Annotated in this window: 67 protein-coding genes and 1 pseudogene (2 of these 68 cut by a window edge); 49 read left to right on the top strand and 19 right to left on the bottom strand. The window is 34.1% G+C overall.

The features are described from left to right. The 12 genes from purE to purD form a co-directional block, all read left to right on the top strand. A protein-coding gene (purE, locus tag DW196_RS03100; protein ID WP_199566557.1) for a 5-(carboxyamino)imidazole ribonucleotide mutase crosses the window boundary here: on the top strand, positions 1-41 show its 3' portion. 445 nt of this gene lie to the left of the window's left edge; only the last 41 of its 486 coding nucleotides appear in the window; its start codon lies beyond the left edge, outside the window; the stop codon is at positions 39-41. Then, on the top strand, positions 34-1,155 hold the full coding sequence (gene purK / locus DW196_RS03095) for a 5-(carboxyamino)imidazole ribonucleotide synthase (RefSeq protein ID WP_187363567.1): 1,122 nt from the start codon (positions 34-36) through the stop codon (positions 1,153-1,155). The genes purE and purK overlap by 8 nt, the downstream gene beginning before the upstream one ends. Before the next feature lie 14 nt (positions 1,156-1,169). Beyond that, positions 1,170-2,468: an adenylosuccinate lyase gene (gene purB, locus DW196_RS03090; protein ID WP_071457281.1), complete on the top strand. Its 1,299-nt coding sequence runs from the start codon at positions 1,170-1,172 to the stop codon at positions 2,466-2,468. A gap of 213 nt (positions 2,469-2,681) precedes the next feature. Next, positions 2,682-3,395, top strand: a complete 714-nt coding sequence (gene purC / locus DW196_RS03085) for a phosphoribosylaminoimidazolesuccinocarboxamide synthase (RefSeq protein ID WP_118250010.1) — start codon at positions 2,682-2,684, stop codon at positions 3,393-3,395. Positions 3,396-3,397: 2 nt separating this feature from the next. Beyond that, complete coding sequence (purS, locus tag DW196_RS03080; RefSeq protein WP_071457279.1) at positions 3,398-3,649, top strand: phosphoribosylformylglycinamidine synthase subunit PurS; 252 nt, start codon at positions 3,398-3,400, stop codon at positions 3,647-3,649. Between the two features lie 2 nt (positions 3,650-3,651). Beyond that, on the top strand, positions 3,652-4,332 hold the full coding sequence (gene purQ / locus DW196_RS03075; RefSeq protein WP_118250008.1) for a phosphoribosylformylglycinamidine synthase subunit PurQ: 681 nt from the start codon (positions 3,652-3,654) through the stop codon (positions 4,330-4,332). Position 4,333: 1 nt separating this feature from the next. Next, positions 4,334-6,556 (top strand): phosphoribosylformylglycinamidine synthase subunit PurL, encoded by a 2,223-nt coding sequence (gene purL, locus DW196_RS03070; RefSeq protein WP_118250006.1) that lies wholly within the window; start codon positions 4,334-4,336, stop codon positions 6,554-6,556. Next, positions 6,541-7,959: an amidophosphoribosyltransferase gene (gene purF, locus DW196_RS03065; RefSeq protein WP_071457276.1), complete on the top strand. Its 1,419-nt coding sequence runs from the start codon at positions 6,541-6,543 to the stop codon at positions 7,957-7,959. The genes purL and purF overlap by 16 nt, the downstream gene beginning before the upstream one ends. A gap of 1 nt (position 7,960) precedes the next feature. Beyond that, positions 7,961-9,007: a phosphoribosylformylglycinamidine cyclo-ligase gene (gene purM, locus DW196_RS03060; RefSeq protein WP_118250004.1), complete on the top strand. Its 1,047-nt coding sequence runs from the start codon at positions 7,961-7,963 to the stop codon at positions 9,005-9,007. Beyond that, the gene (gene purN / locus DW196_RS03055; RefSeq protein ID WP_071457274.1) at positions 9,004-9,582 is read left to right on the top strand and encodes a phosphoribosylglycinamide formyltransferase; all 579 of its coding nucleotides are present in this window, start codon (positions 9,004-9,006) and stop codon (positions 9,580-9,582) included. The genes purM and purN overlap by 4 nt, the downstream gene beginning before the upstream one ends. Further along, positions 9,575-11,119, top strand: a complete 1,545-nt coding sequence (gene purH, locus DW196_RS03050) for a bifunctional phosphoribosylaminoimidazolecarboxamide formyltransferase/IMP cyclohydrolase (RefSeq protein ID WP_118250002.1) — start codon at positions 9,575-9,577, stop codon at positions 11,117-11,119. Before purN ends, purH begins: the two co-directional genes overlap by 8 nt. A gap of 14 nt (positions 11,120-11,133) precedes the next feature. Beyond that, positions 11,134-12,387, top strand: a complete 1,254-nt coding sequence (purD, locus tag DW196_RS03045) for a phosphoribosylamine--glycine ligase (RefSeq protein WP_118250000.1) — start codon at positions 11,134-11,136, stop codon at positions 12,385-12,387. Positions 12,388-12,430: 43 nt separating this feature from the next. Here purD and DW196_RS03040 read toward each other — a convergent pair whose 3' ends face one another. Further along, complete coding sequence (locus DW196_RS03040) at positions 12,431-12,724, bottom strand: bacteriocin immunity protein (protein ID WP_118249998.1); 294 nt, start codon at positions 12,722-12,724, stop codon at positions 12,431-12,433. Between the two features lie 68 nt (positions 12,725-12,792). Next, on the bottom strand, positions 12,793-13,611 hold the full coding sequence (locus tag DW196_RS03035; protein ID WP_118249996.1) for a MurR/RpiR family transcriptional regulator: 819 nt from the start codon (positions 13,609-13,611) through the stop codon (positions 12,793-12,795). A 146-nt stretch (positions 13,612-13,757) separates the two neighbouring features. Here DW196_RS03035 and DW196_RS03030 point away from each other — a divergent pair, with 146 nt between their 5' ends. From DW196_RS03030 to DW196_RS02975, 12 genes are all read left to right on the top strand, one after another. Then, positions 13,758-14,459, top strand: a complete 702-nt coding sequence (locus tag DW196_RS03030; RefSeq protein WP_079347626.1) for an N-acetylmannosamine-6-phosphate 2-epimerase — start codon at positions 13,758-13,760, stop codon at positions 14,457-14,459. A gap of 1 nt (position 14,460) precedes the next feature. After that, positions 14,461-15,966, top strand: a complete 1,506-nt coding sequence (locus DW196_RS03025) for a PTS transporter subunit EIIC (RefSeq protein ID WP_118249994.1) — start codon at positions 14,461-14,463, stop codon at positions 15,964-15,966. 55 nt (positions 15,967-16,021) lie between these two features. Further along, positions 16,022-16,504 (top strand): PTS glucose transporter subunit IIA, encoded by a 483-nt coding sequence (locus DW196_RS03020; RefSeq protein ID WP_071457267.1) that lies wholly within the window; start codon positions 16,022-16,024, stop codon positions 16,502-16,504. A gap of 236 nt (positions 16,505-16,740) precedes the next feature. Continuing rightward, entirely contained in the window at positions 16,741-17,271 is a 531-nt protein-coding gene (locus DW196_RS03015; RefSeq protein WP_071457266.1) for a YqeG family HAD IIIA-type phosphatase, read from the top strand. Next, on the top strand, positions 17,264-18,373 hold the full coding sequence (gene yqeH / locus DW196_RS03010) for a ribosome biogenesis GTPase YqeH (protein WP_118249992.1): 1,110 nt from the start codon (positions 17,264-17,266) through the stop codon (positions 18,371-18,373). Before DW196_RS03015 ends, yqeH begins: the two co-directional genes overlap by 8 nt. 20 nt (positions 18,374-18,393) lie before the next feature. Continuing rightward, the gene (gene yhbY / locus DW196_RS03005) at positions 18,394-18,705 is read left to right on the top strand and encodes a ribosome assembly RNA-binding protein YhbY (protein WP_071457264.1); all 312 of its coding nucleotides are present in this window, start codon (positions 18,394-18,396) and stop codon (positions 18,703-18,705) included. A 10-nt stretch (positions 18,706-18,715) separates the two neighbouring features. Beyond that, entirely contained in the window at positions 18,716-19,354 is a 639-nt protein-coding gene (locus tag DW196_RS03000; protein ID WP_118249990.1) for a nicotinate-nucleotide adenylyltransferase, read from the top strand. Then, on the top strand, positions 19,344-19,943 hold the full coding sequence (gene yqeK, locus DW196_RS02995) for a bis(5'-nucleosyl)-tetraphosphatase (symmetrical) YqeK (RefSeq protein ID WP_071457262.1): 600 nt from the start codon (positions 19,344-19,346) through the stop codon (positions 19,941-19,943). Before DW196_RS03000 ends, yqeK begins: the two co-directional genes overlap by 11 nt. 27 nt (positions 19,944-19,970) lie before the next feature. Further along, complete coding sequence (gene rsfS / locus DW196_RS02990) at positions 19,971-20,312, top strand: ribosome silencing factor (RefSeq protein WP_211267928.1); 342 nt, start codon at positions 19,971-19,973, stop codon at positions 20,310-20,312. Next, on the top strand, positions 20,312-21,052 hold the full coding sequence (locus tag DW196_RS02985; RefSeq protein WP_118249988.1) for a class I SAM-dependent methyltransferase: 741 nt from the start codon (positions 20,312-20,314) through the stop codon (positions 21,050-21,052). Before rsfS ends, DW196_RS02985 begins: the two co-directional genes overlap by 1 nt. A gap of 53 nt (positions 21,053-21,105) precedes the next feature. Next, on the top strand, positions 21,106-22,326 hold the full coding sequence (locus tag DW196_RS02980) for a nucleotidyltransferase (RefSeq protein ID WP_370447138.1): 1,221 nt from the start codon (positions 21,106-21,108) through the stop codon (positions 22,324-22,326). After that, the gene (locus DW196_RS02975) at positions 22,301-22,636 is read left to right on the top strand and encodes a DsrE family protein (protein WP_071457258.1); all 336 of its coding nucleotides are present in this window, start codon (positions 22,301-22,303) and stop codon (positions 22,634-22,636) included. Before DW196_RS02980 ends, DW196_RS02975 begins: the two co-directional genes overlap by 26 nt. 29 nt (positions 22,637-22,665) lie before the next feature. Here the strand turns inward: DW196_RS02975 and fni are convergent, their stop codons facing one another. From fni to DW196_RS02950, 5 genes are all read right to left on the bottom strand, one after another. Continuing rightward, entirely contained in the window at positions 22,666-23,706 is a 1,041-nt protein-coding gene (gene fni / locus DW196_RS02970) for a type 2 isopentenyl-diphosphate Delta-isomerase (protein ID WP_118249986.1), read from the bottom strand. A gap of 3 nt (positions 23,707-23,709) precedes the next feature. Further along, complete coding sequence (locus tag DW196_RS02965; protein WP_118249984.1) at positions 23,710-24,819, bottom strand: phosphomevalonate kinase; 1,110 nt, start codon at positions 24,817-24,819, stop codon at positions 23,710-23,712. Positions 24,820-24,832: 13 nt separating this feature from the next. Then, positions 24,833-25,831: a diphosphomevalonate decarboxylase gene (mvaD, locus tag DW196_RS02960; protein ID WP_071457255.1), complete on the bottom strand. Its 999-nt coding sequence runs from the start codon at positions 25,829-25,831 to the stop codon at positions 24,833-24,835. Next, complete coding sequence (gene mvk, locus DW196_RS02955) at positions 25,828-26,775, bottom strand: mevalonate kinase (protein ID WP_118249982.1); 948 nt, start codon at positions 26,773-26,775, stop codon at positions 25,828-25,830. Before mvk ends, mvaD begins: the two co-directional genes overlap by 4 nt. Before the next feature lie 337 nt (positions 26,776-27,112). Then, positions 27,113-27,874, bottom strand: a complete 762-nt coding sequence (locus DW196_RS02950) for a peptidylprolyl isomerase (protein WP_071457253.1) — start codon at positions 27,872-27,874, stop codon at positions 27,113-27,115. Between the two features lie 199 nt (positions 27,875-28,073). Between DW196_RS02950 and DW196_RS02945 the strand changes: the two genes are divergently transcribed. The 7 genes from DW196_RS02945 to DW196_RS02915 all read left to right on the top strand — a co-directional run bounded on the left by DW196_RS02945 (position 28,074) and on the right by DW196_RS02915 (position 33,732). Then, on the top strand, positions 28,074-28,382 hold the full coding sequence (locus DW196_RS02945) for a bifunctional 2-polyprenyl-6-hydroxyphenol methylase/3-demethylubiquinol 3-O-methyltransferase UbiG (protein WP_118249980.1): 309 nt from the start codon (positions 28,074-28,076) through the stop codon (positions 28,380-28,382). A gap of 10 nt (positions 28,383-28,392) precedes the next feature. Continuing rightward, complete coding sequence (locus DW196_RS02940) at positions 28,393-28,821, top strand: hypothetical protein (RefSeq protein WP_118249978.1); 429 nt, start codon at positions 28,393-28,395, stop codon at positions 28,819-28,821. A 103-nt stretch (positions 28,822-28,924) separates the two neighbouring features. Beyond that, positions 28,925-30,241: a GTPase ObgE gene (obgE, locus tag DW196_RS02935; protein WP_071457251.1), complete on the top strand. Its 1,317-nt coding sequence runs from the start codon at positions 28,925-28,927 to the stop codon at positions 30,239-30,241. Between the two features lie 114 nt (positions 30,242-30,355). Then, positions 30,356-31,285, top strand: a complete 930-nt coding sequence (rnz, locus tag DW196_RS02930) for a ribonuclease Z (protein ID WP_118249976.1) — start codon at positions 30,356-30,358, stop codon at positions 31,283-31,285. 11 nt (positions 31,286-31,296) lie between these two features. Then, positions 31,297-32,097 carry an SDR family oxidoreductase gene (locus DW196_RS02925; RefSeq protein WP_118249974.1) on the top strand — a complete coding sequence of 267 codons (801 nt, stop codon included), beginning with the start codon at positions 31,297-31,299 and terminating at the stop codon, positions 32,095-32,097. Between the two features lie 18 nt (positions 32,098-32,115). Beyond that, positions 32,116-32,541, top strand: coding sequence for a lipopolysaccharide assembly protein LapA domain-containing protein (locus DW196_RS02920; protein ID WP_118249972.1), 426 nt, complete (start codon positions 32,116-32,118; stop codon positions 32,539-32,541). A gap of 3 nt (positions 32,542-32,544) precedes the next feature. Next, positions 32,545-33,732: an FtsW/RodA/SpoVE family cell cycle protein gene (locus DW196_RS02915; protein WP_118249970.1), complete on the top strand. Its 1,188-nt coding sequence runs from the start codon at positions 32,545-32,547 to the stop codon at positions 33,730-33,732. 27 nt (positions 33,733-33,759) lie between these two features. Here the strand turns inward: DW196_RS02915 and DW196_RS02910 are convergent, their stop codons facing one another. Further along, on the bottom strand, positions 33,760-34,422 hold the full coding sequence (locus tag DW196_RS02910; protein WP_071457246.1) for a metal-dependent transcriptional regulator: 663 nt from the start codon (positions 34,420-34,422) through the stop codon (positions 33,760-33,762). A 160-nt stretch (positions 34,423-34,582) separates the two neighbouring features. On the opposite strand from DW196_RS02910, the gene DW196_RS02905 reads away from it, so the two are divergent. Together DW196_RS02905 and DW196_RS02900 are read left to right on the top strand one after the other, a co-directional pair. Beyond that, on the top strand, positions 34,583-34,939 hold the full coding sequence (locus tag DW196_RS02905) for an arsenate reductase family protein (RefSeq protein WP_118249968.1): 357 nt from the start codon (positions 34,583-34,585) through the stop codon (positions 34,937-34,939). A 16-nt stretch (positions 34,940-34,955) separates the two neighbouring features. Then, positions 34,956-35,237 carry a glycine cleavage system protein H gene (locus tag DW196_RS02900; protein ID WP_071457244.1) on the top strand — a complete coding sequence of 94 codons (282 nt, stop codon included), beginning with the start codon at positions 34,956-34,958 and terminating at the stop codon, positions 35,235-35,237. A gap of 28 nt (positions 35,238-35,265) precedes the next feature. Here DW196_RS02900 and DW196_RS11465 read toward each other — a convergent pair whose 3' ends face one another. The 7 genes from DW196_RS11465 to DW196_RS02870 all read right to left on the bottom strand — a co-directional run bounded on the left by DW196_RS11465 (position 35,266) and on the right by DW196_RS02870 (position 41,279). Continuing rightward, positions 35,266-35,421, bottom strand: a complete 156-nt coding sequence (locus DW196_RS11465) for an SPJ_0845 family protein (RefSeq protein ID WP_169817675.1) — start codon at positions 35,419-35,421, stop codon at positions 35,266-35,268. A 3-nt stretch (positions 35,422-35,424) separates the two neighbouring features. Further along, entirely contained in the window at positions 35,425-36,561 is a 1,137-nt protein-coding gene (locus DW196_RS02895) for an FAD-binding oxidoreductase (protein ID WP_118249966.1), read from the bottom strand. Between the two features lie 19 nt (positions 36,562-36,580). After that, a complete protein-coding gene (locus DW196_RS02890) occupies positions 36,581-37,459 on the bottom strand; it encodes a cation diffusion facilitator family transporter (protein ID WP_118249964.1) in 879 nt (292 codons plus the stop codon). 123 nt (positions 37,460-37,582) lie between these two features. After that, entirely contained in the window at positions 37,583-37,846 is a 264-nt protein-coding gene (locus DW196_RS02885; RefSeq protein ID WP_071457242.1) for a hypothetical protein, read from the bottom strand. Between the two features lie 60 nt (positions 37,847-37,906). After that, positions 37,907-39,055: a pyridoxal phosphate-dependent aminotransferase gene (locus DW196_RS02880; RefSeq protein WP_118249962.1), complete on the bottom strand. Its 1,149-nt coding sequence runs from the start codon at positions 39,053-39,055 to the stop codon at positions 37,907-37,909. A gap of 51 nt (positions 39,056-39,106) precedes the next feature. Further along, on the bottom strand, positions 39,107-39,829 hold the full coding sequence (locus DW196_RS02875; protein ID WP_071457240.1) for an amino acid ABC transporter ATP-binding protein: 723 nt from the start codon (positions 39,827-39,829) through the stop codon (positions 39,107-39,109). Next, the gene (locus DW196_RS02870) at positions 39,822-41,279 is read right to left on the bottom strand and encodes an ABC transporter substrate-binding protein/permease (RefSeq protein WP_118249960.1); all 1,458 of its coding nucleotides are present in this window, start codon (positions 41,277-41,279) and stop codon (positions 39,822-39,824) included. The genes DW196_RS02875 and DW196_RS02870 overlap by 8 nt, the downstream gene beginning before the upstream one ends. A 240-nt stretch (positions 41,280-41,519) precedes the next feature. Between DW196_RS02870 and DW196_RS02865 the strand changes: the two genes are divergently transcribed. The 8 genes from DW196_RS02865 to DW196_RS11320 all read left to right on the top strand — a co-directional run bounded on the left by DW196_RS02865 (position 41,520) and on the right by DW196_RS11320 (position 46,534). Then, positions 41,520-43,169: a peptide ABC transporter substrate-binding protein gene (locus DW196_RS02865; protein WP_118249958.1), complete on the top strand. Its 1,650-nt coding sequence runs from the start codon at positions 41,520-41,522 to the stop codon at positions 43,167-43,169. 151 nt (positions 43,170-43,320) lie between these two features. Continuing rightward, entirely contained in the window at positions 43,321-43,452 is a 132-nt protein-coding gene (locus DW196_RS02860) for an LPXTG cell wall anchor domain-containing protein (RefSeq protein WP_084657218.1), read from the top strand. A 54-nt stretch (positions 43,453-43,506) separates the two neighbouring features. Further along, positions 43,507-44,727, top strand: a complete 1,221-nt coding sequence (pepT, locus tag DW196_RS02855; RefSeq protein ID WP_118249956.1) for a peptidase T — start codon at positions 43,507-43,509, stop codon at positions 44,725-44,727. 179 nt (positions 44,728-44,906) lie between these two features. Continuing rightward, positions 44,907-45,074 carry a hypothetical protein gene (locus tag DW196_RS11690; protein WP_338115226.1) on the top strand — a complete coding sequence of 56 codons (168 nt, stop codon included), beginning with the start codon at positions 44,907-44,909 and terminating at the stop codon, positions 45,072-45,074. Between the two features lie 38 nt (positions 45,075-45,112). Then, positions 45,113-45,535 carry an NAD(P)-dependent oxidoreductase gene (locus DW196_RS02850; protein WP_118249954.1) on the top strand — a complete coding sequence of 141 codons (423 nt, stop codon included), beginning with the start codon at positions 45,113-45,115 and terminating at the stop codon, positions 45,533-45,535. A gap of 292 nt (positions 45,536-45,827) precedes the next feature. After that, entirely contained in the window at positions 45,828-46,028 is a 201-nt protein-coding gene (locus DW196_RS02845) for a helix-turn-helix transcriptional regulator (protein WP_118249952.1), read from the top strand. A gap of 4 nt (positions 46,029-46,032) precedes the next feature. After that, a complete protein-coding gene (locus DW196_RS02840) occupies positions 46,033-46,278 on the top strand; it encodes a hypothetical protein (protein WP_147408664.1) in 246 nt (81 codons plus the stop codon). A 100-nt stretch (positions 46,279-46,378) separates the two neighbouring features. Beyond that, positions 46,379-46,534: a hypothetical protein gene (locus DW196_RS11320; RefSeq protein ID WP_158563502.1), complete on the top strand. Its 156-nt coding sequence runs from the start codon at positions 46,379-46,381 to the stop codon at positions 46,532-46,534. Between the two features lie 42 nt (positions 46,535-46,576). Here the strand turns inward: DW196_RS11320 and DW196_RS02835 are convergent, their stop codons facing one another. After that, positions 46,577-47,611: a lactonase family protein gene (locus DW196_RS02835; protein WP_118250210.1), complete on the bottom strand. Its 1,035-nt coding sequence runs from the start codon at positions 47,609-47,611 to the stop codon at positions 46,577-46,579. 185 nt (positions 47,612-47,796) lie between these two features. Here DW196_RS02835 and DW196_RS02830 point away from each other — a divergent pair, with 185 nt between their 5' ends. Further along, complete coding sequence (locus DW196_RS02830; RefSeq protein ID WP_118249948.1) at positions 47,797-48,717, top strand: RluA family pseudouridine synthase; 921 nt, start codon at positions 47,797-47,799, stop codon at positions 48,715-48,717. A 149-nt stretch (positions 48,718-48,866) separates the two neighbouring features. Here DW196_RS02830 and DW196_RS02825 read toward each other — a convergent pair whose 3' ends face one another. Together DW196_RS02825 and DW196_RS02820 are read right to left on the bottom strand one after the other, a co-directional pair. Further along, a complete protein-coding gene (locus DW196_RS02825) occupies positions 48,867-49,775 on the bottom strand; it encodes an IS982 family transposase (protein WP_118249946.1) in 909 nt (302 codons plus the stop codon). A 259-nt stretch (positions 49,776-50,034) separates the two neighbouring features. Then, positions 50,035-50,466, bottom strand: coding sequence for a GNAT family N-acetyltransferase (locus DW196_RS02820; protein ID WP_118249944.1), 432 nt, complete (start codon positions 50,464-50,466; stop codon positions 50,035-50,037). 205 nt (positions 50,467-50,671) lie between these two features. Here DW196_RS02820 and DW196_RS02815 point away from each other — a divergent pair, with 205 nt between their 5' ends. Then, complete coding sequence (locus DW196_RS02815) at positions 50,672-51,169, top strand: GNAT family N-acetyltransferase (protein ID WP_118249942.1); 498 nt, start codon at positions 50,672-50,674, stop codon at positions 51,167-51,169. Between the two features lie 36 nt (positions 51,170-51,205). Here DW196_RS02815 and DW196_RS11535 read toward each other — a convergent pair. Next, a pseudogene (locus tag DW196_RS11535) lies at positions 51,206-51,887 on the bottom strand (hypothetical protein). Positions 51,888-52,101: 214 nt separating this feature from the next. Here DW196_RS11535 and DW196_RS11315 point away from each other — a divergent pair. The 6 genes from DW196_RS11315 to DW196_RS02780 all read left to right on the top strand — a co-directional run. Next, positions 52,102-52,260 (top strand): hypothetical protein, encoded by a 159-nt coding sequence (locus DW196_RS11315; RefSeq protein ID WP_157093647.1) that lies wholly within the window; start codon positions 52,102-52,104, stop codon positions 52,258-52,260. A gap of 397 nt (positions 52,261-52,657) precedes the next feature. After that, positions 52,658-53,617, top strand: a complete 960-nt coding sequence (locus tag DW196_RS02800) for an ABC transporter substrate-binding protein (RefSeq protein WP_118249940.1) — start codon at positions 52,658-52,660, stop codon at positions 53,615-53,617. Between the two features lie 26 nt (positions 53,618-53,643). Further along, positions 53,644-54,516 carry an ABC transporter permease gene (locus DW196_RS02795; protein WP_118249938.1) on the top strand — a complete coding sequence of 291 codons (873 nt, stop codon included), beginning with the start codon at positions 53,644-53,646 and terminating at the stop codon, positions 54,514-54,516. Between the two features lie 21 nt (positions 54,517-54,537). After that, entirely contained in the window at positions 54,538-55,341 is an 804-nt protein-coding gene (locus DW196_RS02790; protein ID WP_118249936.1) for an ABC transporter ATP-binding protein, read from the top strand. Positions 55,342-55,576: 235 nt separating this feature from the next. Then, positions 55,577-56,386, top strand: coding sequence for a TrmB family transcriptional regulator (locus DW196_RS02785; RefSeq protein ID WP_118249934.1), 810 nt, complete (start codon positions 55,577-55,579; stop codon positions 56,384-56,386). 3 nt (positions 56,387-56,389) lie between these two features. After that, positions 56,390-57,240: the 5' portion of a sulfite exporter TauE/SafE family protein gene (locus DW196_RS02780; protein WP_079347709.1), read on the top strand. It continues 28 nt past the right edge of the window; only the first 851 of its 879 coding nucleotides appear in the window; it begins with the start codon at positions 56,390-56,392; its stop codon lies off the right edge, out of view.

The raw sequence follows: 57,240 nt of genomic DNA, 5'->3' as shown, positions 1-57,240 counted from the left end.
TAAAGAAAACTGTACTAGAAAGTGGTGACTCTTTTGATTAATCCTATCTTGCCTTCGCAAACAGTTGGTATTATTGGTGGTGGACAACTCGGTCAAATGATGGCTCAAAGTGCAAAAGAAAAAGGATTTGTTGTCGGTATACTTGACCCTAATGACAATTGTCCAGCTGCTCAAGTGTGTGATTTCCATATTCAAGCGCCATATGATGATGTCTTAGCTATTGAGAAATTAGCTAATCAATCAGATGTTTTGACTTATGAATTTGAAAATGTCGATGCTAAAGTATTAGAACCATATGACAAAATAGGCAAACTCCCTCAAGGATTGAAACTATTAAAAATATCGCAAAATAGACAATTTGAAAAAGAATTTTTAGTTCAACATAATATCCCAGTCTCTCCATTTGAAGTCATTCATTCAGTTGATGAATTAAAAAAAGCACATAAAGTGATTGGGTTTCCAAGTGTACTAAAAACGATTGTTGGTGGGTACGATGGAAAAGGTCAAATTGTATTACGCAGTGAAGAGGATATAAAAGACTGTCAAGAATTACTAAAAAATGCGACATGTATTTTGGAAAAATGGGTGTCGTTTGAAAAAGAAATCTCTGTTATTATTTCAAACAATAAGCGTCAAGAGATTAGTGTGTTTCCTGTAGCAGAAAATAAGCATGTGAACAATATTTTGTTTACTAGTATCGCCCCAGCTAGAATCAGTGAAGCATGTGCAAAAGAGGCTGTATCACTAGCTAAACGAATTAGTAAAGAACTTGAAGCATGTGGCACAATTGCGATTGAAATGTTTGTAACTGAAACAGAAGAATTGGTAGTCAATGAAATTGCACCAAGACCACATAATTCTGGTCATTACACGATTGAATCGTGTTCAGCAAGTCAGTTCGATACACATATATTAGGAATCTGCCAATGGGCAATGCCTAATATCAAAATTTTTAGTGATGCAGTGATGGTGAACTTAATTGGAGACGAACAAAGCAAAGCGAAACAGGTTGTCTCTAAAAAAAATAATTGGAATTTTCATTTTTATGGAAAAAAAGATGAAAAACCAGGTAGAAAAATGGGTCACATTACGATATTATCAAATAGTATTTCAGAAACATTAACAGAAATTCAAAATCAAGATATTTGGCAATAAGAAAGGAAAAGACAATGATAGAACGTTATACTCGTAAAGAAATGGGAAATATCTGGTCAGATGACAATCGTTATGCTGCATGGTTAGAAGTTGAAATTTTAGCTGCGGAAGCATGGGCAAGCTTAGGAGAAATTCCTAAAGAAGATACTGTATTGATTAGAGAGAATGCGACGTTTGATATTGATCGTATTTTAGAAATCGAACAAGAAACACGTCATGATGTTGTGGCGTTTACGCGTGCAGTTTCTGAGAGTTTAGGACAAGAGAGAAAATGGGTTCACTACGGCCTAACAAGTACAGACGTTGTTGACACAGCTTATGGCTATTTAATGAAACAAGCTAATGATATTTTACGTAAAGATTTGTCTGAGTTTCTTGAAGTAATAAAAGAAAAAGCATTAGAGCATAAATACACAGTTATGATGGGTAGAACGCATGGTGTACACGCGGAACCAACGACATTTGGACTTAAATTAGCGTTATGGTATTCAGAAATGAAACGAAACATCGAGCGCTTTGAACATGCTGCTCGTGGTGTTGAAGCTGGTAAAATTAGTGGTGCTGTTGGAACATTTGCTAATACACCACCTGAAGTTGAAGCGTTTGTCTGTGATAAGTTAGGAATTCGCGCACAAGAGATTTCAACGCAAGTTTTGCCTCGTGACCTACATGCTGAATATATTGCAACAATTGCATTAATCGCCACAAGTATTGAAAAATTTGCGACAGAAATCAGAGGATTGCAAAAATCTGAAACACGTGAAGTCGAAGAATTTTTTGCAAAAGGGCAAAAAGGGTCTTCAGCTATGCCACATAAACGTAATCCAATCGGCTCTGAAAACATGACAGGGTTGGCTCGTGTGTTACGTGGACACGTGGTGACAGCTTATGAAAATGTGTCTTTATGGCATGAAAGAGATATCTCTCATTCATCTGCAGAACGTATTATTATTCCAGATTCAACGATTTTATTAGATTATATGTTACAACGATTTACTAACATTGTTAAAAACTTAACAGTATTCCCTGAGAATATGAAACGTAACATGGGTGCTACGTTTGGTTTGATTTATAGTCAACGTGTGCTATTAAAATTGATTGATAAAGGTATGTCTCGTGAGGAGGCGTATGATTTAGTACAACCAAAAACCGCTATTTCTTGGGATGAACAAACTGATTTTAGACCATTACTAGAAGCTGATGAAAAAATTATGTCTGTCTTATCTAAAGAAGAATTAGACGATGCATTTGACTATAACTATCATTTAAAACATGTTGATGATTTATTTGATAGAGTAGGATTAATAAAATAATGACTGAGGTTCGCGAAATCTATTTTCGTGGCCTTTTTATTTTGTCTAAAATCACACTAATTATATTAAAAGCGAACATTTTAGAGAATGTTTTATTTTATCGTTAATAATTAATTGACGTTCAAAAAAACTCTTGTTACTATATGTTTATTAAATGAATAATGTTAAGAAAATATATGTAAATGTTCTCTAATGATGAAAGGAAGAAAAGAAATGTCAGAAGTTTTATATTTAGGTAAGGCTAAAAGCGTACATTCGACAGAAAAAGAAAATGAATTAAGGTTGGTTTATCTAGATCAAGCAACGGCATTAAATGGTAAAAAGAAAGATGAAATTGTTGGTAAAGGTCAATTGAATAATTCAATTAGTTCTGAAGTGTTTCGATATCTATCTTCAAAAGGAGTTAAGCATCATTGGATTAAGCAACTTAGTGAGAATGAGCAGTTAGTTAAAGCTGTGACAATAATTCCGCTTGAAGTCGTCGTTCGAAACATTGCATCAGGAAGTTTTTCAAAGCGTTTTGGTATAAAAGAAGGAACGATTCTACCAAAACCAATTCTTGAGTTTTATTATAAAGACGATGACTTAGATGATCCATTTATGAATGAAGATCATATTGATTATTTAGATATTGCAACAAAAGAAGAAGTGGCTTTTATTAAAGAACAAGCTTTTACAATTAATGATTGTCTAAAAGAATTGTTTTCATCTATTGGATTGACATTAGTTGATTTTAAATTAGAGTTTGGACGAGATAGTGACGGACGCATTATTCTAGCAGATGAGGTAACACCAGATACGTGTCGTTTATGGGATGATAAGACGAACAAATCATTAGATAAAGACGTTTACCGAAAAGACATTGGAGATTTGGTGAGTGTATATAAAGAAGTTGAAAAACGATTAAACGAAAGAAAAGGAGAATAATCATGTTTAAAGTAAGAGTGTATGTAAACTACAAAGCATCCATTTTAGATCCACAAGCTGCAGTTATTGAAGGAGCTATCAAACGTTTAGGTGAAGATGGTGTATCAGATATTCGCGTGGGAAAAGTATTTGATTTTGTGATTAAAGCAGATAGCAAACAAGATGCTGAAGCAAAAGTTGATAAGATTAGTGATAATTTATTAGCTAATCCAAACATGGAGACCTATGACTTTACTGTTACGGAGGTTAACTAATCATGGCAAAATTTGGTGTAGTAGTATTCCCTGGTTCAAATGGTGATCAAGATTTATTGTTAGCTATTCAAGATGTGATTGGTGAAGAAGCCGAATATGTGTCACACAGAACAACTGACTTGTCAGAGTATGACGTTATTTTATTGCCAGGTGGTTTTTCTTATGGTGATTACTTAAGATGTGGGGCTATTGCTAAATCAAGTCCAGTGATGGGAGCAGTAAAACAGTTTGCCAGTGAAGGAAAACCAGTCTTTGGCACATGCAATGGATTCCAAATCTTAACAGAGACAGGTCTTTTACCAGGTGTTTTATTAAATAACACATCGCTGAAATTCATTTGTGGAATGCAACCATTAAAAGTGAAGAATAATCAAACAATGTTTACAAATGAATATGAACAAGATGAAATCATTACCTTACCGATTGCTCACGGTGAAGGAAATTATTACTGTGACAATGCAACTTTAAAAGAATTAAAAGAAAATAATCAAATTATTTTTACTTATGAAAAAACAAATCCAAATGGCAGTGTGGAAGACATTGCAGGTATTACAAATAAGGAAGGAAATATTATTGGTTTAATGCCCCATCCAGAACGCGCGATGGAAGATTTATTAGGTAGTTCTGATGGCAAAAAACTATTTCAATCAATCGTAAATCATTTAAGAAAGGTGACGGCATAACATGGTAAAAGCACAAACAATGACTCCAGAAGAAGTGAAAGAATCTAAGATTTATCAAGAATGGGGTTTGAAAGACTCTGAGTATGAGTACATAGCTGATTCGATTTTAGGTCGTTTACCCAACTACACAGAAACAGGTTTGTTTGCTGTCATGTGGAGTGAGCATTGTTCTTATAAAAATAGTAAACCTGTGCTAAAACATTTTCCAACATCGAACCAACATGTTTTACAAGGGCCTGGTGAAGGTGCTGGGATTGTGGATATTGGAGATGGGTTAGCTGTTGTGTTTAAAGCAGAAAGTCACAATCATCCATCAGCGGTTGAACCTTATGAAGGGGCAGCTACAGGAGTTGGTGGAATTATTCGTGATATTTTTAGTATGGGTGCTAGACCGATTGCCATGTTGAATTCTTTACGTTTTGGTGAAATTAAAACTAATCGTACTAAATATTTAATTGAAAAAGTAGTCGCGGGGATTGGTGGCTATGGTAATAGTATTGGGATACCAACTGTTGGTGGCGAGATTGCGTTTGACACGTGTTATGAAGGCAACCCACTAGTGAATGCGATGTGTGTTGGTTTAATTAGACATGAAGACATCCAAAAAGGACAAGCAAAAGGAATTGGTAATCCAATCATGTACGTTGGAGCAAAAACAGGACGAGATGGGATTCATGGTGCAACGTTTGCGTCAGTTGAGTTTGTAGAAGGTGAAGAACAACAACGTTCTGCGGTACAAGTAGGCGATCCATTCATGGAAAAAGGCTTAATGGAAGCGTGTCTTGATTTGATTTTAAATAATTCCGATTGTTTAGTCGGAATTCAAGATATGGGTGCGGCTGGTTTGGTTTCTTCAAGTTCAGAGATGGCGTCAAAAGCTGGATCAGGATTAGAACTTTACTTAGATGACGTGCCACAACGTGAAACAGACATGACACCTTATGAAATGATGTTATCTGAGTCACAAGAAAGAATGTTACTTTGTATCAAAAAAGGAAAAGAACAACAAGTCATCGAATTATTTGAATCTTACGGTTTAGATGCTGTAACAATTGGTCATGTAACAATGGACAAGCGTTATAAATTATTTTTCCAAGGAGAAAAAGTCGCGGATATTCCTGTTGACTCGTTAGCGGAAGATGCTCCGGTGTATCATAACGAACAAGAAAAACCAAAACGCATCATTGAGTTTGAAAAACAAGAAGCATATAAACCTAAAATAAAAGACTTTAAACAAACAACATTATTTCTTTTAGCTCAACCAACTATTGCGTCAAAACAATCATTATACGGAACATATGACTCACAAGTTCGTACTAATACTGTTGTAGGTCCTGGTAGTGATGCTGCTGTCCTACGTGTAAGAGGAACACAAAAAGCTCTTGCGATGACAACTGATTGTAATGCGAGATACTTGTATTTAGATCCAAAAGAAGGCGGAAAAATGGCGGTGAGTGAAGCAGCTAGAAATATTGTGGCAAGTGGTGCAAGACCATTAGCTATTACAGACTGTTTAAACTTTGGTTCACCAGAAAAACCTGAAGGATTCTATGAGTTAGATCAAGCAGCAAGAGGAATTGCTCGAGCGTGTGAAGCATTTGATACGCCCGTTATTTCAGGTAATGTTTCGTTATACAATGAAACGAATAATCAGTCTATCTACCCAACACCTATGATAGGAATGGTTGGCGTAGTTGAGGATTTATCCCATGTTACAACTCAAGATTTTAAAGAAGCATCAGATTTGATTTATGTGTTAGGTGAAACGAATGCTGATTTTTCAGGTAGCGAAATTCAAAAATTATTAACTGGTAAGATTTCAGGGACTATATCAGCTGTTGATTTAGAAGAAGAAGTGGTCATTCAAGCTAAATTATTACAAGCTATTCAATCAGGTTATGTAAAAAGTGCTCATGACTGTGCTGAAGGTGGGCTATTAATTAGTGTGATTGAATCAACATTTGGAAATGGATTAGGTGTTGATATTAAGACGAACCTAGCAACAGAATTAGTGTTTGCCGAGACATCAGGACGATTCGTTGTCAGCGTGTCACCTGAAGATAAAGATGCATTTGAATCTGTATTAAAGAAAGATGCTACTTTATTAGGAAAAGTGACAAATGATGGTGTGATAAAAGTTAGTACAGCCGACGATTCATTAGAATTACCAGTTGCAAAAGCCAAAAAAGTATGGGAGGAAGCAATACCATGTCTCATGAAATAAAAGGGATAAATGAAGAATGTGGTGTGTTTGGTGTATGGAACCATAAAGATGCCAGTCAAATGACTTATTATGGCTTACATAGTTTACAACATAGAGGACAAGAAGGTGCAGGGATTGTGTCATTAGAGAACAATCGCCTGCATGGTCATCGAGGATTAGGGTTATTGCATGAGGTATTTGCTAACCCTGATTTATTAACACAATTAAAAGGCCACTCTGCGATTGGTCATGTGCGTTATGGAACAAGTGGCGAGGGAGATATTATTAACATTCAGCCCTTTTTATTTCGCTTTTACAATGCTGAAATTGCATTAGCTCATAATGGAAATTTGATTAATGCTAAAACGTTACGTAAAGAATTAGAAGAAGATGGGGCGATTTTTCATTCTAATTCTGATACAGAAATCTTGATGCACTTAATTCGTCGTAGTAATAAAGACACATTCATCGACAAATTATCTGAAGCATTAAATATTGTCAAAGGTGGTTTTGCTTATTTACTGCTAACTGATGACGCCATGTATGCAACGCTTGATCCAAATGCTTTTCGTCCTTTATCTATTGGTCGTATGAGTAATGGTGCTTACGTCGTAACAAGTGAAACGTGTGCTTTAGATACAATTGGTGCAACGTTTGTCAGAGATGTCGAACCTGGTGAAATTATAGAGATTAGCGATAACGGATTAAAAAGCTATCGTTACACTGATGAGACGATGTATTCAATTTGTTCAATGGAGTACATTTACTTTGCACGACCTGATTCAAACATCAAAGGAATTAATGTTCACTCTGCTCGTAAACGCATGGGAAAAACATTAGCTAAAGAACATCCTGTTGAAGCAGATATGGTCATTGGTGTGCCTAATAGTTCTCTTTCAGCGGCTAGTGGGTATGCTGAAGCAAGTTCTATTCCTTATGAAATGGGATTAGTAAAAAACCAATATGTCGCTAGAACGTTTATTCAACCAACACAAGAACTGCGAGAAGAAGGTGTTCGATTAAAACTATCTGCTGTTCGTGGTGTTGTGGAAGGAAAACGCGTGATTTTAGTGGATGATTCAATCGTTCGTGGGACAACATCAAAACGTATTGTTCGTTTGTTAAAAGAGGCTGGTGCAACAGAAGTTCATGTTAGAATTTCATCACCTCCATTAGCATATCCATGTTTTTATGGGATTGATATTCAAACAAAAGAAGAATTAATTGCTGCAAATTATTCAACAGATAAAATTAGAGAAATTATTGAAGCTGATTCGTTAGAATTTTTAACAGAAGAAGGTTTGATTAACTCGATTGGATTAAAGTTAGATGCCCCTTATAACGGGTTATGTATGGCGTATTTCAATGGTGATTACCCTACACCTTTATATGATTATGAATACAGAGAAAACAAGGAGGACTAGTATGTCAACAGCATATGAAAAATCAGGAGTCAATGTTGAAGCAGGATACGAAGTCGTAGAAAGAATTAAAGCTCACACAAAAAAAACAGAGCGTTTAGGGATGATGAGTGCATTAGGTGGATTTGGTGGCTGCTTTGATTTAAGTCAGTATCATGTGAAAGAGCCTGTCCTTGTTTCTGGAACAGATGGTGTGGGAACAAAATTAATGATTGCCATTGAAGCAGACAAACATGACACAATAGGGATTGATTGTGTTGCCATGTGTGCAAACGACATTTTAGCTCAAGGAGCGGAACCTTTGTTCTTTTTAGATTATATTGCTACAGGAAAAACCTATCCTGAAAAAATCGAAAAAATTATTGAAGGTGTAGCCAATGGCTGTGTGGAATCCAAAATGGCTTTAATTGGTGGCGAAACAGCTGAGATGCCTGATATGTATGGTGAAAACGATTATGATTTAGCTGGATTTGCGGTTGGATTGGCAGAAAAATCAGAATTAATCGATTCATCAACTATTTCTGAAGGTGATGTATTAATTGGCGTTGCATCAAGTGGGATTCATTCAAATGGTTTTTCACTAGTCAGACAAATCTTATTTAAAGATCATGATTTTTCTTTAGATACAGTTTTAGATGAGTTAAATGGAAAAACTTTAGGTGATGTGTTATTAACGCCAACAAAACTTTACATAAAAAGTGTTTTACCATTAATTAAAATGCAAAAAATTAAAGGCATCGCTCATATTACTGGTGGAGGTTTCTATGAAAATATTCCTAGAATGTTACCAGAGAATATATCAGCCACTATAACAAAAGGCACGTGGCCAGTACTACCTATTTTTGATTGTTTACAAAAACTTGGAAATATCAGCGAAAAAGATATGTTTAGTACATTTAATATGGGAATTGGTATGGTACTAGCAGTTGATAAAAGAGATGCTCAGACAGTTTTAGACTATATCAATGATCATGATGAACTTGCTTATACAATTGGACAAGTTGAACTAGGTGCGACAGGATCTGTTCACATTAAAGGAGAGAGTCGATGAGATTTGCCATTTTTGCTTCAGGAAACGGATCAAATTTTGAAGCAATAGTTAAAGCGAGTCAACAAGGAAATATTGCTGGAACATTGGTCTGTTTATTTTGTGATAAAAAAGATGCCTACGTGATTGAACGAGCAAAAAAGTATGATGTGCCTTATTTTGTGATGGAAAAAAAGGTACATCAGACAAAAGAAGAGTACGAACAAAACATTTTGACGATGCTAGAAAATGAAGAAATAGATCTCATTGTGTTAGCAGGCTATATGAAAATTATCGGCCCAACACTTTTGAATCAATATAAAAAGAAAATCATTAACTTGCATCCATCCTTATTACCAAAATATCCGGGAAATAAAAGCATAAAAGAAGCCTATGAAAGCACTGATGAAAAGACTGGTGTGACGATTCATTTAGTGGATGAAGGTGTGGATACTGGCCCAATTATCTATCAAGAAAGTTTAGCAATTAACCGTGAGCTTTCTTTAGAAGAATTTGAGGAAGAGATGCATCAATTAGAGCATCATGTATTACCAATTATTTTAAATCAATTTATCTTGGAGGAATTTAAGAATGTCTAAAAAGCGTGCACTCATTAGCGTTTATGATAAAACTGGTGTAGCAGATTTTGCAAAAGAGTTAGTTAAGTTAGGGTATGACATTATTTCAACTGGCGGAACAAAACGAATACTTGAATCTGAGGGAATTAAGTGTTTGAGTGTGGAAGAAGTAACGAAGTTTCCAGAGATGCTTGATGGACGAGTAAAAACACTGCATCCATTTATTCATGGTGGATTATTAGCTAGACGAGATAATTCAGAACACATGAACACATTAAAAGAACACCATATAGAGATGATTGATTTAGTGTGTGTCAATTTGTACCCATTTAAAGAAACCATTGCTCAACCTAATGTGACACAAAATGAAGCGATTGAACAAATTGATATTGGTGGCCCGAGTATGTTACGAAGTGCCGCGAAAAACTTTGCTAGTGTGACGGTTGTTGTTGATAGTAGTGATTATGAGATTGTTTTAAATGAATTGAGTGAAGCAGGGGACACAACACTTAAAACAAGACAATCATTAGCAGCAAAAGTATTTGCAACCACATCAGACTATGATGCAAGCATCGCTAATTACTTGTCAGAAGAAAATGATGAAAAAGGGTTACCAAACCAATTGTCACTAAACTATACAAAAGTTGATACTTTAAGATATGGTGAAAACAATCATCAAAAAGCGTATTTCTATCAATCAGATGATAATCAATCAGAAATCGGAATAGGAACAGCAAAACAATTACATGGGAAAGAATTATCTTATAACAACTATAAAGATGCTAATGCAGCGATACATTTAGTCAAAGAATTTGATGAACCAACAGTGGTTGCTGTGAAACATATGAATCCATGTGGTGTTGGTTTTGGAAAAACGATACATGAAGCTTACAGCCTAGCTTATGAAAGTGATCCGATTTCGATTTTTGGTGGCGTACTAGCTTTTAATCGTGAAATTGATGCTGATTTGGCTGAAAGTTTAAATCAATTGTTTTTAGAAATTATTATTGCCCCAAGTTTTACAGCTGACGCTTTAGAGATATTAGAAAAAAAGAAAAATCGTCGTTTGCTTCAATTAGACACAACGAAACCAAACCAATCTGAGTGGGAATTAGTCAGTATCTCAGGTGGTTTACTAGTGCAAGAGTCTGATACTAAAATTGACGATGAGACAGAATGGACAGTTGTTACGGAGACATTACCAACAGCTGAAGACATTGATGCATTGAAAAAAATGTGGCTAGTGGTTAAATCTGTAAAAAGTAATGCGATTGTTGTCGGTAACGCTCGCCATACATTAGGTATTGGTGCTGGACAAATGAATCGTGTCGGGTCAGTAAAATTAGCAGTTGATCAAGCAGGTGATTTAGCCAAAGGTGCTGTATTAGCTAGTGATGCCTTTTTCCCAATGCCTGATAGTGTGGAATATGCAGCGAAACATGGGATAAAAGCAATCATACACCCAGGTGGTAGTGTGAAAGACCAAGAATCAATTGATATAGCAAATGACTATGGTATTGCAATGATTGTCACTGGAACAAGACATTTCAAACATTAAGAGGAGAAGACTTGATGAAAAGAAAACTATTGGTAATTGGTAGTGGTGGACGCGAGCATGCGATTGGTAAAAAATTATTACAAAGTCCGTTAGTTGAAGCGGTCTATTGTTTACCGGGCAACGCAGGAATGGTCATAGATGGGATTCAGTTAGTAGATGGAAACGAAAGTGATCAAGAATTTATTGCATCATTTTGTCAGGAGAAAGAGATTAGTTGGGTATTTGTCGGACCTGAAGTGCCTTTAATAGATGGATTAGTTGATTTTCTAGAGACAAAAGGGATTAAAGCGTTTGGACCTAAAAAAAAGGCGGCAATTATTGAAGGGTCAAAAGATTTTGCAAAACAACTAATGGCCAAATATGATATTCCAACGGCAAATTATGAAACATTTACTGATAGAGATGATGCAATTGCCTATTTATCAACACAGGAATTACCGATTGTCATCAAAGCAGATGGATTAGCTGCAGGTAAAGGTGTTGTGATTGCAGAAACTATGGAAAAAGCAACACAAGCTGTTGATGATAATTTATTAAATAATGTTTTTGATAGTGAAGAACCTAAAATTGTGATTGAAGAGTTTTTAGTTGGTAAGGAATATTCTTTATTGTCATTTGTGGGAGAATCTTTTGTGTATCCAATGGTTGCAGCGAAAGACCACAAAGCAATTTTTGATGGAGACAAAGGACCAAATACTGGTGGGATGGGTGTATACAGTCCAGTACCATATGTGACAGATTCAGTGTATCAAGAGTCACTATCAAAAATAGTTTACCCAACAGTAGACGCAATGAAAAAAGAAGGAAGAGCTTTCCAAGGGATTTTATATACTGGATTAATCATTACAAAAGATGGTCCGAAAGTCATTGAATATAATGCTCGATTTGGAGATCCTGAAACACAAGTATTACTTGAGAGATTAGAAACAGATTTAGTTGAAGTAATCGAATCTATTTTTGATGATAAATCAATAGAAGTTTCTTGGAAAGATACTGGATTTGACTTAGGTGTTGTTGTCTCTGCAAAAGGGTATCCAAATAGTTATGAAAAAGGAAGGCCTTTACACATTGATACAACGAATAAAGAAGTGAACCTTTTCTTTGCAGGAGTTGCAAGTAAAAATGATTCTCTTGTCTCAAATGGTGGCCGAGTATTTATGGCTGAAAGTAGTGGAGCAACACTCGAAGAAGCGAGAGGAAAAGTATATGGTTGGTTATCTGAGCAACAGTTAACTGATTTTTATTATCGAACAGATATTGGAAAATAAAACAAGCTGACTAGGACTATCTTAACCTGGTCAGCTTGTTTTATTATTTTAAATTATTGCCAAAAACACTGATTAATCCGCCACCCAAATTATTATTAGTATAGGGATAATTTGTGATAGTCAGATACAATTCACCGGTTTCTTTTGATAACTGTCCACTTATAGCTAATGGAGTAAGTGACGCTCTTAAATCAGAAACGACACGTGGTAAGTAGCTGTTATTCTCAAGAGTTGTTTTAGCTTTTGTTAGTATCGCTTTTTCATTTTTGGGAATTTCTTTAAGTATCAGCTTATCAATACAACATATAAACTCCTTGTTAGACATTTGTTTTTGCATGAAATATCCTCTTTTCGTTTTTATGATAATATTACGACATGTTTTACTCTGTGTAGTAATAAAAGTTATTATTCTAGCCGTTTGTCAATAATGGAACGTAGTACTTTTTCTCTTAATTCAAGGGAATCAACATTATACTTAATTTCATATCCTTTAATTAGTAAATCACAAATATATAATTGGGACATTTTACCGGCAATTGATCCTCCATCTAAAAATTCATCAACAGTTGTTTGAAGTACAACATCTGCTAATTGAGCGATTGGTGATAATAAATAATTTGTAATAGCAATAATTGTTGCCTGATTTTGTTTCGCGATTTTTAAAGAATCATAGGTGTCCTTAGTCTTACCAGAAAGAGATAATCCAATCACCAAATCTTCTTTGGTTAGTAATGAGGCAATTTGTGCTTGTAAATGGGGATCAATACTTGAATTAGCTTGAAGCCCGACTCTTAAAAACATAGATTCTAAATCATTGGCTGTATTCCCGCTTGATCCCATGCCAAAAATATGAATGTTTTTGGCCGAGCTTAGAAGATTAATGGCTGTATCCAAAGCATGATTATCTAATATCTTTTCTGTCATTTTTAACGTATGAGCCAAATTAGTAGCAAAATCACTGTAGAAAAAGGTCGAATTATTTTGTTTTTTTTTGTTGGTGAAGTCTTCTTTAGCAATTTCTATTTTTAAGTCAGTAAAGCCAGAAAATCCTAACTTTTGACAAAATCTAATTATTGTAGCGTCTCCAACACCTGTTTCTTGTTTGACTTCACTCATTGTAGAATGGATAATTTTTTCATTAGTGGTTGTAATATAATCAGCAATTTTTTTCTCTGATTTAGTTAATGTTTCGTAATGATCCTGCAATAGCTGTTTAAAGCTCATAATAACCCTCCGTCAATATAGTTACTGTTATAAGTATACGATAAAAAAAATAAATTGACTAATCTATTTACATTTATGAAAACGTATGCTAAATTAATTTTGGAGAATAAATCCGAAATAAATTAAAAACGGAGCGAAAGTGGAGTATGAAGAAAGAAGAATTTTTATCGCAAATTCATAAAGGCTTAATTGTTTCCTGTCAAGCATTACCGGGAGAACCCCTATATACTAAAGAAGGTGGTGTAATGCCTTTATTGGCTTTAGCAGCAAAGGAAGCTGGAGCAGTTGGAATCAGAGCAAATTCAGTTAGAGATATTCAACAGATTAAAGAAAAAGTTGATTTGCCAGTCATTGGTATTATTAAGCGAGATTACTTACCTGAGAAACCTTTTATCACAGCAACTATGAAAGAGGTAGATGAATTAGTAGAAACAGGTGTAGAGGTTATTGCTTTAGACTGTACGTTAAGACAACGTCATGATGGCTTAACGATTAATGAATTTATTAAACAAATAAAAGAAAAATATCCACAACAACTATTTATGGCAGATATCGCTACATTAGAAGAGGGGATAAATGCCCATAAAGCAGGGATTGATTTTATTGGGACAACACTTTGTGGCTATACAGAAGAAAGTAAGGATATGGTAGTACCAAATGATGATTTAATTAAATCATTGATTGAATGCGGAGCTAATGTAATAGCTGAAGGACAAATACATACACCAGAAGTAGCAAAACGTATCATGGATTTAGGCGTGAGTGGCCTAGTCGTTGGTGGTGCAATTACACGTCCAAAAGAGATAGCAACTCGTTTTATTAACGAATTAAATAAGGAGGAAAACTAATATGTTTAAAAAATTCTCTCAATTGGGTAGAGCATTTATGTTACCAATATCGATTTTACCAGTAGCAGGGTTGTTACTTGGTTTAGGTGGTGCGTTAACAAATGAAAGTGCTGTGGCTGCCTATCCATTTTTAAATCAAGGTTGGTTACAAACGATATTGACTGTGATGAGTTCAGCAGGAAATGCCGTGTTTGCTAACTTAGCATTAATTTTTGCTATTGGTATTTCTGTTGGGTTAGCTAAGGGAGACAAAGGAACAGCTGGATTAGCTGGTGGTGTAGCCTTTCTAGTTTATACAGCAACTATTAGTGGATTATTACAATTATTTTCAGCAGAAGGTGCCACGATTGATACAGGGGTTGTTGGGTCAATCGTTATAGGTGTCACTGTTGCTACGCTACATAATAAATATCGTAAAATTCAATTACCACAATTTTTAGGTTTTTTTGGTGGGTCAAGGTTTATTCCAATCGTTTCATCTTTTGCTGCAATTATTATAGGTAGTTTCTTTTATATTATTTGGCCACCAATTCAAGATGCGTTAGTTGTCGCAGGAAATCACATTGCTAATATGGGAAGTATTGGAACGTTTTTCTATGGATTCTTATTACGTTTAACTGGTGCAGTTGGACTACATCATACGATTTACCCAATGTTTTGGTATACCTCTCTTGGTGGTAGTGAAGTTGTGGCAGGTCAAACGATTTCAGGTGCACAAAATATCTTTTTCGCTCAGTTAGCTGATCCTCAACATACAGGACTATTTACTTATGGAACTAGATTCTTTGCTGGTCGTTTTATTACAATGATGTTTGGGTTACCTGCTGCCTGTTATGCTATGTATCGTGCTATTCCGAAAGCTAATAGGGAAAAAAATGGCGGATTATATTTTAGTGGAGCTTTGACATCATTCTTGACAGGTATTACAGAACCAGTTGAATACATGTTCTTATTTGTTGCACCATGGTTATACGTCATTCACGCTTTTCTGGATGGATTAGCCTTTTACTTTGCTGATATTTTAAATATTCGTATAGGTAATTCTTTTTCTGGTGGATTAATCGACTTTTTATTATTTGGTTTACTTCAAGGCGAAGATAAAACAAATTGGATAAAAGTCATTCCTTTAGGGTTGTTATGGGCAGTTATATACTACTTAGTCTTCACTGTATGTATTAAAAAATTCCATGTCGCCATTCCAGGAATGGAAGAAGCAAGTAGTACGTTAAATGAAGCTGATGTAGTGGATAAAAATAGTACATTGCATGAAGATGCTGTGAAAATTATCGAAGTGTTGGGAACAGAAGAAAATATTGAGTCTGTTACAGCATGTGCAACACGTTTAAGAGTATCAGTGAAAGATAGTCAAAAAGTTCAAGTAGATGTATTTAAAACTCTTGGTGCAACAGCAGTATTTGAAGTTCAAGGAGGAATTCAAGCTGTATATGGTGGTAAAGCCGATTTGTTAAGTCAAGAAATTAATCAAATTTTAGGGTTGGATGAGTAAATTTTTTAGTCGAATAAATGAATTAATCTAATCTTAATTATGTGAGGTGTTATAAATGTTTAAAATGTTTAAAAAGAAAGAAAAATCAATATATGCAGTAGCGACAGGACAATTGATTGAATTAGCTAATGTGTCTGATGCGATGTTCTCTCAAAAAATGATGGGAGATGGTTTTGCAGTGTTACCAACAGATGGGAATGTGTCATCACCTATAGATGGAAAAGTAATGTCTGTTTTTCCAACGAAACATGCTATCACATTGGAAACAAATGATGGCTTAGAGTGTTTAATTCATATGGGGGTTGATACGGTTGAATTAAACGGAGAACCATTTACTATCCATGTTCAGGAGGGGGATAATGTATCTTCAGAGACGATATTAGCAACTATCGATTTAGATAAACTAAAATCAGCAAGTAAACATACAGATATTATCGTTGTTTTTCCAAATTATGCCGAAAAAATTAAATTAATGACAATGAACACGTTAAAGCAAGTCGTTTCAACAGATCAAATAGGCAAGCTAATTTTAAAATAAATTTGTTTTATTCATGGCTCTATAAAAGTAATGGATCAAATAAAGAAATGGTATATCTAGCACACTAAGAGTTAAGTGAATCATTCTGACTTTTAGTGTGTTTTTTTAATTAGAGACTTCTTTTTTTCGATAGAAATTAATTAGTCGTAACGGATGAAATATCATTAAAAATAGCGTATAATAGCAATTGACGTAGAGTGCCTAGGAGCCTCTATTTTTTTTGAAAGGAAGAAACTATGTTTAATCAATATAAACCGACATGGATGGTAGATAAAATTTACAATATTACGCCTGCGCAATTGAAGTCAAAAGGAATTGATGCAGTGTTGACTGACTTAGACAACACTTTAATCGCTTGGAATAATCCTGATGGAACGCCTGAGTTATTGGAATGGATTAAAAGTATGAAAGAAGCTAATATTCCAGTGATTGTCGTGTCTAATAATAAAGCCTCAAGAATTGAACGAGCTGTTAATTCGCTAGGTCTTGATTATGTGTCACGAGCGATGAAACCTTTTAACAAAGGATTTAAGGAAGTTGAAAGACGCTATAAATTACCGAATAAACATCTAGTGATGATTGGTGACCAGTTGATGACGGATATTAAAGGAGCTAATAGTGCTGGTATTCGTACTATCTTAGTAAAACCGATTGTTGAAACTGACGCTTGGAACACCCAATTTAATCGTGCGATGGAAAAGAAAATAATGTCTTATTTAGTAAAAAAACATCCAGATATGAAATGGAGGACGTCATTGAATGACTGATGAACTAAAATGTATAGGGTGTGGCTCAACTATACAAACTGAAGATGCAAATAAAATAGGTTACACGCCTCAATCTGCTTTAGACAAAGGAATGGAATCTGGAGAGTTATATTGTCAAAGATGTTTTCGTTTAAGACACTATAATGAGATTCAAGATGTGGATTTAACGGACGCTGATTTCTTAGCCTTGTTAAATAAAATTGGTGACAAAGATGCATTAATTGTCAATGTTGTGGATATCTTTGATTTTAACGGTAGCTTAATTCCAGGCCTACACCGTTTCGCAGGAGATAATCCTGTGTTATTAGTAGGAAATAAAGCAGATATATTACCTAAGTCGTTGAAGAAACCCCGTTTAATTCAATGGATGAAAGAACGTGCTCATGAAGCTGGTTTACGTCCAATAGACGTGACGTTAACTAGTGCAAAACGCAAGCAGGATATTCAGGAGTTTTTAGAATTAATAGACAAATACCGTGAAGGACGAGATGTTTACATCGTTGGTGTGACAAATGTTGGTAAATCAACATTAATCAATGAAATTATTAGACAATCAGCAGGAGTTGATAATATCATTACAACGTCTCAATTTCCTGGAACGACACTTGACTTGATTGAGATTCCATTTGAAGATGGTAGTTGTTTAATAGATACACCTGGTATCATTCATCGTCATCAAATGGCACACTATTTAGGGAAAAAAGATTTACGTTTGGTATCACCAACTAAAGAAATCAAACCTAAAGTGTATCAGTTAAACGCAGGACAAACACTCTTTTTAGGTGGTCTTGCTCGTTTTGATGTGATTCAATCTGAAAAGATGGGCTTTATTGCTTATGTATCTAACGATTTAATGATTCACCGTACAAAACTTGAAACAGCGACAGAGTTTTACAAAAAACATGTCGGTGGATTGTTACAACCACCTAGAGAAGACGAAGTAGAAGAATTTCCAGAGCTTGTTCGGTTTGAATTCTCTATAAAAGAAAAGACAGATTTAGTATTTGCTGGACTTGGTTGGGTTACTATACCAAAACCATGTGTCATCGCAGGATGGGCACCAAAGGGCGTTGATGTTATCATCAGAAAAGCCTTGATTTAAGAAAGAGGGATAAAACATATATGGAATTACGTGGAAAACAAAAACGATTTTTAAGAAGTCAGGCACATCATTTAGATCCAATCGTACAAATTGGTAAGAATGGTTTAACTGATACAGTATATGACCAAGTCGATGATATTTTAGAAAGACGTGAATTGATTAAAATTACGTTATTACAAAATACTGATGAAGATATTCAAGACGTTGCTTGGCGCATGGAAGAGGAACTCGATTGTGCGGCTGTTCAAATAATTGGACGCATTATAGTGCTATTTAGACCTTCTTCAAAAGAAAAATACCAAAAACTATCACCTCTTGTCAGAAAAATGTAGGAGTAGAGCTATGTCAACTCATGTAGATAACCATACAATCGTACACGAAAAAACTGAAATGATTAATGAGCCAAGAAAGCGAGTTGGAATTTTAGGTGGAGGGTTTAATCCAGTTCATTTAGGGCATTTGGTGATGGCTGAACAAGTGTATGCCCAACTAGCTTTAGATGAGTTTTATCTCATGCCAACTTATCAGCCACCACATGTTGACAAAAAGACAGTGATTGATGCAAGCCACCGAGTTGCAATGTTAGAATTAGCGACAAAATCAAATTCTCATCTTAAGGTTGAATTAGAAGAAGTATATCGTGAAGGAAAAAGTTATACGTTTGATACGATGGAGTCTTTAATTGCAAAAAATCCAAATACGGATTATTATTTTGTTATAGGTGGAGATATGGTTGACTACTTACCAAAATGGTATAAAATTGATGAGTTAATGAAGATGATTCAATTTGTTGCGATTAAACGGAGTGGTTTTCCACAAACATCTGATTACCCATTAATATGGGTCGATTCTCCAAGGATGGATATCAGCTCTTCTTTGATACGACAAAATATTCAAAGAGGATACCCAATTAAGTATTTAGTACCTGATAACGTGATTGACTATATACAAAAAAAGGATTTGTATCGCCATGACAACTGAGTTAGTTTATAGCAAACAATATACTGATTTAACTCGTGAAGACTTAATGCAAAAAGTATCTGAACAAATGTCTGATAAACGATTTCAGCATGTGTTACGAGTAGAAAAAAAAGCATTGGAATTAGCGAATAACTATCAAATTGATAAAGAAAAAGCAAGTATTGCAGCATTAACTCATGATTACGCAAAGGAAAGACCTGATGAAGAGATGATTGATATCATCCAAAACGAAGGTTTTTCTAGTGAATTATTAGAGTATGGAAATGCGATATGGCACGGTATACTAGGTGCTTATCTGGTCAAAACAGAATTAGGTATTACTGACCAAGAGATTCTTGATGCGATAACGTTGCATACGACTGGGGCTAAAGAGATGAGTGATTTGGCTAAGGTGATTTATGTGGCGGATTATATTGAGGATGGTCGTGATTTTCCTGGTGTTGTCGAGGCAAGAGAAAGTGCAGAAAGAAGTTTAGATGAAGCTGTTTCATATGAGACATATCACACCTTAACTTATTTATTAAAAAGTAAAAAGAAAATATACCCAAAAACATTAGAAACATATAATTATTGGGTTGTAAGTCATTAGGAGGGATTCATTATTAATAGTGAGCAGATTTTAGAATTAGTAGTAAAGGCAGCAGATGACAAACGTGCAGAGGATATCGTTGGTTTAGATGTATCAAAGGTGTCTCTTTTAGCAGATTATTTCGTGATTTGTCATGGGAATAGTGATAAGCAAGTATTAGCAATTGCAAAAGAAATTATTGACGAAGCGTATAAACATGAGGTTGATGTGAGACGTGTTGAAGGAAAAGAGTCAGCTCGTTGGATTTTAATTGATTTAGGTGATGTTATTGCACATATTTTCTACGGAGAAGAACGTGAATTTTATAATCTAGAAAAATTATGGTCTGATGCACCACTTGTTAATATCGATCATATGGTAGTTAGCTAATGACAATTTATAAAACGTTCGCTAAGATTTATGATGAGGTCATGGACGAAACGTTATATGAAGATTGGTTAGATTTTACAACGCGTCATATTGGCGAGTCACAAAAAAATATTTTAGAACTTGCGTGTGGCACAGGCATATTATCTGTTGAATTAGCCAATATCGGTCATCAGGTAACAGGCCTTGATTTGTCTGAAGAGATGGTTGAATTAGCGAAAGAACGAACAACAGAAGCTGATGAATTGTTATCTTTTGAAGTTGGAGATATGCTAGATTTGAAGAAAACAAATCAGTATGATGTGGTGACGTGTTTTTCAGATTCGTTGTGTTACATGCCAAATGAAGAAGCAGTTCAGACTGTTTTTAATGAAGTAAATCGTGCGTTGAAATCAGGTGGGATATTTTTATTTGATGTTCATTCTATTTTTAAAATAGAACACGAATTTCCAGAATATAGTTATCATTATCAAACGGATGACTTTGCCTTTTTATGGGAAAGTTATCCAGGAGATGTACCGTATAGCATTGAACACTTTTTGACGTTTTTTGTAAAAGAAACAGAAGAAGAGGACATCTTTAAACGTTATGATGAACTGCATGAAGAACGTACTTATTCAATCGAAACATATGAAAAAATGCTTTCTAAATCAGGGTTTACTGATATTAAAGTCGTCGCTGATTTTACAGATAATGAACCAAATGACGAAAGTACACGTTGGTTTTTCATTTGTCAAAAATAATTATGTAGCTTAGAGACTCGTTCTCTGAGCTATTTTAATACGTTGGGAGTAGTTTGATGAGGTTAACAAGTTGTGGTGTTATTGTAGAGTATAATCCATTTCATAATGGACATATCTACCATTTGAAAGAAGCAAGGAAAAAGTCAGAAGCAGATGTGTTAGTTGCGGTCATGAGTGGTAATTTTTTACAACGAGGAGAACCAGCTATCATTGATAAATGGCAAAGAGCCGAAACAGCCCTACATAATGGAGCTGATTTAGTCATAGAGTTGCCTTTTGCTTATGCGGTACAGTCAGCAGATTACTTTGCAAAAGGTGGCATTAAGTTGCTTCATAGTTTAAATGTGGAGTCACTTTGCTTTGGAACAGATTTAACACAGTCAATGGATTATGAATTATTTGGTCAAACATATGTAGAAAAAGAGAAACTTATAAATCAACGATACCAAGAAATAAAAAATAATGGCGAGAGTTATCCGCAACAAATGACACAGATTTATAGGGAGTTATTGCAACAAGTTCCGCTTGATTTCTCATCGCCAAATCATATTTTAGGGATGGCTTATGCCAAAGAAAATGCAAGGTATGCTAACCCAATGTCGCTCATTCCTATTACTAGACAAGGTTCCGGTTATCATGATGAAACCATAAAATCACAAGAGTTTTCCAGTGCAACAGCTATCAGGCAACGTGTTTTAGAAAAAGATATGACAAGTATTTCTCACACAGTACCAAGTGAAACACGTGACTTTTTAGAAAATACTGACTTACATTCTTGGGGGGACTATTGGCCATTATTGAAATATCATTTGTTAAATCACTCTTTTGATGAATTATCAGATACTTATCAACTTAGTGAAGGAATAGAGTATCGATTGAAAGAATCGGTAAAAAAAGCGGCTAGTTTTTCAGGTTTTATGTCTCTTGTTAAAACGAAGCGATACACATGGACAAGATTACAGCGTTTAGCTACCTATTTGTTGTTAAATGTAAGAGAAAAAGAAATCCATGATGTTTGGCAAAATTCTTATTTAAGAGTTTTGGGGTTCACTGAAAACGGTCGTCAATTTTTAAATCAAGAAAAAAATCATGCTACTTTGCCTATTGTGACAAAAATTGATCAAAAGAATGAGAAGCAGTTATCGTTGGACATTCGAGCAGGACAAATTTATCAGTTAGCCCAACAACATCATCATATAGAGCAGGATTATTACCGCTCGCCAATTTATTTGAAAGGGGAAACGTCATATGAAAGTTGTACTTCATATCCATGATTTAATTATGTGGTCTACTTGTTTAGCAAATGTAAATAATTTGCTTGAAGCAAGTGAGGATGACGAAATCAAAAATATTGAAGTGGTAGCCAATGGACCAGCGATTAAAGGTTATCTTGATCCAGATATTGGTCAAAAAATTGACTGGTTACAAGAGAATAGAGGGATTGTATTTTCTAGTTGTGCTAAGGCAATGTCAAATCAGGATGTAGCAAAAGAGAATTTGTTAGCCAATGTTCAAGTTGTTGCATCAGGGGTTTACCGATTAGTTAAACTACAACAACAAGGATACTTATATATAAAAGTGTAGCCATGGATTTATTTCCATCGCTACACTTTTTAGTTTATTGGTAGATGTCTTTGATGACACCAGTTTAATAATTGATTGTCTAATACAATTGATTTATCTTTTAAAGATTGAATATTTTTTGCCCCAACTAAAGTCATTAAATGAGTGAGTTCCTGTTTAAATCGATTGATTTGGCTGATTGTTTCATGCGTCCCTTTAGTTAAAATCAAATGGAGGAACTCTCCAGATAATCCAACAGCAGAAGCTCCAAGACCAAAAGATTTAAGCATATCAAGGGGTGTTCTAATACCACCTGAGGCGATAAAGGTGGCTTTATCTTGATAGATTCTAGTTTCAAGTAATGACTCAGCGGTTGTTTGTCCCCAATCATAGAGGTAGGTGTATTCTTTTAAGTCACGACGTTCATTTTCAATTTCGATAAAATTAGTTCCGCCTTTTCCTGCAACATCAATGATGGTTACACCGACATCAGTTAATTGTTTGATAGTTTCTTTTGATACACCAAACCCAACCTCTTTGATAATAACAGGAACAGATAAGGAATTAACGATTGCTTCTATATTCGTTAACCAGTCAGAAAAATTACGATCTCCCTCAGGCATGACTAACTCTTGTGGCGTATTAAGATGAAGTTGTAGAGCATTTGCTTCAATCATCTCAACTGCCCGTTTAGCATTATCAATTGAATGATGTGCTCCTAGGTTAGCAAATAAAATGCCATTCGGATTCGTTTTTCTCACAATCTCAAAAGATTCTTTATACTGTGGTTCTTTTAAGGCAATACTAATTGATCCAAGAGCCATAGCTAAATTTGTATCTCGAGCAACTTCAGCTAAATTTTTATTTATAATTGTCGCTTTTTGACTGCCACCAGTCATCGCGTTGATAAAAAATGGTGTGTCTAGTTCAATATCACCTAGAGTTGTTTTTAAACTTACGTCATTTACTGACATTTCAGAAAGAGATTGATGGACAAATCTAACGCCATCAAGACCATTTGTTTTTGGTGAACTATATTGCATTTCAGCATAATGGATGTGTTGATCTTTTCGATTCCAAGATGTATTCATGCACTAAGCCTCCGCTTTAATTGATTGATGTGTGGTATTTGGCGTACGATAAACTTTTAAAGGCAAATTCGTTATACCGTGTGTTTCCCATTGTGCCAACATAGAGGATGCATCGTCTTCTTTTTTAAATAGTACGATACCACAATCACCACCACCAGCACCTGATGATTTAGCAGCACCACCGAATTCTTCTGCACTTTGACATAAGTTTAATAATGCTTCAGTCTCGATATCAACGCCACTTTTTTGAGCAAGAGATGTTAAAAGAGAACGATTTAAACGGATGCCTTCTTGAAATCGTTCGATATTGCTTTGTTTAAATGCTTCAATCAAATCAGTTACACAGTCTGCACTTTTTTTAAGAAAATCACGGTAAAAGCCATTCATTTCATGTTGTTCATCATTCATTGTATCAACAAGTAATGTGGTAGAAGCAGGTGTTCCAGTCCAACCAATATATAAATCTAAATTAGTTGGTGCTTCAAGTGGTTCAATCATTAATTTTGGCCATTTTTCTTTTAATAAATCGATTAAACTAATGGATTTATTTGCTAAACGATCAAGTACCCAATCTTTTTCAAAGCATGAGTAAGCAACCCATCCTTCAAAAGAACTAGCTGCCAAATCACCAAAAGAGCCATTGCTATGCAGTGAAAGATGAGTGATAGCTGATAATTTATAAAGTAGTTCAGCATCATAATCAATCTTATAAAATTGTAAAATAGCTTTAATTGTCGCAATCGTCACAGCACCGCTAGAGCCTAATCCGTATTTACGACCGTCTTTATTGTCTAATTCACTTTCAATGGTTAAATCAAAATATTTTAGCGGTAAGCCTAATTCTTTTAAGTACGATTCAACAATCGTGACAGAACCAGCGATATAAGAAAAAGGATTATCACGCTCATCCATATAAAATTTACCATTTTTTCGTGTCCAAGGAATTGAAATACCGTTTGAATAAGATGAACGGATACTTCCTTGTTTGTCTGCGGGCTTTAGCGTTACAGTAATGAATTGATCTAGTGCAACGATTAGCGCAGGATTTCCAGGTTCTAACACAGCATATTCTCCTGCTATATACAATTTTCCTGGTGCACTTGCTTTAATCAAAAAAATCTCCCCTTTAGTAACTCCATTCTTCGTCAGTTAATTCTCTGATGCCTTCTCCCACTTTTGAGCAAATTAACTGATCATTTGTGAAACTTTCTTCTAATTTGTTTAAGATGTCAGACATTTGTGATTGTCTACATAATACTTTAACATTCGGTCCAGCGTCCATTGTAACATAACAAGGGATGCCATTGTTACGAATTTCTTTAACTTTATTGATTGCTTTAACACTATCTGGTTCCCAATAAGAAATAGGAGGAGTTGCACCAAGCATGGTGGCATGCATTTTCATTCCATTAGATTCAGTAATTTCTCCCAATCTGATAAAATCTTTTTCGTGGATGGCTTGCTTTATGTCGATTAAATCCTTTTTAGCTTCTGTAACCCATACTGGATAGAAAGGAGATGTATCAACTGTTTGTCTCATTCCAACACGACTTGAAAGTTTTTTTTGTTGTTTGTTGATAGCGATAATAATCATACCTAAATCCCATGAAGCATCATCAACTTCAATCGCGTGGCTGGTTTCAGATAGGTTTCCTTCACCCATATTCCACTCAACTAAACCACCATAAATACTTCGTGTTGAACTTCCGCTTCCTTGACGAGCATAGGTAGAGAGTGTTTGTTTATCAAGATTTAATTTCCAAGCACTATTTGCAGCTCCAGCAAGTGCAGCAAAAGCTGATGCTGAGGAAGCTAGTCCAGCAGCTGTTGGTACATGATTATAGCTTTCTACTTTAGCAAATGTATTATCTTTTGCAGTTTCACGAAATAAATTTAAAAATCGATTTATTTTTGTTGTTTCAGTTTTATCTTGCTTTATACCATTTAAATAAAACACATCTTCGGTCAAAGTATCATCAAGTGTAACGGATGTATCGGTATAAAAAGCATCTAAAGTTAATGATAAGCTGCTATTCATAGGTAAGAATAATTCATTATTTCTTTTTCCCCAATATTTAATTAATGCAATATTCGTATGAGCACGACATCTGCCGATATTTTTCATAAATGGTCACTCATTTCATATACCCATGTTTGTTTTGCACCAAAATCTTTTAACGTTTGGGCAATTTCATGAGCTGATTTTTTATCCATTGCTAATGCTATCATACATCCACCGCGTCCGCCACCGGTTAGTTTTGCACCAAGTGCGCCGTGAGTCATGGCAGCGTCAACTAGTCTATCTAATGATGGACTGGACACACCTAATTCTTTTAAAATTTGGTGTGCTTGAGACATGTAGGAACCAAGTTCTTTAGCACGATCTGATTCTAAAGCGATTCGTCCTTTGTCTGGTAAAGATCCTAATGTATGGATTAGTGCAAGTGTATGCTCTTTAGTGTTTCCTTTTAGTTTATGGCTAATGCTTTCAACCGCTTCTTTTGTTTGTCCTGTTTCACCAGTATCTGCTACGACAAGATAAGCATTCAACATCATGTGAAGAGGAACTTCCAACTGTCCTTTTTTAAAATAGTAAGGAGTTGAAGAACTGGTCATTAGAGCATCCAGTCCACTTGGATTTCCGTGAGCAATTTTTTCAGAGGTATTCACTAAATCAAGTAGTTTTTCTTGTGTTAATGACACGTCAAAGTAATCAAAAATCCCTCTAATGGTTGCAACAGCAACCGCAGCACTTGACCCCATTCCTCTTTCAGCAGGAATTGAGCTGTTAATGGTAATGTCTAATGGGTAGGATTCTTGATTTAATGTTTTTAAACTGAGATGAATCGCTTCTTTTAAGCTATCTAATAACTCAGGCATGTCACCTAATAATCCAGTGTAAAAATCACACGAAATAGTTGGTTCTTGGATTGCTTTTTTGACAATTGTTTGAATCGATGTTTTAGGAAAAGGTATAGCAATCGATGGATAATTATAAACTACTGCATGTTCACCTAGTAGAATAATTTTACCATGAGATTGTCCAATTCCGAATTGTTTTGGTGCCATGTACAAACTCCTTTGATAACTTGTCATGTTTCATAAAATTGAATCTCTTATAGCATAATACAATAAATGGCTATATAACAACTAAAACTAGCAAATATTTTATAAATTCTTATATTATTTTTAGAACAAAACAAATAATGTACTAAAATTAGTTTTATGTAATATATCTCTGTTGATAGTTATTTAATTAAAAAGAAATACTCGCATGAATAAAAATATTGTATTAATGATTTTATGGTCTATATTAGCAAGTTTGTCTGATAGTTACTTTTTAAATAAAACATAAAAAACTTCCTACTAATCTGACTCACATCAGCTTAGTAGAAAGTTTTGTTTATTATTCAGTTGCTTCTTGTAAGATATTGATTTTTTCAATTTTGATATCTTTTTTCGGTTTATCATTTTCTCCTGTTTCGGATTTTGCAATTTTATCTACAACGTCCATACCCTCTATAACTTGGCCGAATACAGTATGCTTTCCATCTAGGTGAGGTGCGCCGCCTTTTTTATAAGCATCGATGATTTTTGCAGGCACATCTTCAGCTAACAATCCATCAGACATATCATCGCTATTTTGAACGATGAAGAATTGACTGCCATTTGTATTTGCACCAGAGTTTGCCATAGATAGAGCACCTCTTAAGTTATACAATTGATTTGAAAATTCATCTTCAAATGGTTTATCCCAAATACTTGAACCACCAGTACCATTTCCCTCAGGATCTCCACCTTGAATCATGAAATCATTTATTACACGATGAAAAATAAGTCCATTATAGTATCCATCTTTAGCGTGTGTCATAAAGTTTTCAACTGCTTTTGGTGCAATTTTAGGGAACAATTTAATTTTAATTGATCCTTCAGTTGTCACCATTTCAACTAAGTCTTCGTCTTTTGCTACTTCTGTTGATAATTGTGGTAGCTCTAAAGAATTAATATCTACGGATTCTGAAGTTGCTGTACTTGAAGCAGCTGTTGATTGTTCTGTTTTACTTGTTGCAGTGTCTTTTTTTGCTGAATCGTTATTACCACAAGCTGAAAACAAAGCCAATGATAAAAGAAGAGTTGTTGACGCTAATAACAATTGTTGTTTCTTCATTATAAAAAAGCCTCCATATAATAGTTTGATTTGTAAACTCTTTATAATAGTAACAGACTTTAAATAACTTTCCAAATAGAAAAGGTGGTTTAAATGGTAAGTTTTTAAGAATGATAATGAAAACATGATGAAAAGTCGTATCAATATACATTCAATGATATACTAATACTTGTTAACAAATATATAGGAGGCGTTAGATATGTTTAAAGAGTATGGTCCTCTTAGCACAATGATGTATCAGAAAACAAAAGCAGTAGGTCAATCCTTGGATGGTGATATTGACTATTATTACGATTTTTTACAAGATGTGAAGGGAAGTATTCTGGAAGCTGGTGTTGGAACAGGCCGGGTTCTTATCCCATTATTAGAAAAAGGACTAAATGTTGAAGGCGTTGATGTGTCGGAAGACATGTTATTACAATGCAAAAAAAATATGGAGGCATATTCTGTGTCAACATTTGTTTATCAACAAGATTTGTTTGACTTAATCATTAAATCAAGAATATGAAGCGATTATTATGCCGACTGGAAGTTTTTGCTTATTAGAAAAAGATAGAATAGAAAAAGTTTTAAAGGGATTTTATCACTGCTTAAGTTGTAAGGGGAAAGTGATTTTAGATTTAATTGTCCCGAATGATTTTAAAAAAGGAAAAATCACACAATCTAAAATTGATATATCTAATACTGAGACTATTATATATACTCATTACGATGAATCCATCGACTGGATTAGTCAACAAACAACCTCTATTGACAAGTATGAATTAATAAATGAAGGTAAAGTAGTTGAAACAGAGTATCCCCATTTTACTTTATATTGGTATGGTTTAAAAGAATTTGAGTGGTTGATACAGTCATTAGGATTTAAATTAATTAAATATGATGACGGATACAATCGAGGCGTTCCGGGTATTGTGACTGCGATATTGGAAAAACAAGAAGAATGATTTTTAACATGTTTTATTATGAAAGTATGAAACGTGGTAGACAAATAAAAAACGAACAGATACAATAGAAAAGAGATTTTTTAAAGAAAAGAGGTGGACTAAGATGTCCATGTTTTTAGATCAAGTAACGATTGACGTAAAAGCCGGTAATGGTGGAGACGGTATGGTGGCATTTAGACGAGAAAAATATGTTCCAGATGGTGGACCAGCTGGTGGAGATGGTGGTCGTGGTGGAAGTATTATATTTCAAGTAGATGAAGGTCTACGTACGTTAATGGATTTTAGATACAATCGACATTTTAAGGCAACTCCTGGTGAGCATGGTATGAGTAAAGGCATGCATGGTAGAGGGGCTGAAGATACATATGTCAGCGTTCCCCCAGGTACAGTCGTAAGAGATGTTGAAACAGGTCAAGTTTTAGGTGATTTGTTAGTTAAAGGGCAAACACTTTTAGTGGCTAAAGGTGGACGTGGTGGACGTGGAAACATTCGTTTTGCAACACCAAGAAATCCAGCACCTGAAATATCTGAAAATGGTGAACCAGGTCAAGAAAGAAAACTAGAGTTAGAATTAAAAGTTTTAGCAGATGTAGGGTTAGTAGGATTTCCTTCAGTTGGAAAATCAACGCTATTATCTATCGTATCAAAAGCTAGACCAAAAATCGGTGCATATCATTTTACAACGATTGTCCCAAACTTAGGGATGGTCACAACAAGTGATGGGCGTAGTTTTGTTATGGCAGATTTACCAGGACTAATCGAAGGGGCTTCAGAGGGTGTTGGTTTAGGAACGCAATTTTTACGTCATATCGAACGAACTCGCGTAATTTTACATGTGGTAGATATGAGTGGAATGGAAGGGCGAGATCCATTTGAAGACTATTTATTGATTAATAAAGAGTTGGAATCTTATGATTTACGTTTAATGGAAAGACCGCAACTTATTGTTGCTAATAAAATGGATATGCCAGAAGCAGAAGAAAATTTGGTTGAATTTAAGAAAAAATTAGCTGAGTTAAAAACAGATGAATGGGAAGATGATATTAAAATATTCCCAATATCAGGTGTGACGCAACAAGGTGTGGCACCGTTACTAAATGCTACAGCAGATTTATTAGAAGTAACGCCAGAATTTCCTCTTTACTTTGAAGATGAAGAAGAGGAAGATGTGGTTAACTATACATTCAAAGAAGATGAACCAGAGTTTACTGTTTCTCGTGAAGATGACGCAACTTGGGTCTTATCAGGTGACAAATTAGAAAAACTATTTGTTATGACAAACTTTGATAGAGAAGAAAGTACCATGAAGTTTGCTCGTCAGCTACGTGGCATGGGTGTTGATGAAACACTTCGAACTATGGGAGCAAAAGATGGCGATTTAGTTCGCATCAAAGACTTTGTATTTGAATTTGTTGACTAAAAGAAGTGAGAAAGAGATATTCTTTCTCATTTTTTTGTTTTAAAGGTGCGATACTCTTTAAAAATTGATACAATAGTTGGTAGTAAAAAAGAATGAAAGAAAAGCAGGGGAAAAATGGAACTACAATTTTTAGGAACAGGTGCAGGTGTACCTGCCAAACAACGTAATGTGACAAGCATTGCTTTAAAGTTATTAGATGAAAGAAACGAAGTATGGTTATTTGATTGTGGAGAAGGCACACAGCAACAGATTTTAAATACAACCATTCGACCTCGAAAAATTGCTAAAATATTTGTAACACATTTACATGGTGATCATATATTGGGATTACCTGGTTTAATCAGCAGTCGGTCATTTCAAGGTGGAACAGATAAACTTGAAATATATGGTCCTAAAGGAATCAAAGACTATATTGAGTTGAGTCTGAAGATATCTGACACACATTTAAAATACCCGATTAAATTTATCGAAATTGAAAAAGAAGGACTTATTTTTGATGACAGGACATTTAGTGTGTATTGTGATTATTTGGACCATCGAATTGAGTGCTTTGGGTATCGTGTTGTTGAAAAAGATTATCCAGGGGAATTAAACGTTCAGAAATTACGTGACGAAAACGTCATGCCAGGTCCAATTTATAAAAAAATTAAAGATGGTGAAATCGTTACTTTAGAAGATGGTCGTACTATTGATGGAAAAGACTACTTAGGACCAGATATTAAGGGCCGAGTTGTGACGATTCTTGGTGATACAAGAACGCATCCGAATTGTTATACATTAGCTGAAGGAGCAGATGTTTTGGTGCATGAAAGCACATTTAGTGCATCAGAAGGTAAACTTGCCCGTAATTATTATCATTCAACGAGTTTACAGGCAGCAACTGTAGCGAAAGAAGCAAATGCTAAACAGTTATTTTTAACTCATATCAGTGCCCGGTATTTAGGAAGACAAGCTTTAGAATTACAAACTGAAGCACAAACTGTTTTTAAAAATTCAACCATAGTTAAAGATTTTGATGTATTTGATATTCCTTTGGTAAAATAAAAGGAGGAGATATTTTGTCAGTAAAAACTTTAAAAAATAAACTGGTTTTAATTACTGGTGCTTCTAGTGGATTGGGTGAAGCAATCGCTTATGAAGCAGCTAAAAAAAATGCGTCACTAATACTTTGTGCTAGAAATGTAGACAAGTTGCAAAAAGTCGCAAGGACTGCGCAATCTATGACTCGTGGAACTGTTATGATAAAACAGCTTGATATTAGTGATTATACAAGTGTTGAAAACTTAGTGAGCTATCTTGATAAAGAAGAGATAGTTATTGATGTCCTTGTTAATAATGCTGGAGTTGGAATCTTTAAGCCGTTTATTGATACAACACAAGAAGACATTGAGTTAATGTTTTCAGTTAATGTGTTAGGACTTATGACTCTAACACAAAAAATTGCTTTAAGAATGATTGAAAACAAAAAAGGGCATGTGATCAATATTGCGTCTCAAGCTGGAAAAATAGCGACACCAAAATCGAGTGTCTATGCTGCTACGAAGTTTGCCGTGCTTGGCTTTTCAAATGCATTACGTTTAGAATTAAAACCATTTGGGATTCATGTTTTAACAGTCAATCCAGGACCAATGAGAACAGCCTTTTTCGATACAGCAGATCCAACAGGTGAGTATTTGAAACAAGTATCAGGCTTTGTCACAGAACCAGAAAAACTTGCGAAAAAAGTAGTTGATAACTTTGGAAAATCCAAAAGAGAAATCAACACACCTTGGATTATGGAAGTAGGTAGCATTGGTTATACACTATTTCCAAGGTTAGGAGATTTTTTAGCAGGTGGATTGTTTAATAAAAAGTAAGGGGTTGAAGAAAATAAAATGAAAAACACAACGAAGACGATTGTTATTTTGTTATTACTATTTGTAGTCGTGTTATTTGCTGTAATAAATGCTCAACCAATAACGATTAATTTTATATTTACCAAGCAACGTGTACCACTTGTTTTAATTATTATATCATCTGTTATCATTGGTGCGATTATTACATTAATTGGGACAATGGGGACTATTTGGAAGAAAAATAGAACGGTTAAAGAGCTAAATAAAAAACTTGAAGATTTAAAAGCGAGTCCACTTGATGACACCAGTTCAGAATATGTATCAACGTTAGAGGAAAAATATAAAGAAAGCCAGTTAGAATTATCAGATTTACGTCACAGACTAGTTAATCAAATGATGAGTACCCCAGCTGATCCCAACTCAAGTACACAAACAAATGAGTTAACAGAAACGATGAAGGATTAGTTTATGTTACGAACGGAAAAAAGGGAGTTTCATCAGATTAATTATCGGATCTTATTACCAGTTTTCTTTCTAAGTATTATCGGATTGATGTCAATGTATGTGGCAATCAGTGGTGAGTACTCTTCAACAGATGTTTTAAAAAAAATGTTACAGCAAGTACTCTGGTATGCCATTGGAGGAGCTTCATTGTATGTAACAATGATCATTAAACCAGAAATTATATGGAAACTAACGCCATATGCTTATATCTTAGGTTTGATTTTAATGATGTTATTATTATTTTTTTATGATGTCCCACTTGCATTAGAAACTGGATCTAAAAATTGGTTTCGTTTTGGGTCGGTAACATTTCAACCAGCTGAGTTGGTTAAGATTTTATATATTTTGATGTTATCCTATATTGTGACAGGTCATAATCAAATGTATCAAGTACGAGATATAAAAACAGATGGATTACTAGTAGGAAAAATGCTTTTAGTAACGGTACCTATTGCTATTTTGTTAAATCTACAAAATGATTTTGGTACGATGCTGGTCTTTTTAGCGATACTAGGCGGTGTGTTTTTAGTATCTGGTATTTCGTGGAAAATAATTGTAGCTGTGGTAACACTTGCGCTATTTTTAGGGTTGGCATTGATATATTTGGTCACAACAGATAGTGGTAGAGAATTTTTATATAAATTAGGATTCAAAGCTTACCAATTTGCTAGGATAGATGCCTGGATTGATCCTTTCTTTGATCCGAATAACCAATCTTATCAGCAAGTACAGGCCTTATTAGCCATTGCAACAGGTGGTTTTTTTGGTAAAGGATTTAATGTGACAGATATCTATGTTCCAGTGAGATCATCAGACATGATTTTTTCAGTAGTTGCAGAAAATTTTGGATTTATTGGAAGTATATTTGTTATCTTGATGTACTTATTGTTAGTATATCGTATGATTAAAACTTGTTTTGAAACAAAAAATGTTTTTTTCTCATATATTACAGCAGGTGTTGTGATGATGATTGTATTCCATGTTTTTGAAAATATTGGGGCAAATATCGGTTTATTACCACTTACGGGAATTCCGCTTCCATTTATTAGTCAAGGTGGATCAGCTTTGTTAAGTAGTATGATAGCTGTTGGCTTGGTGATGAATATGACATATCATTATTCATCGATAAAAATTAAAAGGCAGCGATTATAGTTATATTCTATAGTCGCTGCTTATGTTTTAAGATGTTTCGTTTGTTGAAAAAATAATACTAGCCTGTTTATGGCTAATATGGTGTTGAGAATTATCCTTATTAATCTTAAATATAATTAGTTCATTAAATTCATCAATATCTATTATAGTGATAGTGTCACCAATTGATAGATTAATGCTGTCAAGATAAGTTAAGACTGACACATCGTCCATAACTCGGCCAATAATAGGAGTGTCGCCAATACTAAATTGGGTCAAGGGAATAATTGCTTGTTCTCTGTAGTTGTCTTGTGTTGGTATGATACCACCATGGGGACAGTTGGTTGGATTTCCTAAATAATCATATAATCTATTAAAGAATACGGAGTCTTTAACATGTTCTAGTTCTTCAGATAGGTGATGCAAATCGTATAAAGAATATCCTAATTTATCGTATAAAAAGGTTTCGATAATTCGATGGTTTCTAATGATAATAATCGTTTGATTTAATCCTTCAAGAGTCAATTTTGCTCCAGTATACGGTTTATACTCAATCAATCCATCTTTTTGTAGCTTTTCAACCATTTCGCTAACAGACGCAGGGGATACATGAAGATGTTGGGAGAGTGTTTTATTTGAAACAAATTCGTCAATGCCATTGTTCTCATAAATCGCTTTTAAATAGTCTTCTTTATTGGAAGATCTTGACATAATTGTCCCTCCTACAAATTAATTGCTAAAATATATTAACTCATTTATTTTATCATAAAAACTGAAAATATATCAGTAAAAAGGAAATTTGTCCCCTTTTTTTTAATAATTGATATGCTATACTAGATACGTACAAAATAAGGGAAGTGAAGGTGAGAAAATGACTACATTTTATTGGTACCCAAAATGTTCTACATGTAAAAAAGCCATTGCTTGGTTAGACGAGCACCAGATTGATTATAAATTAATCGACATGATTGAAACACCACCTACAAAAGAACAGCTTGTTTCTTGGATGGAAACAAATGATTACCCAATTCGCCGTTTTTTTAATACGAGTGGAGTAAGATATAGAGAACAACACTTAAAAGATATGGTAAATGATTTTTCTAAAGAAGAGGCTGCAACACGTTTAACTGCTGATGGCATGTTGATTAAGCGTCCTATTTTAGAATTAGGCGATAAAGTGTTATTAGGATTTAAAGAATCAGAATATGAAGAGTTATTGTTAAAATAATAAAGGATGTGTTGGTATGTCAGAAGAAACATTATGGGTGAAAGAAGTATCAGAAGGTAAAAAAGTTGGCTTAACATCGACTGCCCAAGATGATTTAGGAAGTATCACATTTGCGATGTTACCAAAAGTTGGAAAAGAAGTAATAGCAGGTGAACCAGTTGTGGAACTTGAAGCTGAAAAAGCAGTTGTTGAGTATGACTCTCCTGTTTCTGGAGTGGTTGTGTCCATCAATGAAGCAGCAGAAAAAAATCCCAAGCTATTAGATGAAAAAGATGCTTGGTTATATATTGTAAAATAAAAAATCCGCAACGAGTGTTGTGGATTTTTTATTTTTTATCTTCTGTTTTTTGATTAACTGAAAAATTGACAGTTGTTGTTTCTTTCTTTACTTCAGGTGTATTTTTTTTATCTTCTTTTGGTTCAATGGCAAATTCTTCAAACATTTTTTCTAAAGAATCTTTTTTCTTAAATGTTAATCCCATCTGTTATTCTCCCTTCATCTTTGGTTGAATGTAATGATTAGGTTGATGTTTGTAAGACTCAAATAACGTCTTTTTATTGTATAACCAATCTACCATTGTTTTACCAATAATTGGCCCAGTTGTCAACCCAGATGAACCAAGCCCACTTGCTACTAGTAAATTACTTAGGTTTTCAACTTCACCAAAAAATGGTAGGAAATCAGAAGTATAAGCACGTGTTCCTACACGGTAACTATCAATGCCATAATCAGCTAGTTGACCAACTGTTTGAGTCGCTATTTCTTTTAATTGGTTGAGTAACTTATTTTCTGGTGTTAAGTCAAAGCCTTCATCATTTTCATGTGTGGCACCGACTAATATTTTTCCATCATAAAAAGGAATGATATCTGATTCCCCAACAGGCATGATAACTGGTAAATCAGTTGTTTCTATATCTGTTTGGATTTCGATTAATTGTCCTTTTTGAGGTCTAATATCAACTGATAGGTTTAATGATTCGAGTAAACGAGGTAACCATGCCCCAGCGGCAATAATCACATCATCCACCACAACAGAGTCTTCATCTGTTGTGATAACCCATTTATCATCAGAAATAGATAGATTAGTAACACGTGTTCGTTTTAACTGATTCTTTTCCTTTAATAAATGATGTATGTTTTTAACTAAATTTTCTCCGTCAATTTTTGCACCACCTGTAATAAAGAGAGCATCCTCATCAGATGTGACAAAAGGGAATTGCTCTTGAATATCTTTACCAGATAATCTTTCAATCTCGCCAATTTCAGGGGCTTCTTTGCGTCTATCATAAGCAATTTTTTCCAATTTATCCAATAATTTTGGTGTCTTTTTATAAAGTAAAGTACCTGTTTTTTTGTAGATTTTTTTTGTATCTAGATATTTAGCTAAATCACTCATATAGTCAGAGTAAAATTTAGCCCCTTCTCGAGCTAAAAAATACCATTCTTTGTTTCTTCTTTGAGATAGCCAAGGGGAAATAATACCTGCAGCCGCACTACTTGCTTGTCCTTTGCCATCATCAAACAATAGCAACTCAACTTCTGGATCGTTAGAAAGATAAAAGGCAGCAGTCGACCCAACGATTCCGCCACCTATAATTCCGATTTTGCGTTTTATTGACATAGTATCAAATCCTTATCACTTATTTACTTGGATAGAATGGTTCGACATGGACATCAATATCAAAAATCTCATATTTTTCTTTTAAGTCACTCTCTAGATTATCCACTAGATGGTGACTTTTTTCTACCGTTAAGTTTGGGTTCATTGATACAACAACATCTAAAAAGACATTAGCCCCTAAACTTCTTGCACGGATACTCACGACATCCATGATTCCATCCATTTTAAGGATATCATCTTTATATAAAGCTAACAAATCTTTATCAAAGCCATCAGATAAATAAAATGTACTTTCTTTAAAAATTTCAAAAGCTGTTTTCAAAATAATGCAACCAATAATAATTGCTGTTAGTGTATCAAGCCATCCTAGTTTAAATGATGCGGCAAAGACAGCAACAGATGTACCAATACTTGTAAGCATGTCACTCAAATTATCTTTGGCAACCGCATGAAGTGCTTGGCTATTATTTTTTTGAGCAATTTTTTTATTGATAAGATACACTCCATACATAATTACAGCTGAAAATAATCCAACGTAAGCAGCCAGTTGACTAGGTTGTTCCATTTGCTTGTCAATAACCGAGTGAACACCGTCCATCACAACTTGAACCCCAACAGCAAACATAATTAGTGACGTTAATAAAGACGCAACGTTTTCGGCTTTCCAGTGTCCATATCGGTGTTCGTTGTCAGCAGGCTTTCTTGATAACTTTAATCCAATTAATACTGCAATTGAAGCGATCATATCAGTAAAGTTATTTAACCCGTCAGCAGATAGAGCTTGTGATTGTCCATAATACCCTGCAGCCAGTTTAATAATAGCTAGGAAAATATAGGTAAATATCGAGATGATTGCTCCTTTTTCAGCTTGTTTGATTTCATTTATCCTTTTAGTCAATAAACTCACTCCTTAAATGATACGAAGGCAAGTATATCAGACAACCTATCATTTAGAAAAGATGGAAAAAAATATTAAGGCGCCCTAAAAAATAAAATAAAAAGCCCCAAAACTTATTGGGACTTAACCAGCGGGATTAATTAACACACCATTGATATTGTGAACAGTGGTTAAATTGATATGATCATCGTACCGTTCATCGGTGCCTTTTCTTGAGAAATTGAGATACAAATCATTACCACTATAAACAAGTTCAAAAAATTCCATGTCGTCATAAACAAAGCGTTCAGAGTTATTATAAATGATAATTATTTTACCTTCTGAGATATACATATGTGATGAAAGAATACTATTTTTCAAATCAATTAGTGAATGTTTTTTTACCATAATCATCTCTCCTTTAGCGTAGTGTATCATAAAAAGTTTGATTGATAAAATAATAGATAACTAAAATGTTAGTTTTTCAGTGCGATCAAAGGCTTCTTTTAAAACGGGGATATCTTGTGTTGCGGCCAGTCTGATAAAGTTTGTTCCACTTTCTCCAAATGCTTGACCTGGAATAACTAAAACTTGTTGTTCTGTTAGTAATTTTTTAGCAAAATCAACAGAATTTAATCCTGTTTGACTAATGTTGATAAAGGCATAAATACTTCCTTTAAGTGAATGCAAAGTCATAAAAGGAATGTCTTTCACACGTTTTTCGATGTATTCTAGTCTAGTTTTAAATAATTCTACGACATCTTTTGATACAGCTTGATAGTTATCAAGTGCATAAATACCAGCACGTTGAGAAGGGGTAGGGGCAGAGTAAGTCACATCTTCAGATAACAAATGACAGGCATCATTAATGTATTTGGGCGCAATCATATAGCCTATTCTCCAACCAGTCATAGCAAAAGTTTTTGAAAAACTACTAAATGTTATGGTATTCTCAGGAGCAAGAGATGCCATTGGTGTAAATTCTTCACCAAACGTGAATGCTTCATATACTTCATCTGATAAGATAAATAAATTATGTTTTGTTGCAAGTTCCGCTATTTTCGTTAGTGTTTCTTTTGAAAAGACAGCACCTGTTGGATTATTTGGCGAATTGATAATAATTGCTTTTGTTTTTGGTGTGATAGCGTCTTTTAAAATAGTTGGATCAATTTGGAACCCATCTTTTTCATAAGTGGGAATAATAACTGGTATACCACCAGCTTCAATGACTTGTGTTTTATAAGGAGAAAAATATGGTTCATGTATAATCACTTCATCACCTTCGTTTAGTAGAACTTGAAGAGTTAAATACATTCCTTGTAAGGCACCTACAGTAGCGCGTACTTGATTTTTTTCAAATGTTAAACCATATTGTGTTTGGTAAAAATTTACCACACTTGTTAGAAAATCATCGCTACCATCAGAGGCAGTATAGTGCGTGTGTCCATTTGCCACATCTTTAAATGCGGCATCGATTATTTCTTTAGGTGTTGTAATATCTGGGTCTCCTATAGAAAGATTAAGTAAGTTTGGTGTTTTACTCGCTAAGTCTGTAAACTCCATTAATAAGCTTTCATTAGGTAGTTGATAATAAGTATTTAGCATGTTTTTATTCATTGATATCCCCCTTAATAATAAAAAGTCAAAGGCTTAACCTTTGACTTCATTTTATAGTACTTTTTCTAAAAAGTCTTGTGTTCTGTCATTTTTTGGGTGTAAAAAGATGTCTTCAGGTGTGCCTTCTTCTTGAATCACACCTTTATCCATAAAAATCACTCGATCTGCTACTTCTCGGGCAAATCCCATCTCGTGAGTCACGACGACCATCGTCATCCCTTCTTTAGCTAAGGCATTCATAACCGCTAAAACTTCACCAACCATCTCAGGATCTAGCGCACTTGTTGGTTCATCAAACAACATGACATCTGGATGCATCGCTAGGGCACGCGCAATCGCGACACGTTGTTGTTGACCACCAGATAAACTTTTTGGGTATTGATTGGCTTTATCTTTTAGTCCAACACGTTCAAGTAAAGCAAGTCCTTCTTTTTCTGCTGTTTCTTGTGACTCGTTTTTAACTTTTACTGGGCTAATAGTCAAATTTTCTAATACTGTTTTATGTGGGAAGAGGTTAAAGTTTTGGAACACCATACCCATTTTTTGACGTAGTTGATTGATGTCTATTTTTGGATCAAGTAGGTTGGTTCCCTCAAATTCAATCACACCACTTGTCGGTGTTTCGAGTAAGTTTAAACAACGTAGAAATGTACTTTTTCCGCTACCAGAAGGACCAATCACCACAACCACTTCGCCGGCTTTTATATCTAAATTAATTCCTTTTAAGACATCATTATCACCAAAGGATTTTTTTAAATCATGTATTTTAATCATTGGCACCAATTCTCCTTTCAGCTACACCTAATGCACGAGATAAGGTAAAGGTTAATACAAAATAAATCAATGATGCAATTAAAATCGGTAAGAATGGTTTGAAACTTGCACCACGTACCACACCTGCTTGGAACATCAATTCAGATACCCCAATCACTGATACGACAGAGGATTCTTTAATAACTGTCACAAACTCGTTACCTAAAGCAGGTAAAATATTTTTAATCGCTTGAGGCATGATAATGTATCTCATCGCCTTTTTCTGACTCATTCCTAGAGATCGTGCCGCCTCAGCTTGTCCTTTATCAACGGCGTTTAACCCAGCACGAATGATTTCAGCCACGTAAGCGCCACTATTTAGAGATAGTGCCACGCAACTTGAAGCGAGTGCACTTAAATTAATTCCTAACACATTTAATCCAAAGAAAACTAAGAAAATTTGAACCAGTAAGGGAGTTCCGCGAACGTATTCGATGTAGATGACTGAAATCCATTTAAATAATTTATTTTTAGAGCGTTTCATTAATGCAAGTAGCGTTCCTAATACACTACCACATAACACGCCAACAAATGCTAAGAAAATTGTATAACCTGTCCCTTTAATGTAGTAGGGAGCATATTTTTTCATAAAAGACTCATCTTGGAACATATAAGGAATGACTTTTTGTTTATAGTCTTTCATTAAATCTTTATCATTAATTTCTTTGATAGACGTATTCACTAGATTAAGAAAATCAGGAGAATTCTTTTGTAGTGCAACGGCTGTTCCTTTGTCAGCATTATCTAGTTTAATGTCAGCAAACATTAAAGAGTCATCTTGTGTTAAGTAAGCTTCAGCAACAGGTTCTTCGATTACAGCCGCATCAATTTTCTTTTGTTGAAGTTGTAGAATAATATCAGGCACTTGTTGTAAAGAAACGGTATTAGCTTTTAAGTCATTGTTGGCTAATTCCTCCTGCATGGATTGAACTTGAGCCCCAACTTTGATTCCATTAAAGTCATCAACGGTTTTAAATTTATCTTGATCTTCTTTTCTAATGACAACTTTTTGTTGAACAGTCATGTATGGATCAGAAAAATCAACTTCCTTCAAACGTTCAGGAGAAGGAGACATACCAGAGATAATTAAATCAATTTTGCCAGTTTTAAGAGCCCCAATTAAAGCGTCAAATCCATATTCCTCTACTTTTAATTTAACCCCCATATCATCAGCAATTTTTTGAGCAATTAAAATATCTGTTCCGACAACTTTATCTTTACCATCAACTGTAGCATGAAATTCATACGGAGCGTAATCAGCAGATAGGCCAACTGTTAGCACCCCTTTATCCTTTATCCCTTTTAAAATGGCATCTTCTTCGGCTAATGAATGAAGAGGAAATAGAAAAGCTGTAAAACTTATAAAGAAAACAAATAATAGCGATAGTTTTTTATTTATGAATTGTTTCATTAAAATACTCCTTTCTTTTTGATCTTGGGTCTAATTATATACGTCTTATAATTAATATGCAAGTTTTTTTGAATAAATGTATAAAAATGATGCTTATTCAGTATTTTCGTTTTTTTTATACAATACTTTTAAACCATTATGAATTTAAAATAATAAGATTAGAAAAAAATGATAAAATAATTGATTTTTTCTAATAAAACAGATAAAATAAATTTCATTAGTTATAAGAGGAGGAGTAGAATGAGTAAAAGAATAAAAGTAGGATTAGCACTAGTTAGTGCAGTTTGGTTATTAGCATCTTGCGGAGGAAATAATACGAAAAAACAAGAATCATCTAACGGAAAGATTGAGCAGGTTGCTAGATTAGCTATTCCACAAGAGGTAGCTTCAATTGATCCGGGTAATGCTACGGATTTAGTTAGTTTTGGTGTGATAAATCAAATTAATGAAGGTATTTATAGATTGGATGAAACAAACAAACCTACCGCTGCTGGAGCAAAAGAATTAGCAACCGTCAGTGAAGATGGATTAGAATACACAATTAAACTAAGAGAAGATGCAAAGTGGAGTAATGGGGATCCTGTTGTAGCAGATGATTATGTTTATGCATGGCAGCGAGTGGTAGATCCTAGTATCGGTGCAGAGTATGCTTACCTTTTTGAAAATGTAAAAAATGGCTCAGAAATTATAGAAGGTAAAAAACAACCAACAGAATTGGGTATAGAAGCAGTGAATGATTATGAATTAAACATTACATTAGCTAATGCGACACCTTATTTTGATTATTTATTAGCTTTTCCAACATTTTATCCATTAAATAAAAAAGCAGTGGAAGAATATGGGAAAGACTACGGTAATTCAAGTGATAAAACAATTTATAATGGACCATTTGTCTTAACTAACTTTGATGGACCAGGTTCAGATGTGGAGTGGTCTTATGAAAAAAATCCTAATTATTGGGATAAAGACAATGTGAAAATGGAAAAAATCGATGCTCAAGTTGTAAAAGAAGCCTCAACAGCACTCAATTTATATGAAGATAATCAACTAGATGATGTTACTATTAGTGGTGAATTAGCTCAACAATATCGTGAAGATACTGATTTTGTTGGGGTGCCAGATGGAAGAACGATTTACTTAGAAATGAATCAAGAAAGAAAAGATAAACACTTTGAAAATGTTAATTTACGTAAAGCTTTATCATATGCAGTAGACGGAGAAGCTATTGTTAATAATGTTTTAGGGGATGGTTCTCAGTCTGTTAAAGGTATTGTTCCTAAAGGATTGGCATCAAATCCGGAAACAGGGAAAGATTTTGTTGAAGAGTCAGGGGAATACAAGGAATTTAATGAAAAAAAAGCGAAAGAGTATTTTGAAAAAGCTAAAAAAGAGTTGAATATTGACACACTTAGCTTTGAAATCTTGACAGATGATAACGATTCAACCAAAAAAATTGCCGAATATATTCAAGGGGCATATAAAGATGTCTTAGGGATTGAAACTGAAGTGGCTGTTGTGACAAAACCTATTCGTCTTGATCGTACGACAGCGGGTGAATTTGATATGGTAGTAACTGGATGGGGAGCTGATTATAATGATGTTAGTTCATTCTTAGACTTATTTATTACAGGGAATAGTTACAATAAAGGGAAATATTCAAATTCTAAATATGACAAACTGATTGAAGAAGCTAGAACAACGAATGCTACAAATTTAGAAGCAAGATGGCAAAATTATTTAGATGCTGAAAAAGTATTACTAGGTGAGGATTATGCTATTATTCCACTGTATCAAGTAGTAGAAGGACATCTTATCAATTCTAAAATCAAAGGATATGTTCGTCATACTGCAGGAGCACCTTATGATTATAAATATATGTCAGTTGAATAGGTAAACAATTTAACATCGAAGAATTATTCTTCGGTGTTTTCTATTTTGTTATCGTATAAAATATTATTGAAGAATATGTTAAATAAGAATAATATTTGCTATAATTCAATAGAAAGAAAAATGTAGATTATATAAAAGGAGACGTGTTTGTATGTTACCTCAAACAGGAGAAGTTATTATGAATTGGTTACCATATATTGGCATTGCACTTATTGTCGTTGTAGCCTTTTTATTTTTTAAGAAGAAAAAATCTAATGATGATGAAGAACAAGATGAACAATAAAACAAGAAGCACCTTCTTAGGTGTTTTTTTGCTATAAAGAATAGGAGAGATAACATGTCAAAACTACTAGAACGCTTTATTGCGTATGCAAAACTAAATACTCGCTCAGATGCCACAAGTCAAACAATCCCCACAACTCAAACGCAAGTTGAATTTGCTATGATATTAAAAGAAGAGATAGAAAAAATGGGATTGGAAAATTGTCATTATAATGAAAAGAATGGGTTTTTAACAGCTAAGTTATCAGAAAATAGTACTAATAAAACAAAAGCAGTAGGATTTATTGCACATTTAGATACAGCAGACTACAATGCTGAAAACGTCAACCCACAAATTTTTGAACACTATGATGGAAAAGATGTTGTACTAAATTCGGAAAAAAACATCGTGATGAAAATCAGAGAATTTCCTAACTTAACAGATTATATTGGCGAAACGTTGATTACAACAGATGGCACAACATTACTTGGAGCAGATGATAAGGCTGGTATTGTCGAGATATTAGAGATGTTAGATTATTTCATTGATCATCCTGAGATTGAACATGGAGATATTTATGTAGCATTTGGCCCTGATGAAGAAATAGGGACTGGAGCAGATCACTTTGATCCATCCTTTTTCCCCGTAGATTATGCTTATACAATAGATAGTGGCCGTATTGGTCATTTTGAGTATGAAACATTTAATGCAGCTCAGGCGACTATCACAATAGATGGGACAAGTGTCCATCCAGGGACGGCTTATGGCATGATGGTTAACGCCTTAAAAGTAGCGATGGCGTTTGACGCTCATTTACCACAACTAGATGTACCGGAAAAAACACGAGGTTACGAAGGATTTTACTTGTTGCACGATTTAGAAGGAAGCATCGACTTTGCAACAATGACTTATATTATACGCGACCATGATGCAACGCGTTTTAATGAGCGAAAAAATTATATGACAAGATTAGTAGATGAAATGAATAAAACGCTTGATAGACCAAGATTATCTGTAAATATGATTGATCAGTATTTTAATATGAAAGATATCATTGAACAGGATATGACAAGTGTTGATGTGGCAATTGAAGCAATGAAAAATCTGGCTATCACTCCAATTATTACTCCATTTAGAGGTGGAACAGATGGATCTAAGATATCGTTTATGGGAATACCAACCCCTAATATTTTTACAGGTGGGGAAAACTTTCATGGTCAGTACGAATTTATTACGTTAGAGTCAATGCAGACAGTTGCTAAAACGTTGATTGAAATTATCAAATTGAGTAAATAAAAATAGGGAGAATAGACATGGCGGAGAAGTTATTAGATTGTGTAGATTTAACTATTGAGCAAGAAAATGATTTAAAAAATACATTTCCTAATATAGAAATCATTAAACTTAATGAACTAACCCAATAAAACACTGAAGACATAACAATTATGTATGGTTGATCGAAATATTTACCAGACATTGACCAGTTTCGTTCGTTGAAATGGGTGCAAACTTTGTCAGCGGGTGTTAATTACTTACCTTTGGATAAATTAGAGCGTAATAGCATTACTGTTACCACAACTAGTGGCATACATGGTCATCAAATGACTGAAAGTGTGTTGGGAATGTTATTTAGTTATACATGAAATATACGTCAATCTATTTTAAATCAAGAAAAACGTGAATGGGGTATAACAGAAAAAGGAACAGACTTAGTTGGAAAAAAGTCATGATATTTGGTACAGGGAATATCGCAAGACAATTAGCTAAAACGTTACAAGTCTTTGATTGCGATGTATTTGGCATAAATCGAAGTGGTAGAGTAGTAGAGGGATTTACTCAAACATATTCATTTGAAGAAGGTAAGGAGATTCTTCGTATAGTAGACATTATGATAAATCTAATGCCAGGAACGCCAGAGACTTATCATTTTTTTAATGATGGTTCATTTTCGAATATGACAAACGGGGTTATCTTTATAAATATAGGACGAGGTAGCTCTGTAGACACTAGAGCCTTGATTAAGCATATCAAATCTGAAAAAATTGGGTTTGCCGCTCTGGATGTTTTTGAAGAAGAACCACTCTCTAAGGACAGTGAATTGTGATGTTTAGAGAATGTATTAATCACCCCGCATATTTCAGGTGCTACTGATAAATATAATGAAAGAGCGTTTAACGTTTTGATGGACAATTTATCTCATTTTACTCATCAAGAACCATTAAAAAATAGGGTTGATTTAGAGTTAGGTTACTAAATAAATATAGTAGAAGCCACTTATGAAAATAAGTGGTTTTTTGTAATAAATTGGTATGAATGTCATATATAATTGACAAATAGAGAAGGAAACGTTGTAGTAAATTTAGTCATACATATATGTCTTTTTAAGAGAGGGAATCATGAACCGAATAAAAGAATATCGTAAACAAAAAAGTTGGTCGCAAGCTGAACTAGCAAAACGAGTCGGTGTTGCAAGACAAACAATTAATTTAATTGAAAATACCACCTACAATCCATCGCTAGATTTATGTATAAAGATAGCAAGAGAACTTGAAACAGATCTAAATACATTGTTTTGGAATATGGAAAATGATGAGTAAAAAAATGAAACAAACAGAACAAAAATTATTAAAACATTTTGTAGGACTTATTGACGACAGAGATGAATACCAACAAAAAATGATCTATAAAGTATTAGCGGATGCTAATATGATTACGTTTATATTGTTAACTATGTCCATGATGATTAGTTTTATCTGGGATGCTTGGCATCATATTATTTCATTAGGAACTATTTTTTTATTTCTCATTCAGCAATTTAATTCATATTATATTCTATTAAAAATATGATGTTGTTAAAACAGAAGTTTTTGATGATGAAACATATCAAAAAGAATTAAAAAAGATTAAACGAGTAGCAATAATAGCGGATATTAATTGGGGGATTTTTATGTTTGGGTGGATGGAATTTCTATTTCCGCTTATTTTACATGAGCCAATCGAGTTGAAATGGTTTAATATTGGTGTATGGGTAGTAACGAGTACGATGTTTGGTGGTTCGATGTATGTAGTAGGTAAGGGGAAATTAAAACTAGTTAAAGAATAAAGAAAACGTGAGAACATTTGAAAAATGGGCTCACGTTTTTTATTAATAGTTTTTAACACAAACGACTTCTGGAGCAAAAACATCTTTTTGTAAGAGAGTTAATAATCCAGTGTCGTTGTTTCTTTCAAAAAGTGTTAGATTATCAGAGTTTTGATTAGAAACTACGATGAAATCATCAGTTTTTGATAGATTAAAATCACGAGGAAAATCACCTTCAACCGAAATCCATTGTAAGGTATTTAGAGTCTTACCATCTTCAGATATACCATAAACAACTAATGAATTATGCCCTCTATTTGACGCATATAAAAACTTACCGTCTTTAGAAATACGAATAGCAGCTCCACCATTAAAGCCAGTATGTGTCTCTGGTAAAGTTGAAATAGTTTGTAATTCTTTAAAACTACCAGTGCTAGCATCATAATCTAATACTAGAACATCGCTTGATAACTCACCGAAAAGGTAAGCAATAGGTTTAGTTGGATGAAAGACAAGGTGACGAGGTCCAGTTCCAGGAGATACGATAAACTTTGCTACTTCAGTTAATTTACCCTCATTGTCTACATCATAAGTATAAACCGTATCATTTCCTAAGTCGCAAACCACTAAGCGGTTATCAGGTGTCAAGTCAGCGTAATGAACGTGAGGCCCATCTTGATTTTCATGAGGTCCATGTCCATTATCTTGGATTTTGTCAGCCAATGTTAAAGAGCCATCTTCTGAAATTTTATAAGAGTACAAAATTCCTTGGTGATAATTAGCACCATAAACAACTTGACGTTTATTATCAACAGCGACATAACAAGGTGGAGCTCCCTCAAGCATGACACGGTTTAACAAAGTGAAAGTACCATTATCATTTTTTTTATAGCTAGCAACGCCACCCAAATCACCTTCTTTTGCTACAGCATAAAGAATATCATTATCTGACACATCCAGATAAGTTGGGTTGTCTTCACTGATTAAGTGAGTTAATTGAACAAGTTCTTTCTTTTTTGTATCCAAAGTGATGTCATAGATTCCTTCACTTATTCTTCTAGTATATGATCCTAATAAAAATTTTTCCACACTACACATTCCTTTCAAGTTGATAAATATATTATAACATAGAATGTTTTATTCTTAACTTTGAAACAGATGTTAGTGGTTTATGTACTAAAGACACAAGTTTAAGACATATTTTTAACTTGTTTCTTTGTTGCATTATATAGTAAGATGTTCAATGAAGACTATGATGGAACAAGGAAAGAGTAAGGTAGATAATGAAAAAAAATAAATCAAAAAAACCAACAAAATCAAATGGATTTCAACAGACCAAATTTACTGTTACTGAGGACGCTGAGTTGTTACCATTTTTATTAATTAATATTAATAAAAGTCGTAACTCAGTAAAATCAATCTTAACAAGAGGGCAAGTAGCAGTGAATGGCAAACCAACAACAAAACACAATGATAAACTAGTCAGTGGAGATGTTGTGAGTATTCAAAGCAATGAGTCATTGATGAAAGAAAAAGCGTTGGTTGGTTTGAGTGTTGTATATGAAGATGATGATATTATTGTCATTGATAAAGAAGCGGGATTGTTATCAGTTGCGACAGATAAAGGAAACGAACCGACTGCTCACAATCAATTAATGGGATATGTGAAACGTGACCATCCGAAAAATCGTATTTATATCGTTCATAGATTGGACAAAGATACATCGGGTGTGATGCTATTTGCTAAGAAAGAGTCAGTGAAGCATAAGTTACAAGAAACGTGGAAAGATTCAGTACAAGAGCGTCTCTATACAGCTTTGGTAGAAGGGAAAGTAACAAAAGATAAAGGTACCATTACATCATGGTTGACTGAAAGTAAAACCTTTAAAGTCTATTCAAATCCACATGACAATGGTGGTAAAAAAGCAGTGAGTCATTATAAAGTAACACGTAAAAATAATGACTACAGCCTATTAGAGGTTTCTCTTGATACTGGTAGAAAAAACCAAATCAGAGTTCATATGGAAAGTATCGGACATCCAATTGTTGGGGATAAAAAATATGGTGCAACGAGTAATCCGCTAAAACGATTAGGGTTACATGCTACGACACTAGTGTTTACACATCCAACAACTGGTAAAAAAATGGTGTTCAAATCAAAAGTTCCTCGCTCATTTATAAAGAAAACACAAGCCTCGAAATAGAAAAGTAGGAGTTAGAAAATTAATTTTTCTAGCTCTTTTTTAGATTAACTAAAAGACCTTTTGTCTATAGTTGGTAAGTCATTTTTCTTAACTTCTTCCCAACTCGAAACTCTTTTTATATCATTGACTACCCGTGGTGCTAGTTAATTTTAATATCCTAAAGAATATCTCAAAGTTCCTTCGAAACGTCGTTGTGCTCGGCTTAATAGAACACTGTAATCCAGTAATATGCTTTCAAATCTACTCTCTAGCCCTTTAACAGAACGTGAGTTGAAATTTTGACAACCTAATTTTTCTAAGGAAGAAAAAACAGTCTCAACTGTTTTTCTTTGTTTTCCAAGTAAGCTGTGGTCTAGTTTTTCTGATTTATTCATGTTTTTACGTGGCGGAACGGATATAGTAATGCCCTTAAGGGCAAGCTTTTCATGGATTTTATGGCTAATATATCCTTTGTCCCCTAGGATATTGGGAAGATTCGCTTCTTCCGATAAAGTCTCTAACACTTTCACGTCATGGACACCTGGATTCGTGATTGAGTAAGTAATCGGAAAGCCAGTATTAGTAACGATCATATGAATTTTAAGACCATAAAAATAAGATTTTTTTGTTGAGTTATAGCCAACTTTGGCTATTTGATTCAATAGTTTTGCTTGTCTATTTCTAACTGGTTTACATAATGGACCAGGAAAACTATCTATAATTCCGACTAGTTCACCTTTTGTGAGCTTCTTGATGAAAAAGTATCGAATAATCTTGATAGTGTAAGCTAAGTTTGAACTTAAGCGAGTGAATCGACTCCTACTAGGAAAGTCACCATTAGGAAATAAGACGGAACAAACCGCTCTATACATGGCTCTTTGGCTAGTGTAGCCATTAATTATGCCCCATATAACACAAGCAATAATCACTGTATCGCGTTGCTTCAGTTGATCAGTATTTCTTCGGTTTTTAATCTTATCTGGTACACAATTGTGGTATATGTTAGAAACAGTTCTCACAATTTCCTTGAATGTTATAAAAGTATCTGTATAATGTTCAGTATATTTTGATGAACGCATATGTAGTCCTCATTTATTGGGAGTTTTGAGACTACTATATGCGTTTTTTTGTTGATTTACCAACATGTTTAGACATTTTCCTCTAGGAAAAAATTAACTAGCACCACGGGTTTGCCACTTATTATTTTGATAAGTCTAACTATTGATTTTGGCATCAAAAGTGTCTTAGCGATACTGGTACTAATTATTCTGTCACTTACATTAGCATTATTTATTGCAAAATAAAAAGCAAAGCTTTTATAAAAAAAGTCTTTACCTTTTATTTTTCCCAAATCATATGATACTCTTTTGAATCAGTCTCAGTATCCATACCTACACTGTCTATGATAAAATCTTTATTCTCATAAAAATTAACGGCATTAATATTATCTACATAGACTGAAAGTGTTAATTTGTCGTTTATTTGTTTTAGGTAATTAATTAATCGGCTACCAACACCTTGGTTTCTGTAGTTTATGCCAACAAATAATCCAGCTATGTAACCATCTAATTCGCCTAAAAAACCGATAATTGTTTCATTATTCCTATACACAAAAATATTTGCTTCAGGCAACATTTTTTTAATGTTCACAAATTGATTTTTCCAATACTGAGCGGGAATAAATGAATGTGCTTGTAAATTGCCATTCAACCAAATCTGTGCCAATTGTTCTAAATCCCTGTCTGAAAAACTGTTTAATTTTGTAATCATTGTAGCCCCCTTTTTCCTAAAACAAGTTTAATAAAAAATAGGAGAGGATTCAATTATCTAAAACTAGGAAATAATATTAATTAATCATATACTTTCATTTTACGGACTGAATAAAAATAGTCCATTTTTTTAGTATAAGAGCAATTCCTTATGAGTTCTGAAAGATACTAGATTTATAGTATACTATGTCAAAAGGAGAAGTTAGATGAACAATCAAATCACACTAGCGTATTTAGATTATGATGATCTAGATGCTTTACAAGTTGTAAGTGTTGTCAGTTTTTATGAATCGTTTATCGATGGTGCAGATCCACTTGATATGCAAGTATATTTACAGACACAATTGACAACTGAAATATTGGCAGTAGAATTGGAACAGCCAACCAGTAAATTTATTGGTATTAAGGATCATCAAATACTCATTGGTTATATGAAAGTCAATGATGAAAAAGATGCTATAGAGATTCAACGGATCTATCTGCTCAAAGATTATCAAAACAAAGGGTTAGGGCAACGGTTACTCGATGAAGCGAATCGTTATGCTAAAACGAAACAAAAACGTTATTTACGTTTGACTGTTTATGAAAAAAATCATGCAGGTATTCGTTTTTATGAACGTCATGGATTTAAAAAAATCGGGATCAAACATTTTCCTTTAGGAAAACAAGATCGTATTTGTCCGATTTTAGAAAAGGAAATCTAAAAAAACGTCCTCACTTTTGATGCTGAGGATATTTTTTTAGACTGGTAATGGAACCATAATTCGCTTTCCTTTTTGATAAATCGATGATTCCGTCACACCTTTTGCTTTTAACAGAGCAAAAATATCATCGAAATGGAAACGAAATGTTCAAGGTAATGCCCATCTGATCCAACACTAAACAAGGTACCGCCACTTGAAAGATATAAATCAATGACATATTCATATAACACTAAATTGTCATAAAAGTAAGCGCTCTTAGTATGTAATTCGAATGTCAATTTATTTTTGATTACTTGATCTAGAATCGGTAAAAACTACGCTTCATATTGTTTAAATTCAGCAACGGATAGACCAAATACCCGAAAACCATAGTCAAAATGAGCAAAGACATCTGCTTCTATAACAACTAGTGCTTCTGAAAGTTATGCAAAATACTGAGGAATCACAATAGCAGGATTCATATCTTTGACTTCGTCATCTAAATATCAAATTGACCATTATGATGCACACTGAGTAATTTTAAATCGTAATCTTTATTGGCTAAATAGTCGATGATCCGATCCTTTTCAGAAGAGATGTAACCGATTTCTATGCCTTTTAAAACACGATTGCCAAAACGCTTATTTAAGCTATCGATTGTTTGACTGTACATTTCATAATCGGGGATATCATCGACTTTAGTAACAGGATTGGCTAAGTCAAAATGTTCAGTTGTCACGACGTAACCATCGTAGTTTGTTAAATAGTCCTCATTTCTTGGGAGTTTTGAGACTACTATATGCGTTTTTTTGTTGATTTACCAACATGTTTAGACATTTTCCTATAGGAAAAAATTAACTAGCACCACGGGTCATTGAATTTTATTTTTAAGTAGGCATCTTGTTTTAGAGATTTGTTCATATGGTCATACGACTTTGGCATTAGAGTCAGGAATGAGTCAAATTGAGGTTAACGAGTTGTTAGGTGGAGGTATGTCAGAAGTTCCGAATGAGGAGCATATGGGTGATAGTATCATTATTAGGCATGATTCCAGTGGCATTAATCCAAGCGGTATTTGGTATCTTATTAGATTAACCCAAATCTTGTTTTAATTAAATTAAAAAAAAATGAGAAATAATATTGACATCACATGATATATTAAGATATACTACGTTTAACAAATTTAGATTGTGAGGAACTTGCTATGAATACAACAAAGCAACAAAAACCAACACAACTGAATAATTTTTACTTTAGCTACTTTAGATAGTGTTTGTAGACATGTCAGTCATGGATGCAAACCGGAAAGTTTGTATCTATGGGGCTAAGGAATTTTAACGAGCAACGTTCGCCACATAGATTGTTAAGATAATCTAAGTGGCTTTTATATTTTAAAAGATAGTCGTTTTATATCTTTTTAAAGCATTGGCTTAGATTATTGTATCTAGTCAATGCTTTTTTAATTGAGTTTCTTATGTGGTTGAACTAAGAAAATGGAGGAAGAAAAAAATGAAGAAAAAAATGTTAAGTAGTTTAGTCGGATTAGCAGCAGTCGGATTATTAGTTGGATGTGGAAATAACAGTGCGGAAACAGATTCAAGTGTACAAAAGGTCGGGATTCTGCAATACATGGAGCATAAATCTTTAGACAAAGCCAGAGAAGGATTTATTGCTGAATTGAAGGATGAAGGTTATGAAGATGGAAAAAACATAAAAATTGATTCTCTAAACTCACAAGGAGATCAGGCAAATCTAAAAAGTATGAGTGAAAAATTAGTAAAAGAAAAAAGTGATGTGATTTTAACTATCGCAACACCAGCAGCTATTTCAGTAGCGACAGAAACAACAGACATACCTATAATATTCACTGCGGTGACAGATGCTGTGTCGGCAGGTCTAGTTGATAGCAATGAAAAACCAGGTAAAAATATTACAGGAACGAGTGACATGGTACCAATTGACAAACAAACAAATCTATTGTTATCAATTGTTCCGGATGCAAAAACGATTGGAATTATTTATAACTCAAGTGAGGAAAACTCAGTTATTCAAGCGAAATTAGCAAAAGAAGCCATTGAGAAAAAAGGTGTCAAAGTCAAAGAATCAACAGTGACTTCAACAAATGATGTGCAACAGGTTATGACAGCTCTAGCAGGAGAAGTAGATGGTGTATATATTCCAACTGATAATACTTTAGCTAATACCATGGAGACAGTTGGTGAGATTGCACGAAATAAAAAATTACCGATAGTTACTGGTTCAGCAGAAGATGTAAAAGTTGGGGCTTTGGCAACTTACGGATTAGACTATGAAAAATTAGGTCGACAAACTGGAAAATTAGCTGTGAAGATTTTAAAAGGTGAAGCAAAACCAGCTGATTTAGCAGTAGATACGCCAACTGATTTGGACTTAGTAGTCAATGAAGATATGGCAAAAGCATTAGGGATTGACCCTTCAACGATAAAATAAGACAAAGATAAGCGGAGTGAATTGTAATGGATATCATAATTTCAAGTGTTTCTCAAGGATTTTTGTGGTCGATTATGGCTATTGGTGTGTACTTAACATACCGAATTTTAGATGTGGCAGACTTAACAGCAGAGGCTAGTTTTCCATTAGGCGCAGCAATTAGTGCTAGCCAAATTGTGTCAGGAACTTCCCCATTAATTGCGACAATAATGGGATTAGGTGGTGGATTATTAGCAGGACTTGTTTCAGGCTTACTTCACACTAAATTAAAAATCCCAGCATTACTTGCAGGGATATTAACCATGACAGGATTGTATTCAGTCAATCTAAGAATCATGGGGCAGGCCAATGTTTCATTATTAGGTAAAAAGACTGTCATGCGTTTGTTTAATGATTTAGGAATGACTAATCAAATCGCCACTTTAATCGTTGGTGTGATTGCTTCATTAATTGTCATTTTATTCTTGTTTTTATTCTTTAGAACAGCCATTGGTTTAGCGATTCATGCTACAGGTGATAATAATGCGATGAGTGAGGCTAATGGGATTAACACAGACAATATGAAGATCATTGGCTATATGATATCAAATGGTTTAATTGCCTTATCAGGAGCTTTAATGGCACAAAGTAATGGGTATGCTGATATTAGTATGGGAATTGGCACAATCGTTATTGGATTAGCGTCAGTCATTATCAGTGAGGTTTTATTTAAAGATGTTAGTTTTGTTAAACGATTATTCCTAATTATACTAGGATCAATTATTTATCGATTCATTATTTCATTAGTACTATATCTAGGTGTTGCGCCAACAGACTTAAAATTATTCTCAGCAATTGTTTTAACGATTTGTTTATCGTCACCTTTAATCAAAAACAAATTGAATCGAAAGAAAAAATAACGAGAATAAGGAGGAATCATCATGTCAGCAACATTAACATTAACGGATATACATAAAAGTTTTGAAGTGGGAACGGTGAATGAACATCATGTGTTACGTGGAGTAAACTTAACGTTAAACGAGGGCGATTTTGTCACAGTCATCGGTGGTAACGGTGCTGGAAAGTCAACATTATTAAATTGTATCGCAGGAAATATTCCAGTTGATTCAGGGAAAATACTCTTAGAAGACATGGATATCACCAATCAAAAAACTGAAAAACGTGCTGCTCATATCGGGCGAGTGTTCCAAGATCCACGTATGGGGACAGCGACAAGATTAAGTATTGAAGAAAACTTATCGATTGCTTATTCACGTGGAAAAAAACGTGGCTTGTCTTTAGGTGTAACAGATAGTCAACGAGAAGAGTTTAAAAAACAGTTAGTTCGTTTAGATTTAGGATTAGAAGAACGACTAAAAAAAGAAGTTGGGCTACTATCTGGCGGACAACGTCAAGCACTGACACTACTTATGGCAACATTAGTAAAACCTAAACTATTATTACTAGATGAGCATACTGCTGCTCTTGATCCAAAAGCGAGTCAATCCGTCTTATCTTTAACAAATAAAATGGTTCACGAAGATCAACTAACGACACTCATGATTACGCATAATATGGAAGATGCTATAAAGTATGGGAATCGTTTAGTGATGTTACATGAAGGGAAAATAGTAGTTGATATTAATCAGGAACAAAAAGAAGGACTTAAAGTACAAGATCTAATGGATTTATTCCAAAAAAATAGTGGACAAGCATTAACAGATGATGCACTGATTTTATCATAATGTAAAATAGGAAAAACTCAAATCATTTTGGTTTGAGTTTTTTTATTTGTGAAAAATTATTTTTTGTTATTTGTGATAAAAGTTCTATAGTCATAGAAAAACTTGTAAAAACCATTTGTGAATTTGTTTTTAAAGTGTTTATTAAATGTTGAATAACTCACAATCGTATTGTGTAAACGTTATTTTATGATATAGTAGTTACTAAGGTAGCTACTAAAAAAGAGGTTGGAAAAATATGGAAACAATAATACAAATAATGAAAAAATATCATTTTTCTGAGATGGAGACATTAGTGTATACCACCTTGTTAGAACAAGATAAACTAACAGGTTATGAAATTAGCAAACAGTCTGGTGTACCAAGGTCAAAAGTGTATAACATTTTAGAAAAGTTATTGAAAAAAAATTTAATTATTGTCAATAAATCAGAACCAAAGTTATATCGAGCAATTTCTTCAGATGAATTTATCGAACGCCTTGAAAAAGATGTCAAAAAAGATTTGGCAGTACTGGACAAGCAATTAGGTGGGATAAAAGAAGCTGAGGAAGAAGATTTATTGTGGAAAATCGAAGGGTATTCACATGTAATTGAAAAAGTTGAGCATTTAATCAAGCTTTCAAAAAGTAGTTTGTTACTTCAAATATGGAAACAAGATGTCAGTAAAGAGCTATTATTATTATTGCAAGATGCGGAAAAAAGGTTAGATGAGTGTGTCGTAATTTTATTTGATGCTGAACATCATTATGACTTACCGCTAAATCATTATTATAAACATGGATTTGAAGAAGATAAATTGGCTGATTTTGGTTCCAGGTGGATAAATGTTGTGCGTGATGAAGAAGAAGTCGTTTTTGGGACTCTGTCAGAAGACGCAAATCAAACCGATGTCACTTGGACAAAAAACAATGCCATGGTGAGTTTGTCGAAAGAATATATCAAACATGATGCTTATACATTAAAAATTATTGAAGAGATGCCTCAAGAATTACGCAGTAAATATGGTCACGAATTTGAAAAAGTGCGGTCAATATTTAAGGGGGAATAAGTCATGGTCAGAACGGTATTATTAACACTTATTATTTTAGTCAATGGATTCTTTGCTTTTACATTTGTGAAAGATTTAATGAGTCATAAAGAAGAATTTAAAGAAGAAAAAGCAAATGTAAAATGGTTGCCATTTACTTCATTTATTATGTTTTTCTTATCAACATTTGGGATTTCAGATTTTGCAATAGGAACAGTTCTTTATCCTAAACTAGGATGGGTTAACATGAAAAAATTACCAGGGACACTAAATACGCAATGTGTGATTCCTGTTGCAGCTATGGCTCTATCATATATTTCAGGAGTAAATGTGGGAATTAAAACACTAGCGATTTGTATTATAGCGCAAGTAATCGGTGCTTATATTGGGCCAAAATTTGTAGTGAAATTACCAGAAGATACCATAAAAAAATTCGTTGGTGTAGGATTAATCATTGCAGCATTCTTAATTTTTGCCGGACAAGTTAATTGGATTCAATCAAATGGAACAGCAACAGAATTATATGGTGGAAAACTTATTTTAGCAGCATTTTTATTATTTGTGTATGGTGCATTAAACAATATTGGGATTGGGTCATATGCTTTAACAATGGTGACAGTTTATTTATTAGGAATGGATCCAATCGCAGCATTTCCAATCATGATGGGAGCTTGTACATTCTCAGTGCCAATCGGAAGTGTTCAATTTATTAAATTTGGTGAATACAGCCGAAAAATCACATTATTTACTTCTGTTTTTGGGGTACTTGGTGTATTAGTTGCAGTGTTTTTAGTCAAATCACTAAATACTTACATGTTAAAATGGGTTGTAATTTTTGTACTACTTTATAGCTCATATTCAATGTTAGCAGCACA

The organism is Vagococcus sp. AM17-17 (assembly GCF_003471765.1).
Classification (GTDB): Bacteria; Bacillota; Bacilli; order Lactobacillales; family Vagococcaceae; genus Vagococcus; species Vagococcus teuberi.
The sequence above is the reverse complement of the archived record's forward strand: the minus strand, read 5'-3'. Positions and strand labels throughout refer to the sequence as shown.

Excerpts from the sequence above, each read along its gene's own strand:
- yqeH (WP_118249992.1), top strand. The coding sequence starts at position 17,264 with ATGACTGATGAACTAAAATGTATAGGGTGTGGCTCAACTATACAAACT.
- DW196_RS11315 (WP_157093647.1), top strand. The coding sequence starts at position 52,102 with ATGAGTCAAATTGAGGTTAACGAGTTGTTAGGTGGAGGTATGTCAGAA.
- DW196_RS02840 (WP_147408664.1), top strand. The coding sequence starts at position 46,033 with ATGAAACAAACAGAACAAAAATTATTAAAACATTTTGTAGGACTTATT.
- DW196_RS02895 (WP_118249966.1), bottom strand. The coding sequence starts at position 36,561 with ATGTCAATAAAACGCAAAATCGGAATTATAGGTGGCGGAATCGTTGGG.
- DW196_RS02845 (WP_118249952.1), top strand. The coding sequence starts at position 45,828 with ATGAACCGAATAAAAGAATATCGTAAACAAAAAAGTTGGTCGCAAGCT.
- DW196_RS02985 (WP_118249988.1), top strand. The coding sequence starts at position 20,312 with ATGACAATTTATAAAACGTTCGCTAAGATTTATGATGAGGTCATGGAC.
- DW196_RS02865 (WP_118249958.1), top strand. The coding sequence starts at position 41,520 with ATGAGTAAAAGAATAAAAGTAGGATTAGCACTAGTTAGTGCAGTTTGG.
- purQ (WP_118250008.1), top strand. The coding sequence starts at position 3,652 with ATGGCAAAATTTGGTGTAGTAGTATTCCCTGGTTCAAATGGTGATCAA.
- pepT (WP_118249956.1), top strand. The coding sequence starts at position 43,507 with ATGTCAAAACTACTAGAACGCTTTATTGCGTATGCAAAACTAAATACT.
- DW196_RS02795 (WP_118249938.1), top strand. The coding sequence starts at position 53,644 with ATGGATATCATAATTTCAAGTGTTTCTCAAGGATTTTTGTGGTCGATT.
- yhbY (WP_071457264.1), top strand. The coding sequence starts at position 18,394 with ATGGAATTACGTGGAAAACAAAAACGATTTTTAAGAAGTCAGGCACAT.
- DW196_RS02910 (WP_071457246.1), bottom strand. The coding sequence starts at position 34,422 with ATGTCAAGATCTTCCAATAAAGAAGACTATTTAAAAGCGATTTATGAG.
- DW196_RS02875 (WP_071457240.1), bottom strand. The coding sequence starts at position 39,829 with ATGATTAAAATACATGATTTAAAAAAATCCTTTGGTGATAATGATGTC.
- DW196_RS02825 (WP_118249946.1), bottom strand. The coding sequence starts at position 49,775 with ATGCGTTCATCAAAATATACTGAACATTATACAGATACTTTTATAACA.
- DW196_RS02815 (WP_118249942.1), top strand. The coding sequence starts at position 50,672 with ATGAACAATCAAATCACACTAGCGTATTTAGATTATGATGATCTAGAT.
- purD (WP_118250000.1), top strand. The coding sequence starts at position 11,134 with ATGAAAAGAAAACTATTGGTAATTGGTAGTGGTGGACGCGAGCATGCG.
- DW196_RS02820 (WP_118249944.1), bottom strand. The coding sequence starts at position 50,466 with ATGATTACAAAATTAAACAGTTTTTCAGACAGGGATTTAGAACAATTG.
- DW196_RS02940 (WP_118249978.1), top strand. The coding sequence starts at position 28,393 with ATGCCGACTGGAAGTTTTTGCTTATTAGAAAAAGATAGAATAGAAAAA.
- DW196_RS02945 (WP_118249980.1), top strand. The coding sequence starts at position 28,074 with ATGTTTAAAGAGTATGGTCCTCTTAGCACAATGATGTATCAGAAAACA.
- DW196_RS11465 (WP_169817675.1), bottom strand. The coding sequence starts at position 35,421 with ATGGGATTAACATTTAAGAAAAAAGATTCTTTAGAAAAAATGTTTGAA.
- DW196_RS03040 (WP_118249998.1), bottom strand. The coding sequence starts at position 12,724 with ATGCAAAAACAAATGTCTAACAAGGAGTTTATATGTTGTATTGATAAG.
- purF (WP_071457276.1), top strand. The coding sequence starts at position 6,541 with ATGTCTCATGAAATAAAAGGGATAAATGAAGAATGTGGTGTGTTTGGT.
- DW196_RS02950 (WP_071457253.1), bottom strand. The coding sequence starts at position 27,874 with ATGAAGAAACAACAATTGTTATTAGCGTCAACAACTCTTCTTTTATCA.
- DW196_RS03035 (WP_118249996.1), bottom strand. The coding sequence starts at position 13,611 with ATGAGCTTTAAACAGCTATTGCAGGATCATTACGAAACATTAACTAAA.
- DW196_RS02885 (WP_071457242.1), bottom strand. The coding sequence starts at position 37,846 with ATGGTAAAAAAACATTCACTAATTGATTTGAAAAATAGTATTCTTTCA.
- DW196_RS02850 (WP_118249954.1), top strand. The coding sequence starts at position 45,113 with ATGGGGTATAACAGAAAAAGGAACAGACTTAGTTGGAAAAAAGTCATG.
- mvk (WP_118249982.1), bottom strand. The coding sequence starts at position 26,775 with ATGGCACCAAAACAATTCGGAATTGGACAATCTCATGGTAAAATTATT.
- DW196_RS03020 (WP_071457267.1), top strand. The coding sequence starts at position 16,022 with ATGTTTAAAATGTTTAAAAAGAAAGAAAAATCAATATATGCAGTAGCG.
- fni (WP_118249986.1), bottom strand. The coding sequence starts at position 23,706 with ATGAATACATCTTGGAATCGAAAAGATCAACACATCCATTATGCTGAA.
- DW196_RS02800 (WP_118249940.1), top strand. The coding sequence starts at position 52,658 with ATGAAGAAAAAAATGTTAAGTAGTTTAGTCGGATTAGCAGCAGTCGGA.
- DW196_RS02870 (WP_118249960.1), bottom strand. The coding sequence starts at position 41,279 with ATGAAACAATTCATAAATAAAAAACTATCGCTATTATTTGTTTTCTTT.
- DW196_RS02905 (WP_118249968.1), top strand. The coding sequence starts at position 34,583 with ATGACTACATTTTATTGGTACCCAAAATGTTCTACATGTAAAAAAGCC.
- DW196_RS03015 (WP_071457266.1), top strand. The coding sequence starts at position 16,741 with ATGTTTAATCAATATAAACCGACATGGATGGTAGATAAAATTTACAAT.
- DW196_RS11320 (WP_158563502.1), top strand. The coding sequence starts at position 46,379 with ATGTTTGGGTGGATGGAATTTCTATTTCCGCTTATTTTACATGAGCCA.
- purS (WP_071457279.1), top strand. The coding sequence starts at position 3,398 with ATGTTTAAAGTAAGAGTGTATGTAAACTACAAAGCATCCATTTTAGAT.
- DW196_RS02790 (WP_118249936.1), top strand. The coding sequence starts at position 54,538 with ATGTCAGCAACATTAACATTAACGGATATACATAAAAGTTTTGAAGTG.
- DW196_RS02835 (WP_118250210.1), bottom strand. The coding sequence starts at position 47,611 with ATGTGTAGTGTGGAAAAATTTTTATTAGGATCATATACTAGAAGAATA.
- yqeK (WP_071457262.1), top strand. The coding sequence starts at position 19,344 with ATGACAACTGAGTTAGTTTATAGCAAACAATATACTGATTTAACTCGT.
- DW196_RS02920 (WP_118249972.1), top strand. The coding sequence starts at position 32,116 with ATGAAAAACACAACGAAGACGATTGTTATTTTGTTATTACTATTTGTA.
- DW196_RS02880 (WP_118249962.1), bottom strand. The coding sequence starts at position 39,055 with ATGAATAAAAACATGCTAAATACTTATTATCAACTACCTAATGAAAGC.
- DW196_RS02830 (WP_118249948.1), top strand. The coding sequence starts at position 47,797 with ATGAAAAAAAATAAATCAAAAAAACCAACAAAATCAAATGGATTTCAA.
- DW196_RS02785 (WP_118249934.1), top strand. The coding sequence starts at position 55,577 with ATGGAAACAATAATACAAATAATGAAAAAATATCATTTTTCTGAGATG.
- purC (WP_118250010.1), top strand. The coding sequence starts at position 2,682 with ATGTCAGAAGTTTTATATTTAGGTAAGGCTAAAAGCGTACATTCGACA.
- DW196_RS02915 (WP_118249970.1), top strand. The coding sequence starts at position 32,545 with ATGTTACGAACGGAAAAAAGGGAGTTTCATCAGATTAATTATCGGATC.
- purB (WP_071457281.1), top strand. The coding sequence starts at position 1,170 with ATGATAGAACGTTATACTCGTAAAGAAATGGGAAATATCTGGTCAGAT.
- DW196_RS02900 (WP_071457244.1), top strand. The coding sequence starts at position 34,956 with ATGTCAGAAGAAACATTATGGGTGAAAGAAGTATCAGAAGGTAAAAAA.
- mvaD (WP_071457255.1), bottom strand. The coding sequence starts at position 25,831 with ATGAAAAATATCGGCAGATGTCGTGCTCATACGAATATTGCATTAATT.
- purM (WP_118250004.1), top strand. The coding sequence starts at position 7,961 with ATGTCAACAGCATATGAAAAATCAGGAGTCAATGTTGAAGCAGGATAC.
- purN (WP_071457274.1), top strand. The coding sequence starts at position 9,004 with ATGAGATTTGCCATTTTTGCTTCAGGAAACGGATCAAATTTTGAAGCA.
- purH (WP_118250002.1), top strand. The coding sequence starts at position 9,575 with ATGTCTAAAAAGCGTGCACTCATTAGCGTTTATGATAAAACTGGTGTA.
- rnz (WP_118249976.1), top strand. The coding sequence starts at position 30,356 with ATGGAACTACAATTTTTAGGAACAGGTGCAGGTGTACCTGCCAAACAA.
- DW196_RS02860 (WP_084657218.1), top strand. The coding sequence starts at position 43,321 with ATGTTACCTCAAACAGGAGAAGTTATTATGAATTGGTTACCATATATT.
- DW196_RS03030 (WP_079347626.1), top strand. The coding sequence starts at position 13,758 with ATGAAGAAAGAAGAATTTTTATCGCAAATTCATAAAGGCTTAATTGTT.
- obgE (WP_071457251.1), top strand. The coding sequence starts at position 28,925 with ATGTCCATGTTTTTAGATCAAGTAACGATTGACGTAAAAGCCGGTAAT.
- DW196_RS03025 (WP_118249994.1), top strand. The coding sequence starts at position 14,461 with ATGTTTAAAAAATTCTCTCAATTGGGTAGAGCATTTATGTTACCAATA.
- DW196_RS02975 (WP_071457258.1), top strand. The coding sequence starts at position 22,301 with ATGAAAGTTGTACTTCATATCCATGATTTAATTATGTGGTCTACTTGT.
- purL (WP_118250006.1), top strand. The coding sequence starts at position 4,334 with ATGGTAAAAGCACAAACAATGACTCCAGAAGAAGTGAAAGAATCTAAG.
- DW196_RS03000 (WP_118249990.1), top strand. The coding sequence starts at position 18,716 with ATGTCAACTCATGTAGATAACCATACAATCGTACACGAAAAAACTGAA.